This window comes from Pseudomonas sp. CF161 (genome assembly GCF_000416215.1).
Taxonomy (GTDB): Bacteria; Pseudomonadota; Gammaproteobacteria; order Pseudomonadales; family Pseudomonadaceae; genus Aquipseudomonas.
The window spans coordinates 55,992-112,455 of the sequence record NZ_ATLP01000038.1; the positions used below are offsets into that span (position 1 = coordinate 55,992).

A 56,464-nucleotide genomic window follows, 5' to 3' on the forward strand; every position below is an offset into this window, starting at 1 on the left:
ATGAGGTGGAGCCCATGATAGAAGCGAATCGAATATCTATATAACGGGTAATTTCTCTATCTGTTATCTGTTTTACAGATATAAATCAGACACTGCCTTCGCTTTCGATCACCAGGATGCGCGCGGCGCCTTGTGGATGAGCCACATGCTCGGTGCCGACATCCGCATAGAAGATATCGCCCACCTCCAACTGCACCGCCTTTTCAACGCCCGCCTCCCGGTAACGCATCTGCACGCAGCCATCGAGCACCACAAACACTTCCTGGCCATCGTTGATGTGCCATTTATAGGGCTGGTCGGTCCAGTGCAGGCGGGTGGTGATGCCGTTCATGGTGGCGATATCCAGCGCCGCCCAGGCGCGCTCACCGGTGAAGGATTTGCTGCGAATAATCGTGGTCACGGCGTGCTGCTCCATAACGGGGTCCATGCGCCCTGGCGCTTCAGGAGCGCAAGCCTAACCCAAGGCGAGAGGCAATCGGCGGTTGTTTTATCACCGGCCATTAGCCGCGCAGGCTTTGGCCGAACCCTGGCGCACCAGGGCCAACAAGGCGCCGAGGGCCAGCGCGATCAAGACCACGCCATAGCCGTCGGTGGTGGCGATCAGGCCGAAGGTCCGGGTCAGGTTACCGGCCAACAGCGACGGCAGGCAGAACGCCAGGTAACTCAGCACATAAAACGCCGACATCAACCCCGCCCGCTCATGGGGCAAGGCCAGGGGCACCACACTGCGCAGCGCCCCGAGAAAGCCGGCGCCAAAGCCGCTACCGGCCACCAGAGTGCCGAAGAAAAACAGCGCCAGGCTGGCGCTGTGCACCGCACACAGAATCAACATGACCCCGGCGGCCAGCAGCCCGGCGCCCAGGCGCAGCACGTTGTCGGCCGGGCGATTGCGCAAGCTGAAAATCATCAGCGCACCGCTCAGGGTCAAGACGGCAACCAGGCCACCGCCGATCAGGTTCGAAGTGGACCCGGTGGCCGCCCGCACCAGGGAAGGCGCCAACGACAGGTAAAAACCGCCCATGGCCCAGACCGCTATATCCACCGGCAGCGCCAGCCACAAGGCACGTCGCGCCTGGGGCGGCACATGCAGCGTCGGACGCAGCGAAGCCCAGGCGCCTGGCTGGGGGCTGACACTTTCCGGCAAGCGCCAGACGTACAACGCCTGCGCCACGAACAACAGCAACAGAATCCAGTAGGCCAACTGCAGCGGCAGCGGCGCGAACTCCACCAGCAACCCCGTGCCCATGGCGCCGCAGGCCATACCCAGCAACGGCGCCACGCTATTGACCAACGGCCCCTGCTGGCGATCCGTATCGAGCAGGGCCGCGCCCAGCACGCTGGTGGCCATCCCGGTGGCAAAGCCCTGCATCACCCGCGCAGCCACCAGCCACGCCACGCTGTGGCCATTGATAAACAGCAACATCGCCAGAATATCCAGGAGCAAGGCGATAAAGATCACCGGCTTGCGCCCCAGGTAGTCCGACAACGAACCCACCGTCAGCAGGGCGGCCAGCAGGCTCAGGGCATAGACGCCGAAAATCAGGGTCAGGGTGGCCGGGGAAAACCCCATGGCCTCCTGGTACAGGTGATACAGCGGGGTTGGCGCGCTGGAGGCGGCGAGGAAGCTGAGCAAGGTGATCGCCAAAAACACCAGGCTGGGACGGTTTGACACCGGGGTGTCGGCAAGGCTGGACATGGGCACGCTCCGCTAAAGCTAATATTTTGCTTTTGCGCAGTGTGCTACCGGCTCGAGCTTAAAGCAAATTCTTTGTGTTAAGGTGCCGCCCATGGCTATTAAAGAAGGTTTACGCCCAGGCGGCCGTAGCGCCCGGGTTCAGGAATCCATCCACTCGGCAGTCCGCGACCTCCTGGAACAACAGGAGCGCGCGACCCTGACCGTGCCGCAGATCGCCGCACGCGCCGGGGTCACGCCGTCGACCATCTACCGGCGCTGGGGCGATTTGTCGGCGCTGCTGGCAGATGTCGCCCTGGCCCGCATGCAGCCCGACAGCGAGCCGGCCAACACCGGCAGCCTGCGCGGCGACCTGCGCGCCTGGGCCGAACAGTACCTGGATGAAATGAGCTCGGAGCCCGGGCGCAACATGATGCGTGACGTGCAGTGCAGCGCCACTCCCGGCTACTGCGTGACCATCCTCGGCGGCCAGTTGCAGACCATCCTCGCTCGCTACCCGTCTGCCGACACGCCGCCCAGCGTCGACCGCCTGCTCAACCTGGTGGTGGCGCCGAGCGTGTTCCGCATCCTGTTTTCAGCCACGCCGCTGACGGTTCCAGAGCTGCATGAACTGATCGAACTGGCGCTTGGGCAATAAGCCCGACGCCCGTTCGAAACGCCCCAGAACGCCACTTCCCCAGCCTGCCAACCCATGCCGAAAACGGCCCGCAAGCCCTGCGACACCAGGCCACGCCAATACCATGGTCGACACTGACTAACCCCGGACATCGTGCGAGACTGTCGGGCCGGGCTGGAGTGCCCGGATGCCTTTTTGTCCGGAGTTCCCATGTCGCTGTCCAGCGGGCTGATCGCCGCCGTCGCCCTGGCCTATATGGCCATCATGTTCGCCATCGCCTTCTACGGCGACCGCCGCAGCGCGCCGTTGCCGCCGCGGGTGCGTGCCTGGGTGTACAGCCTGTCCCTGGCGGTGTACTGCACCAGCTGGACCTTCTTCGGCGCCGTGGGCCAGGCGGCGGAACAACTCTGGTCATTCCTGCCGATCTACCTGGGACCGATCCTGCTCCTGGTGCTCGCGCCCTGGGTCCTGCAAAAGATGGTGCTGATCAGCAAGCAGGAAAACATCACCTCAATCGCCGACTTCATTGCCGCTCGTTATGGCAAATCCCAGTCCCTGGCGGTGGTGGTGGCGCTGATCTGCCTGGTCGGCGTCCTGCCTTACATCGCCTTGCAGCTCAAGGGCATCGTGCTCGGGGTCAACCTGCTGATCGGCGCCGGGGCCGATGCCATGGGCACTCGCGCGCAAGACACGGCGCTGATCGTGTCGCTGATCCTGGCCTTGTTCACCATCGTTTTCGGCACCCGCAACCTCGACGCCACCGAGCACCACCGGGGCATGGTGCTGGCGATTGCCTTCGAATCCCTGGTCAAGCTGTTTGCCTTCCTCGCCGTCGGTGCCTTCGTCACTTTCGGCCTCTATGACGGTTTCGACGACCTGTTCAACCAGGCCATGCTCGCCCCGCGCCTGGAGCAATACTGGAAAGAAACCATCAATTGGCCGTCGATGGTGGTCCAGACCGGTGTCGCGATGATGGCGATCATCTGCCTGCCCCGGCAGTTCCACGTCACCGTGGTGGAGAACATCGAACCCCAGGACCTGCGCCTGGCCAAGTGGGTGTTCCCGGCCTACCTGGCCCTGGCCGCGTTGTTTGTGGTGCCGATTGCCCTCGCCGGGCAGATGCTCCTGCCCAGCTCGGTACTGCCCGACTCCTTCGTGATCAGCCTGCCCCTGGCCCAGGCCCACCCTGCCCTGGCCCTGCTGGCGTTTATCGGTGGCGCCTCGGCGGCCACCGGCATGGTGATCGTGGCCAGCGTCGCGCTGTCGACCATGGTCTCCAACGACATGCTGCTGCCCTGGCTGCTGCGGCGCAAAAACGCCGAGCGGCCGTTCGAAGTGTTTCGCCATTGGATGCTTTCGGTGCGCCGGGTCAGCATCGTCGTGATTCTGCTGCTGGCCTACGTCAGCTATCGCCTGCTGGGCTCCACCGCGAGCCTGGCGACCATCGGCCAGATCGCCTTTGCCGCTGTGACCCAACTGGCGCCGGCCATGCTCGGCGCGCTGTACTGGAAACAGGCCAACCGCCGTGGCGTATTCGCTGGCCTGGCCGCTGGTACTTTCCTGTGGTTCTACACCCTGATCCTGCCGATTGCTGCCCACAGCCTGGGCTGGTCCCTGAGCAGCTTTCCGGGCCTGGCCTGGCTGCACAGCAACCCGCTGGGGCTGCCGATCACCCCGCTGACCCAAGGCGTGGTGCTGTCGCTGGCGGGCAACTTCACCCTGTTTGCCTGGGTCTCGGTGCTGTCGCGCACCCGGGTTTCCGAGCACTGGCAGGCCGGACGCTTTATCGGCCAGGAAATCAGCGGCCGTCCCAACTCGCGTTCCATGCTCTCGGTACAGATCGATGACCTGCTGAAACTCGCTGCACGTTTTGTCGGTGAAGAACGCGCACGCCAGAGCTTTATCCGCTTCGCCTATCGCCAGGGCAAAGGGTTCAACCCCAACCAGAATGCCGATGGCGAATGGATCGCCCACACCGAGCGCCTGCTGGCGGGCGTGCTCGGCGCCTCCTCGACCCGCGCGGTGGTCAAGGCCGCCATCGAGGGCCGGGAGATGCAGCTTGAAGACGTGGTGCGCATCGCCGACGAAGCCTCTGAAGTCTTGCAGTTCAACCGCGCGCTGCTACAGGGCGCCATCGAGAACATCACCCAGGGCATCAGCGTGGTCGACCAGTCGCTGAAACTGGTGGCCTGGAACCGACGCTATCTGGAGTTGTTCAACTACCCGGAGGGGTTGATCAGCGTCGGCCGGCCGATCGCCGACATCATTCGCTACAACGCCGAGCGCGGCTTGTGCGGTGCGGGCGAGGCCGAGGTCCACGTGGCGCGGCGCCTGCACTGGATGCGCCAGGGCCGCGCCCACACGTCCGAACGGCTGTTCCCCAATGGCAGGGTCATCGAGCTGATCGGCAACCCGATGCCCGGTGGCGGTTTCGTCATGAGCTTCACCGACATCACCCCGTTCCGCGAAGCCGAACAGGCGCTGACCGAGGCCAACGAAGGCCTGGAGCAGCGGGTGGCCGAACGCACCCACGAACTGTCGCAACTCAACGCCGCGCTGACGGAAGCCAAGGGCACCGCCGAGTCGGCCAACCAATCCAAGACCCGCTTCCTGGCAGCCGTCAGTCATGACCTGATGCAGCCGCTGAACGCCGCTCGCCTGTTCTCCGCGGCCCTGTCTCACCAGGACGACGGCCTGTCCACCGAAGCCCAGCAACTGGTGCAGCACCTGGACAGCTCTCTGCGCTCCGCCGAAGACCTGATCAGTGACCTGCTGGACATCTCGCGCCTGGAAAACGGCAAGATCAATCCCGACCGCAAGCCGTTCGTACTCAATGAACTGTTCGACACCCTCGGCGCCGAATTCAAGGCTCTGGCTCAGGAACAGGGCCTGAAATTCCGCCTGCGCGGCAGCCGCCTGCGGGTCGACAGCGATATCAAGCTCTTGCGGCGCATCCTGCAGAATTTCCTGACCAACGCCTTCCGCTATGCCAAGGGCCCGGTGCTGCTGGGCGTGCGCCGTCGCGGCGATCAGCTGTGCCTGGAAGTCTGGGACCGCGGCCCGGGGATTCCACAGGACAAGCAACAAGTGATTTTCGAGGAGTTCAAACGCCTGGACAGCCACCAGACCCGCGCCGAAAAAGGCCTGGGGCTGGGCCTGGCGATCGCCGATGGCCTGTGCCGGGTGCTCAACCATGGCCTGCAAGTCAGATCCTGGCCGGGCCAGGGCAGCGTGTTCAGTGTCAGCGTGCCCCTGGCCCGTACGCCTGCCGCCGCACCCGGCAAGATTGCCGAGTTCAACGGCACGCTGCCCAGCGGCGCCCAGGTGCTGTGCATCGACAACGAAGACAGCATCCTGATTGGCATGAACAGCCTGCTCAGCCGCTGGGGCTGCCAGGTGTGGACCGCGCGCAACCGCGAAGAATGCGCCGCGCTGCTCAGCGATGGCATTCGCCCGCAACTGGCCCTGGTCGACTATCACCTGGACGACGGCGAAACCGGAACCGAACTCATGGCGTGGCTGCGCACCCAGCTTGGCGAGCCGGTACCCGGGGTGGTGATCAGCGCGGACGGCCGCCCGGAAATGGTGGCCGAGGTGCATGCCGCGGGCCTCGACTACCTGGCCAAACCGGTGAAGCCGGCCGCCTTGAGGGCGCTGCTCAGCCGCCACCTGCCGCTCTGAGCCAGACTGTCTTGGGGCCAGACCCGGCCCGGGACGAGGCGTGTGCGGTTACTCGGGCAGTTCGAGCAACTCGCCATTGGCGTCGGTCATCGCCCGCTCCAGCAGGTCTGCCGGCAGGCTCTTGCTGGCACGGGCGCCGAGCAGCTTGAGTTGTTCGCTGCGGCTGACGAGGTTGCCGCGCCCTTCTGTAAGTTTGTTTCGCGCCGCACTGTAGGCCTTGTCCAGTTGCTGCAGTCGATTGCCGACTTCATCCAGGTCCTGAATAAACAGCACGAATTTGTCGTACAGCCACCCGGCCCGCTCGGCAATTTCCCGGGCGTTCTGGCTTTGCCGCTCCTGTTTCCACAGGCTGTCGATTACCCGTAGGGTGGCCAGCAGAGTGGTCGGGCTGACAATCACGATATTGCGGTCAAAGGCTTCCTGGAACAGGTTCGGCTCGGCCTGCAAGGCTGCGGAAAAAGCCGCTTCGATCGGCACGAACAGCAGCACGAAATCCAGGCTGTGCAGCCCTTCAAGGCGCTTGTAATCCTTGCCGGCCAAGCCTTTGACGTGATTGCGCAAGGACAGTACGTGCTGCTTGAGCGCCGCCTGGCCAATCACCTCATCATCGGCGGCGACGTACTGCTGATAGGCGGTCAGGCTGACCTTGGAATCCACCACCACCTGCTTGTCGCCCGGCAACATGATCAGCACATCGGGCTGGAAGCGCTCGCCGTCCGGGCCCTTGAGGCTGACCTGGGTCTGATACTCGCGACCCTTTTCCAGCCCGGCGTGCTCCAGCACTCGCTCCAGAATCAGCTCGCCCCAGTTGCCCTGGGTTTTCTGGCCCTTGAGGGCGCGGGTCAGGTTGGTCGCCTCGTCGCTCAGGCGCAGGTTCAACTGCTGCAGGCGCTCCAGCTCCTTGGCCAGGGAGAAACGCTCGCGGGCCTCGGCCTGGTAACTTTCCTCGACCCGCTTCTCGAACGACTGGATGCGTTCCTTCAATGGGTCGAGCAATTGCCCGAGGCGCTGCTGGCTGTTCTCGGCAAAGCGCTGCTCGCGCTCATCGAAGATTTTCCCGGCCAGCTCGGCAAATTGCGCCCGCAATTCATCTCGCGAGCCCTGCAAATCGCTCAGGCGCTGTTGATGGCTTTCCTGTTGTTCCCGCAGTTCGGCCTGCAGCGAGGCAGCCTGGGCATCGAGCCGGCGCAGCTCGGTCTCTTTGCCGGCACGTTCGAGGTTCCAGGCGTGGGCCGCGTCGCGGGCGTTGTCGCGCTCGATCTGCAGCAGCTCGACCTCACGGCGCACCGCCGCCAGATCGGCCTGCTTGGCGCCGTTGGCCTGGCTCAAGTCACTGATTTCGTCGCGACAGGCATCCAGTTGCGCCGCCAGGCCCTCCTGGGCCAGTTGCGCAGTGGCCAGGCGCTCTTCGAGCAATGACAGTTCAGTCTGGCGGCTGCTGGCACGTCGTTGCAGTTGCCAGGCCAGCGCCAGCAGCGGTACCGCCGCCGCTGCCAGGCCGAGCAAGAGGCTGGTCAAGTCCATCGCCATAGCGGCTCCCGCCCTTGAAATAAAGCCTGAAGGTTAACCAAGGCGCAGGTCCTTGGACAGCTCAGTCGTCGATCTGACCCAGCTCGCGCTGTGCACGGCGATCACCCGCGCGCGCCGCCTGGCGCAGCAGGTCCTGGCCGATCCGACGATCTCGGGCATTGCCGCACTCGCGGCACATCAATTGGCCCAGCCGGCTTTGCGCGGCCACGACGCCTTCCCGGGCCGGCTGCTTGAGCAGGCGTCCGGCGAAATGTTTGACGTTGGGGTTGTCGCCCAGGCGTGGGCTGTCGAGCAGCCACAAGGCCACGCGCATGGAAAAGCGCTTGGGGGCGGTAACACTCGCAGGTGCGGCGGTAACAGCAGGTGATACTGAGCGAAACTTCATAAAACACTGTGGGGCAGATCGGAAGGCGCGCCACTCTACTCCTTTTTTCGCAGGGGTAAAGCTTAAAAAAGCCTGCATGCCCGTGCTAGAGCAAGCGCTTGGGACAATCCACAGAAGCTGTGGATAAGTCAGTGGACAACCCCTCCACAACTCGCCGAAAGCCCCATGGGACGGGGCTCACGCTCAAACTGACGATTTTTTCACCAGTAAAAAAAACCGATGTTTTTCATTGACTTAAATTTTCATCACAGGCAATGGCCGGCCCAACGGCCCAGGTGACAGCGCGGTGACAGGCTGCGCAACTAATGTGCACAAGTACCTTGTTCGGGGTTATATCGCCGCACCAGACCCGGGCACACCTGTGGAGAAAAGTGGCTACAACGCACCGGCACCTGTGTGACGGCCCTGCATCCCCCGGCCTGAGCCCTATTGCTGGCCATGGAAGATATTTTTCCTAACACACTTGCATCCACGCATTCAACACGATACTATCCGCGGCGTTAGTACCAAGCTGAAAGTCAATTCTGGTCGAACAAGTCCCCCGGTATCGCTGCCCTCAAGTGCAGTTGCCACCGACAACATGGGATCGACCACCTCGATGGTTTCCAGGTAAAACTTACGACGACACGGCCTTTGAACCGAAAGCAAAGGGTGTCGCGAAGCACATTTACTCTGACCGAACCAACCTGCAAATTGATCAGGATCTTCACCCCGGGCCCAGAACCTTTGCCCTTGTTGTGTTGCCTGCCCTCCTAAGTACCTACCTGCCAGCCTTAGCGCATTCATATCAAAAGCGCTTGCAACTGGCTGCTTTGTTCCAGTCGGGTTCGTCGTTCGACCAATGGTGGTCGACGTTACTGGAACGTTTTAACGTTGCACGGTTCTTAACCGTGTCATTTGTAGGAACACCTAATAACTATGTCTACTCAAATCCAGACTCAGGATGCCATTCGCACCCTAACCAACGCCTTCGCACCAATGAACTGCCTGATCATGGCCGCTCGCAAAGGCTGCTTCAGCTTCACCCTGGTCAACGAACACGGCATCGCTCGTCACAGCGAACGCCTGTACCCCGATCAATACTCCAGCGCAGAACCGCTGCAGGCAGTGATCGAGCGTACCCGTCAGGCACTGGTTGCCTGAAACGCCAGAACGTCGCAACCCCAAAAGCCTCGCCTTAACGCGGGGCTTTTTATTGCCTGTTGTTTCTATTTACCCCCGGCCGATTAAAGTACGAATAGATATAACGGTTATAACGGGAAGCCGAAAATATTTTAAAAACAGTCCTTTACATCAAACATATGACACTACACTTCAACTCAAGCGGCATGATCCGCTTCCGGCGAACCTGACCCGATCCACTGCTGCCAAGCCCGATGTCAGGCATCGCCGACCAATAACAAACCGGAGTGTCGAGGGCGTTATGGGGATTGCGGCCAGGGAACTGCGTCTGTATGTGATTCGTCCGACCCTGCAGTATCTGGGTCGCCACAGTCCATGCGCAGAATCGCTGTTGCTGGGCATCGCTGCCAGCCAATCGGACCTGGGCTCAGCCCTGCACGACCGCCGAGGCCATGGGCTCTACTGCATCGCCGAACGCCGCCACGCGGCACTCTGGGACCTGTACCTGGCCCTCGACCCCGAACTCGCCAGCCGGGTCCGAGGCCTGGCCAGCCAGCACGCTTTCCTGAGCAGCCCTCACCTGGAACTCACGGTAAACCTGCGCTATGCCACGGCCATTGCCTGGCTGCTGATCGAACAACAACAAACCGCATTGCCGGCTGCCGACGACCTGCTCGGCATGGCCCGCCTCTGGAGACAGACTTTCCAACCTCAAGGACGCTTGCGGGATTTCACCTGCGCCTGGAAAACCCATGTCTCCCCGATGAACCTCCTCCCCTGCTGATCGCGCTTTTTGCACGATCGGCGAAGAAACGCCATTTTTGGTCGGATTGTCCTACAAAACCGCTCTAAATCAAGGCATACAGCCTATAGCGCTAGGACGAAAATGTTGGTAATTTTCGCCCCGGTGATCACCAGGAGTTCTAATAATGAAAAAAGTAATGCTCAAAACAACCATCAGCCTTGCAGTTGCCATGGCATCCAGCCAACTTTTCGCGAGTGGCTTTGCCCTCAACGAACAGAGCATCAGCGGGATGGGTACTGGTTTCGCAGGTCGCTCTTCTTCTGCCGATGATGCAAGCACTGTATTTGGTAACCCTGCCGGCATGTCGCGCCTCAAGCGCCAGCAAGTCACCGGCGGGATGGCCGCTATCGATGCCTCGACCGACATCAAGGACACCAGCGGCAGCCGCAGCGGCACCAACAAAGGCGACATGGTGCCTTTCACCGCCGTGCCAATGGGTTTCTACGTCAAGCCAATCGATGACCAGTGGGCTTTTGGCCTGGGCGTGTACGCTCCGTTCGGCCTGATCACTGACTACGAAAACTCCTTCCAGGGCCGTAACTTCGGCAGCAAAAGTGAAGTCAAGGTGGTGACCTTCCAGCCAACCGTCAGCTACGCCTTCAATGACAAGGTGTCGATCGGTTTCGGTCCAACCATCAACCGCATTTCCGGTGTACTGGAATCCACACTCAACACGCCGTTCACCGCGACCGATGGCCAAGTGCAGATCAAAGGCGACGATATCGGCTACGGCTACAACATTGGCGTTCTGGTTCAAGCCACTGACACCACCCGTGTCGGCCTGACTTACCACTCCAAGGTTGATTACAAGCTTGAAGGCCACACTACGGTCTCTCCAGGCGCAGGCACTCCGACTCCGGTCATGAAAGGCGCACGCTACGACGCGTCTCTGAAAATCCAGACGCCGGAATCCCTCGACCTGTCCGTGACCCAGGAACTCAACGACGCCTGGACCCTGTACGCAGGTACCACCTGGACTCGCTGGAGCCGTTTGAAAGACATCACCGTGAATAACGAAGGTGTAACCGTAGCTGCTGGCGGCGGCGCAGCCCCAGGCGCCTTCACCACCATCAAGGAAGACCAGAACTGGCACGACACCTGGGCCTACGCAATCGGCACTTCGTACCAGTTGAACAAGCAATGGGTCCTGCGCACCGGTCTGACCTTCGACCAGTCGCCAACCAACAACACCGATCGCTCGCCACGTATTCCTACCGGCGACCGGACGATTTTCAGCCTCGGTGCTGGCTGGTCGCCAACCGAAGACCTGACCATCGATGTGGCCTACTCCTACCTCAAGGAAGAAAAGGTCAACATCAACCGCAGCAACAGCAGCCCGACCGCTTCGCCATTGGCACGCAGCTACAACGCCGAATACGAAAACAGCGCCAACGGTTTCGGTGTAGGTGCTACCTACCGCTTCTAAGCATCACCGCTCGGGCCAATCCCCGCGCCGAGAAACGAAAAAGCCCCGCATCCAACAGGATCCGGGGCTTTTTTACTCAGTGCGTTGAACTCAGGGTTGGGAAGCCAGGGCTTTTTCCACCGCCTCGATCAACTCCGGGCTGTCAGGCTTGGTCAAGCTGGAAAAGCTGGCAATCACCCGCCCCTGGCGGTCGACCACATACTTGTAGAAATTCCATTTGGGTGCGCTGCTCTGCTCGGCCAGGACCTTGAACAGGTGCACGGCATCCGGACCCCGGACTTTCTGCGGCTCGCTCATGGTGAAAGTCACGCCGTAGTTGACGTAGCAGACCTTGGCGGTTTCCGCGCCGTCCTTGGCCTCCTGCTTGAAGTCATTGGAGGGCACGCCCAGAACCTCCAGCCCTTGCTCCTTGTAACGCTGATACAAGGCTTCCAGGCCTTTGAACTGTGGGGCAAAACCGCAGAAGCTCGCGGTGTTGACCACTATCAACGGCTTGCCGGCAAAGCGCTGGCACAGGTCGATGGACTCCTTGGCGTGGAGTTTGGGCAACGAGCCTTGCAACAGGGATGGGCAGTCTGCGGCCCAGGCCGAACTCCCCAGGGCAACGAATAGAGCTGGAACCGCAAGCCAGCGCATCAACATATTCTGCGTCCTTGATCAAATCGTCAGACTGCGACGTTACTCGCCTGCCGTCGCCCCTAGCAAGCGCCCATGCCCAACTCCATCAGCGCCAGCCCACCGCGCTGCCAGCCCCACCAGGCCAGCAGCACCAGAGCGGTTCCGAGCACCAGGCCCACCCCAAGCAAGGCTATGCGGTTCACACCGCGCCTGCCTGGGCTTGCAGGCGCGCCACCGGGCGCTCGCGCACTGGCCAATTGAGAGCGGCCGCCAACAGACTCAAGAGAATCGACACCTGCCAGATCACGTCATAACTCCCGGTTCGGTCATACACCACGCCTCCCAGCCAGCCACCCAGGAACGACCCCAACTGGTGGAAGAGAAACACAATGCCGCCGAGCATGGACAAGTTGCGCACGCCGAACAAGGTCGCCACCGTGCCATTGGTCAAGGGCACGGTCGACAGCCAGAGAAAGCCCATGGCCATGCCGAACAGGTAGGCACTGGTCTGGGTCACCGGCAGCCACAGGAACAACCCAATGACCACCGCCCGCAGCAGATAGAGCCCGGTCAGCAAGCGCGGCTTGGACATCCGCCCGCCGAGCCAGCCGGCGGTATAAGTACCGAAGATATTGAACAGCCCGATCAGCGCCAGCACCGTGGTGCCGACCGTGGCCGGCAGGTGCTGATCCACCAGGTAGGCCGGCAAGTGCACGCCGATAAACACCACCTGGAAGCCACAGACGAAAAAGCCGAAGGCCAGCAGCCAGAACCCGGAATGTCCGCACGCCTCGCGCAGCGCCTGGCCCAGGCTCTGCTCATGGCCGAGCACCGGCAATGGCTTGTCCTTGAGCATGCTCACCAGCGGCACGATCAGCGCCACCAGCAGGCCCAGGACCAGCAGCGCCGAGGACCAGCCCAGCCAGCCGATCAGCCCCAGGGTGCCCGGCAACATGGCGAACTGGCCAAACGAACCGGCGGCACTGGCGACCCCCATACCCATGCTGCGTTTTTCCGCCGGCAAGGCACGGCCGACAACGCCGAGGATCACTGAAAACGAGGTCCCCGACAGGCCGATGCCGATCAGCAGACCGGCGCTCAGGGACAGCGACAGCGGCGAATCCGAGAGCCCCATGCACACCAGGCCGATGGCATAGAGCACGCCGCCGATCAGCACCACCTTGGCCGCGCCAAAGCGGTCAGCCAAGGCGCCGGTGAAGGGCTGCGCCAGGCCCCAGATCAGGTTCTGCAAGGCGATGGCAAAGGCGAACACCTCACGCCCCCAGCCAAACTGCGCGCTCATGGGCGGCAAAAACAGGCCAAAGCCGTGACGCACCCCGAGGGACAGCGCCAGAATCAACGCACTGCCCAGAAGCACCCAACCGCTGGTACGCCACATCGATGACATTTTTATTCTCCAAATTACGGGTATCTACCCGCTTATAAGCGAACGAATGGCGTTCAAGCCAATTCGTTGAGCAAGGCCAACAAGGTTTCGCGCTTCTCTGCACCCAGGCGATCGATCAAACGCTGCTGCGCCGCTTCCCAGGCCGGCAGCGCCGCCAGCAGGCGCTCACAGCCGGCTTCGGTCAGCAACACCAGGCGATTGCGCTGGTCTTCGCCCTCCACCAGCGTCACCAGGCCCTCGCCTTCCAGGACCCGCAAATTGCGCCCCAGGGTGCTGCGATCCAGGCCCATGGCTTCGGCCAGGCTGGAAATACTCGGCTGATCCAGGCGCTGCAGATTGCACAGCAAAGAATACTGGGCAACGTTGATCCCGAAGCCGTCGAGGGCGCCGTCGTAGTACCTGCTGACGCCACGGGCGGCACGACGCAGGTTGGTGCACAAACATTGAGAAGGAAGCATGGTGCGTGTATATACCCGCGATTCACGTAAAGCAAGAATTTTGCATTCAAGGCCCGGCTCAGAACAACGCCAGGCCCACCAGCACCGCCACTTCCAATAATTCCAGCATGGCCCCCGCGGTGTCACCCGTGGTGCCACCCAGGCGGCGCAGCATCAGCTGGCGCAGCCAGAAAAACAACACCGCCGACAGCAGCAGTGCAAACACCCCGAGGTAACCGGCAAGCAGCACGCAACCCAGTGCCACCACCGCCAGCACCTGGCGCCCGGCACGCCGTGGCAGATGATCGGCCAGCGCCTGCCCCAGCCCCCCGGGACGCACATAAGGCGTGCACAGGAACAGACCCAGCAGCGAGGCACGACCGATCAGCGGCGCCAGCAACAGAGCCACGCCGTGCTGCTGCTCGATCAACGCCACCAGCGCGACGAACTTGAGCAACAACACCAACACCAGGGTCACCACCGCGATCGGCCCGCTGCGCGGGTCCTTCATGATGGTCAGCGTCCGCTCACGATCGCCAAAGCCGCCGAGCCAGGCATCGGCGCTATCCGCTAATCCATCCAAGTGCAGGCCGCCGCTGAGCAGCACCCAGGCACTGAGCAGCAAGGCCCCATGCAGCAGCAACGGCGTACCGTCGAGCAGCCCGTTGAGCCCCCACAACACAACGCCAAACAGCAACCCCACCAAGGGGTAGAACAGCAGCGAACGCCCCAGCTCCTGGGGTTGCGGCATGCCGGGCAGGCGAATCGGCAAGCTGCTGAGAAACTGCAAGGCGATCCAGAACGGCAGCATGTTCAGCGACCCTCGCTCAGGCGCCGATCCGCCTCGACCCGCAGCGAAAACAAGGCGCCGTGAGCCACCTCGACATTCAACAACTGCTCGCGGGGCAACCCCCGGGCCTGGGCCAGCAGCAGTCGCATCACCCCGCCATGGCTGATCAGCAACACACGCTGCCCGGCGTACGCCCCGTGCAGACGCTCGACAGCCGCCAATACACGCTCGGAAAACGCCCGCACCGGCTCGCCCGCAGGCGGCGTGAAGCGGTAAGGGTCAGCCCAGAACTGCCCCAGGGCCTCGGCGTCGGTCTCCATCAACGCGGCGGCGCTCTGGCCCTCCCAGGCGCCGAAATGCAGCTCCTGCAAGTCTTTCTCCAGGGTCACCGGCAACCCCAGGCGAGCCCCCAGCTCTTCGGCAAACCGCGCACAGCGCTGCAACGGCGAACTGACCAGCCGATCCCAGGGCCCCTGGGCCTCGACCGCCAGGCGCATCTGCTGCCAGCCCTTGGCAGTCAGGGCGTCATCCAGGCTGCCGCGCAAGCCGCCACCGAGTTCGGTTTCGCCATGGCGCAGCAGGTCAAGGTGCAAGGTCATGCCGGACGATCCGCCACGGCGGCTTCGGCAAAGGTCGCCATCTGCCCGTGCAGGTCACAGGCCAGGCGCAACAGCGGCACCGCCAGCGCGGCACCACTGCCTTCACCCAAACGCAGGCCCAGTTCGAGCAGCGGCTCGGCGCCAAGGATGTCGAGGATATGCCGATGCCCCGGCTCGGCACCGCGATGACCGAACAACAGCCACGGCCGGCACCCCGGGTTGAGGCGTACCGCCACCAGGGCGGCCACGCTGCAGATAAAACCATCCACCAGGACCGCGATCCCTTCCTGGGCACATGCCAGGTAGGCCCCGACCAGGGCCGCCACTTCAAAACCACCGAGGTTGAACAGGGTCTGCAAGACGTCCTCACGTTGGGTGCCATGCAGCTGCAAGGCGCGCTCGATCACCTGCGCCTTGTGGCTGACACCCGCCGCATCGAGCCCGGTGCCGGGGCCGGCGAGATCCGCCACCGGGATCTCCAGCAGCGCGCAGGCAATGGCACTGGCCGAGGTGGTGTTGCCGATGCCCATTTCGCCACCGATAAACAACTGGCTGCCTGCGGCCAGGGCCCGTCGCGCGCTATCGCGACCGGCCTGCAAGGCTTGCTCACCATGGGCTCGGGTCATGGCGGGGCCCTGCACGAAGTTATGGGTGCCGGGGCCGAGGTTGAGGTGGCGCACGCCCGGCAGATCCAGGCCCGGGTTGATGGTGCCCAGATCGACCACTTCCAGCTGCGCACCCAGTTGCCGCGCCAGCACGCTGATCGCCGCACCGCCGCTGACAAAATTGAGCAGCATCTGCCCGGTGACGGCCTGCGGATAAGCCGAAACCCCTTCGGCCACCACCCCGTGATCACCGGCAAAAATGGCGATCCACAGCTGGCTCAACTCGGGCTTGACCCGCCCTTGCAGCCCGGCCAGCTGCACCGCTGCCTGCTCCAGGCGGCCCAGAGAACCGGCCGGCTTGGTCAGCTGCTGCTGGCGGGCTTGTGCCTGTTCCAGGGCCTGGGCGTCCAGCGCTTTGCACGGTTGCAGCCACCAGGAGTCATTCATAACGCAGTTCCTTTCAAAGTCAGGGGCAGACCGGCGACCGTCAGGATCACTCGCTGACAACGCTCGGCCAGGGCTTGATGCAACCAACCGGCTTCATCGACATAGCGGCGAGTCAATTCGCCCAGCGGCACGACACCCATACCGGTCTCGTTGCTGACAAAAATAATCTGCCCGGGCAATGCCTCCAGGCACTGCAACAGCGCTTCGCGCTCGGCCGCCAGGCGTTCGGCGTCATCGAGCAGCAGCAGGTTGGTCAGCCACAGGGTCAGGCAATCCACCAACAGGCAACGCTCGGGCGCGGCGTTTTCCCGCAGCACCCGGGCCAGGGCCAGGGGTTCTTCGATCAATGCCCAGTGCGCCGGACGCCGCTCGCGGTGATGCAGGATGCGCTGGTTCATTTCGCCATCCAGCGGCTGGCTGGTGGCGATATAGGTCACAGCCAGGGCGCTGTCGGCGGCGAGCTTTTCAGCCAGGCGGCTTTTACCGGAACGGGCACCGCCGAGTATCAGTTGCAGCATGCTTGGACACCTTAGAGGTTGAAGGGCGAACCGGGTCGCCGGTTAAAGCCCGCAGAGTTCACGCAGGTAGGCGGTGTCCAGGTGTTGCTCCACCAGGTCGGCCAGGCGCTCGATATCGCGCTCGCGCAGGGCGTGGTAATCGACTTCCTGCACGTCCGCCAGGCCCGCCCAGCGCAGCAGCGCCGTGCAAGCCGCCGGGGCCTCGAACAGGCCGTGCAGGTAGCTGCCGAGAATCTGCCCGTCAGCGCTGCAGGCGCCATCGCTGCGGCCGTCATCCAGCAGCACCGCCGCCCGCTCCAGGGCCGGCCCGGTGGTGACTCCGGCATGGATTTCATAGCCGCTGACGGCGGCGTTCTCCAGGGTCAGGTGGCCACGCACATTGCGCAGTTGCTTGTGCGCCTCAAGCTCGGTGGCGAATGCCAGCAAACCCAGGCCCGGGCTCGAACCCGGCGGCCCTTCGAGGCCCAGCGGGTCATGGACCTGCTCGCCGAGCATCTGCAAACCACCGCAAATGCCCAGCAGCTTGCCGCCGTAACGCAGGTGCCGGGCGATGGCCTCCTCCCAACCATTGGCCCGCAGGTACGCCAGGTCGCTGCGCACGCTTTTCGAGCCGGGGAGGATGATCAGGTCGGCCGGCGGAATCGCCTGGCCCGGCCCGACGAACTGCAGATCGACCTGAGGATGCAGGCGCAAGGGGTCGAAATCGGTGTGGTTGCTGATCCGTGGCAACACCGGCACCACAACCTTCAATACGTGCTCGACCTTGACCGCCTGACGCTGGTCGATGCCGTCCTCGGCCTCCAGGTGCAGGTCCATCACATACGGCAGGACCCCGACCACCGGTTTGCCGGTGCGCGCCTCGAGCCAGTCCAGGCCCGGTTGCAGCAAGGCGATATCGCCGCGAAAACGATTGATGATGAAGCCCTTGACCCGCGCCTGCTCAGTGGCCGACAGCAGCTCCAGAGTGCCCACCAGATGGGCAAAGACCCCGCCGCGGTTGATGTCGGCAATCAACAGCACCGGACAGTCCACCGCTTCGGCAAACCCCATATTGGCGATATCGCCGGCCCGCAGGTTGATCTCCGCCGGCGACCCGGCGCCCTCCACCATCACCACCGGATAAGCCGCGCTCAGCCGTTGGTGGGACGCCAGCACCGCCTGCATGGCGATAGCCTTGTAGTCGTGATAGGCCACCGCATTCATGCTGGTGACGGCGCGCCCATGAATGATGACCTGGGCGCCTGTATCGCTGTTGGGCTTGAGCAGCACCGGGTTCATGTCAGTGTGCGGTTCGAGGTTGGCCGCCTGGGCCTGGACCGCCTGGGCCCGACCGATTTCGCCGCCATCGGCGGTGACCGCGCTGTTGAGCGCCATGTTCTGCGGTTTGAACGGCACCACGCCGACACCCTGGCGGATCAGCCAGCGGCACAGGGCAGTGACCAGGGTACTTTTACCGGCATCCGATGTGGTGCCTTGCACCATCAAGGTGGTCATGGGGTGTCCTTGGAATAGGCCTGCAGCGCTTGCTCCAGGCGCGACCAGTCGGCTTCATCGGCCGGCAGGCCAAAACGCAGGCTGCTGTTGTGCACGAACAGCCGCAGGAGGATGCCGCGCCGCGCCATGAACTCGTAGAGGTTCTCGGCGTCGGCCACGATCAACCATTGAAACAGCGCGCAGCCGCCCTGCGGCTTGAGGCCGTGGCGCTCAAGAATGGCCGCCAGGCGCAGGCTGGCCGCGTCGCACCGCAAACGCTGGCGGGCATGCCCCGGGGCATCCTGCAGGCAGGCCTGGCCCACCACTCGGGTCGGGCCGCTCACGGCCCACGGGCCCACCTGTTCGGCCAGCAGTTTGAGCAGCTTGCGTTCGGCCAGGACAAAACCCAGGCGCACACCGGCCAGGCCGAAGAACTTGCCAAACGAACGCAACACAATCAGCCCCACCTGGTGCGCGTGGGCCGCCAGGCTCAGTTGCGGGGTGGTGTCCATAAAGGCTTCATCCACCACCAGCCAGCCACCGCGCTGGGCCAGGCGCCCATGCCAGTCGAGCAGGCGCTCCGGAGTCAGGCTCAGGCCGGTGGGGTTGTTCGGGTTGACCACCACCAGCACATCGAGGCTGTCGAGGAAGAAGTCGACTTCCTGCTCCAGCACCTCGCGCACGATATAGCCGCTGCGGCGCCAGGCCTCGGCGTGCTCGGCGTAGCACGGCGACAACACCCCGACCTTGCCGGCGCGGCGCAAACGCGGCAGCAACTGGATCGCCGCTTGCGACCCGGCGACCGGCAATACTTCGCTGGCGCCGTAGTAGTCACACGCCGCGCGCTCCAGGCCGTCATCGGTTTCCGGCAGGCGTGCCCAGGCGCGCAAGGGGATCTCCGGGATCGGAAATGGCCAGGGAGCCAGGCCGCTGGACAGATCCAACCAGGCGTTCTCCGCGATGCCGTATTGCGCCGCGGCCTTGCGCAGCCGTCCGCCGTGCTCAAGCATAAAACTCAGCCCCCACACACAGAATCAATAGCCATAACCACACCCCGCGCTGCACCAACTGCCAGCCGCGATCGATGGAGTCGGCGTCCGCCGGCACGCCCTCACCCAGCGGCGGACGCTGGTGCAATTCACCGTGATAGATCGCCGCGCCGCCCAGTTCCACCCCCAGGGCTCCGGCGCCCGCCGCCATCACCGGGCCGGCATTCGGGCTGTCCCAGGTCGGGCCCTGGCGCCGCCAGCACTTGAGCGCCAGGCGGGTCTTGCCCAGCAGCGCGTAGGTCAGGGCCACCAGCCGCGCCGGAATGTAATTGAGCACATCGTCGATTTTTGCCGCCGCCCAGCCGAAGCGTTCGAAGCGTTCATTACGATAGCCCCACATCGCGTCCAGGGTGTTGCTCAGGCGATAGAGCACCACCCCCGGCGCGCCTGCCACGGCAAACCAGAACAACGCCGCGAACACCGCATCGCTGCCATTTTCCAGCACCGATTCGGTGGCGGCGCGAGCCACGGCGGTGGCGTCCAGCTCGCTGGTCTCACGACTGACCAGGTAACCGACCCGCTGCCGCGCCTGCTCCAGGTCATCGCTGCGCAACGCCTGGGCCACCGGCTCGACATGCTCACCCAGGCTGCGCAAGCCCAGGGCGCAATACAACGCCAGAATCTCCACCAGCCAGCCGATATACGGCAGCCATGACAGCGCCGTGGCCAGCAGGGTCAGCGGCAGCACCGCCAGTACCCAGGCCGTCACCCCATGGCTGCGCCAGCCGCGTCCGGCGGAATTGAAACGTTGCTCGATGCGATCGGCAAAACGGCCGAACGCCACCAGCGGATGCCAGCGCTTGGGCTCGCCCAGCAGCGCATCCAGCGCAACCCCGGCGACACTCAGCAACGCCACACTCATTGACTCACTCCCCAGAAATTTTCATACAGCAATTCACTCAGCGGACGCGGTTGCGCCCAGCCTTCCAGTGCCAGCATCGGCGCCGGGTAAAACTCGGTGACCGGCCCCAGGCACAGCACTGCCAGGGGCTTGGCGCCGGGCGGCAACCCCAGCAGGTCAGCCAGGGCCTGGGGTTCGAACAGCGATACCCAGCCCATGCCCAGGCCCTCGGCCCGCGCCGCCAGCCACAGGTTCTGGATCGCGCAGGACAGCGAGGCCATGTCCATTTCCGGCAGCGTACGGCGGCCGAAGATGTGCCGCTCACGCCCGTCCATCAAGGCCGCCACCAGCACCTCGGCACAATCGTTGATGCCCTCGACCTTGAGTTTCATGAACTCATCGGAGCGCTCGCCCAGGGCCTCGGCGGTGCGCACCCGCTCTTCTTCCACCAACTGCTGGATATTGCCGCGCAGCTCAGGGTTGCTGATGCGGATAAAACGCCACGGCTGCATCAGGCCGACACTGGGCGCCTGGTGCGCGGCCTCGAGCAGGCGCTGCAACAGCACCGGCTCGACGCTGCCACCGGCGAAGTGGCGCATATCACGCCGCTCGGCAATGGCCCGATAGACCGCGGCCCGTTCGACAGCCGAAAAAGCATTGTCGGTCATGAAAGTTCAGCTACCGCTGGCGCCGGCTTGCCGACAGTCGCCAGCAACGGCTGCGGGGCGAACAGCGCCGCCACCGCCGCCGGGTTGGACGGGAAATAGAAGTGCACATACGAGGCGGTCATCCGCCCATCGCGATACACCGCCTCGGCGCCACGCCCGCCATTGGGGCTCACGCCACGGGCAATCGGCGTCAGTTCGGTATTGGTCAGCGAATGGTGGTAGGTGTGGCCGCGCAAGGTGCCTTCCGGCAACTGCACGTCCTGCAGGGCCAGGGCCGCCAGGCGCTTTTGCATCACCGCGTCACCGGGCAGCAGCCCCAGCAGACGGGCACTGTGGCCCTCGACATCAGTCAGGGAATCGAGCAGGTAGAGCATGCCGCCACATTCGGCGAGCAAGGGTTTGCCGGCGCCGTGGTGGGCGCGGATCGCCGCGAGCATCGCGCTGTTTTCGGCCAGGGCCTGGTGATGCAGTTCCGGGTAGCCACCGGGCAGGTACAGGCTGTCGGCAGGCGGCAGCTCGCGGTCGTGGATCGGCGAAAAGAATGACAACTCGGCGCCCATCGCCCGCAGCAGGTCCAGGCTCGCGCCATAGGTGAAGGCAAAGGCCTCGTCCCGGGCCACGGCGATGCGCACTCCAGCCAGCAACGGCTCGGCGTTCACTCGCTCGGGGGCGGCGAAGGTGACCGCTGGCGGCAGCGCCACTTCGCAGCTGCCGGCCAGGGCCTGCGCCGCCGCGTCCAGGCGCAGGTCGAGGTCGTTGAGTTCTCGGGCCTGCACCAGCCCCAGGTGACGACTCGGCAGTTCGATACCGGTCTCCCGGGACAAAGCGCCATACCAGCGCAAGCCTTCGGTCAGGCTGCCTTCGAGCAACTGGGCATGGCGCAGGGTGCCGACCCGATTGGCCAGCACGCCGGCGAATGGCAAGTCCGGCTGGTAGCGCGCCAGCCCCAGAGCCAGGGCGCCGAAGGTCTGGGCCATGGCCGTGCCGTCGATCACCGCCAGCACCGGCACGCCAAAATGCCGCGCCAGGTCGGCGCTGGACGGCGTGCCGTCGAACAGGCCCATGACCCCTTCGATCAGAATCAGGTCCGCCTCGGCGGCGGCCTCCCACAACAGGCGACGGCTCTCTTGCTCGCCGACCATCCACATATCCAGTTGGTACACCGGCGCGCCGCTGGCACGCTCGAGGATCATCGGGTCGAGAAAGTCCGGGCCGCACTTGAACACCCGGACCTTGCGCCCCTGGTTGCGGTGCAGGCGCGCCAGGGCGGCGGTCACGGTGGTTTTGCCCTGGCCGGACGCCGGGGCGGCGATCAATACCGCCGGGCAATGACGAGCATCACTCATGCTCGGGCACTCACAGTTCCACCCCTTTCTGCGCCTTGATCCCGGCCTGGAACGCATGTTTGACCACGCCCATTTCGGTGACGGTGTCCGCCAGTTCGATCATTTCCGGCTTGGCGCCGCGACCGGTGACCACCACGTGCTGCATCGGTGGACGGGCCTGCAGGTCGCTGAGCACCTGGTCCAGGTCGAGGTAACCGTGCTTGAGGGCGATGTTCAGCTCATCGAGCACCACCAGGCCGATGGCCGGGTCGCGCAGTAACTGACGGGACACTTCCCAGGCAGCCTCGGCAGCGGCGATATCGCGCTGGCGGTCCTGGGTCTCCCAGGTGAAGCCCTCGCCCATCACATGAAAACGCACCTGTTCCGGGAAGCGCCGGAAAAACAACTCTTCCCCGGTGCTGTTGCGGCCCTTGATGAATTGCACCACGCCGCATTGCATGCCGTGGCCCATGGAGCGGGCGAGCATGCCAAAGGCCGAGCTGCTCTTGCCTTTGCCATTGCCGGTCAGCACCAGCAGCAGCCCGCACTCGTTCGGCGAGTTGGCGATGCGTTCATCGATCACGGCTTTTTTGCGCAACATGCGCGCCAGATGGCGCTCGTCACGATCGGGGGATTGGGTCATGGGGCAGCTCTCCGTTGGGGCTGGATAACGGGGGGCAGGAATAGAAATAGAAGGCGCAAGCCTGGCATCGCCCACCGTGATGCCGTTGGATGGATCAGGCCGGTCTCCGGGCTTGTGAGCAGCACTAATGCCGAACCGCGCGCCTTCCCATGTCAGTTCGACACAGTGGCACCAAGCGCGGTCTTGACTCACTTACCGTTGCGGGGGCAGCGCCGGAATCGTCGCCCGTTCCTGTTCGGAACACGCACTCACCGGCTTCCCTGTTTCACCCTGTCGACCCATGGCCACAGAGCACCTGAAACAAGTCGCGAAGGTTAGAGGGTTGGGGGTGGAGCGTCAATTAAAGCCGGCCGTCGGCGAGCGCGAAGCACTGCACCAGATCAATAAAATGACGCCAATCTTGTGCCACACTGCAAGCAGTGATATCAAATAGCCACAATCTGGCTACCCAAATCTATCTGACAAAAACAAGGGTGAGTTCAATGCAAGGCATGATCATCAGCAATCCGAAACTGGAGTTTCTGCGCCCGATGCTGGAGCGCTGGTTTGATTGCATTGACCGCTACAACGAGGTGCGCGGCGACAACGAATGCCCGTACTGGTTTGATGAACAGGCCAACCTCGGCCTGCTGTCGGCCGCCGCCTGGATGGCAGAAATGGTCACCTTGCAGCACAGCCCGAGCAAAAAGCAGCTCGAAGAAGGCAATCGCAATGGCCGCGCCGACCTGTACCTGGCCACCCGCGAGGAACGCGCTTTCCTCAAGGTCAGCCAGCGCTGGCCACGGGTCAACAACCTGCAACTGACCCAGGCCCTGCTGGATGTCAGCAGTGATGCCAGAACCATCGCCTACCCCAATGAGCTGCGGCTGGGCTGCCTGTTTATCGCCCCACTCAAGGCCCAGCACAGCGCCACACCGGAAGAACTCCAGGACATGCTCGACGACCTGCAAAAGGAACACACCTGCGCCGTTGCCTGGTACTTCCCCTACGCCTACCGCAAGCTGCACAACGACAGCGGCAACTACCACCCCGGGGTCGCCGTGCTGTTCAAAGAGGCCCGCTGATCAGGTTGAACCATCGACTGGCTATGCTCCTCTATGAATACAACGACTCCAGTGCATTCATAGGGACATCGGCATGCTCATCAAGCCCCAAATCGCTCTTCTGATCGCCGTCGCCGCGGGCCTTGCCGGCTGCGGCGAAACCTCCACCCTGCAAGTGTCGGACGGCACCGGCCCGTCACCGCAATTGCCGGAGCCGAATAAAACCCTGATCCCCACGGTGAATATCGCGCCAGCCATCGGCTGGCCCGAGGGCGCCACGCCCATCGCCGCGCCAGGCACCCGGGTCGCGGCATTCGCCGAAAAACTCGATCACCCACGCTGGCTCTATGTGCTGCCCAATGGCGACGTGCTGGTGGCCGAGACCAACGCCCCGCCCAAGCCCGATGACAGCAAAGGCATCCGTGGCTGGGTCATGGAGAAGGTCATGGGTCGGGCCGGCGCCGGCGTGCCGAGCGCCAACCGCATCACCTTGCTGCGCGACCAGGACCACGACGGAGTGGCGGAAACCCGCACCGTATTCCTCGAGAACCTGAACTCACCGTTCGGCATGGCCCTGGTCGGCAACGACCTGTACGTGGCCGATACCGATCAGTTGCTGCGCTTCCCCTATAAAGACGGTGAAACCTCCATCAGCGCACCGCCGACCAAAGTCGTCGACCTGCCGGGCGGCCCCCTCAACCACCACTGGACCAAGAACGTGATTGCCAGCAAGGACGGCAGCAAGCTTTACGTTACGGTCGGCTCCAACAGCAACGTCGGTGAAAACGGCCTGGACCAGGAGCAGGGACGGGCAGCGATCTGGGAAGTGGATCGCGCCACGGGCAATCATCGGATCTTCGCCTCGGGCCTGCGCAACCCCAACGGCCTGGCCTGGGAGCCCCACAGCGGGCAACTCTGGACCGCGGTCAACGAGCGCGATGAAATCGGCAGCGACCTGGTGCCGGACTACATTACTTCGGTCAAGGACGGCGCCTTCTATGGCTGGCCATTCAGCTACTACGGGCAGCACGTGGATGTGCGGGTCTCGCCACAGAATCTCGACCTGGTGGCCAAGGCCATCGCTCCGGATTATGCCGTCGGGCCGCACACCGCCTCACTCGGCCTGACCTTTGCCGAAGGCAGCAAGTTGCCAGCCTTCACCCAGGGCGCGTTTATCGGCCAGCACGGCTCATGGAACCGCAAGCCCCACAGTGGCTACAAAGTGATTTTCGTCCCGTTCAGCGACGGCAGGCCTCAGGGACAACCGGTGGATGTGCTCACGGGCTTTCTCAGCGACGACGAAAAAGCCATGGGCCGCCCGGTCGGGGTAGTGATCGATCAGCAGGGCAGCCTGTTAGTGGCTGACGATGTCGGCAACAAGATCTGGCGCGTGTCGCCAGCCAAGGCGCAATGACCTCAGCGCTTGCGGCACAAGGTCAGACCATCCCCCAGGGGTAACAGCGACAGATCGACACGCGGGTCATCCTTCAAGGCGCGATTGAGTGCCTGGATGGCCTGGGTGTCGGCGCTGTCCGGCTCGACCTGCAGCACCCTGCCGCTCCACAAGGTGTTATCAAACACCGCCAGCCCGCCCACTCGCAGGAGGCTCAGCGCACTTTCCAGGTAAGCCGGATAATTGGCCTTGTCGGCATCGATAAAGATCAGGTCAAAGCTGCCCTGTTGCCCCGCCCCCTGCAGTTGAACGAGGGTTTCCAGGGCCGGCGCCAGCCGCAGTTCGATGCGCCCCGCCAAACCGGCTTCCTGCCAGTAGCGGATCGCGGTGGCGTTGTAGTCACCGGGGATATCGCAACAGATCAGCGAGCCATCGTCCGGCAGTGCCGCCGCCATGCATAACGCGCTATAGCCGGTGAAGGTGCCCACCTCCAGCAGACGCCGTGCGCCCATCAGGCGTACCAATAACGCAAGGAACTGACCCTGCTCCGGCGCCACCTGCCAGCGCGCCGTGGGCAGGGCCTGGGTTTCTTCGCGCAGACGGCGCAGCAGGGGCGTCTCGCGCAAGGAGACGTCCAGCAGATAGTGATAGAGGGCGTCGTCGAGATTGAGGCTACGGGCAGTCATCAACACCTCGACGCAGGCAGGAAACTAAGGATTGTGGGCCAGTTGCCCGGGTTGCAGGACGCGCTTGGCGCTGAGGTAGGCCTTTTGCCAATAGGCCTTGGACAGGCTGTCCAGCTTGACCGTACCGCCGGTGGCCGGGGCATGGACAAAACGCCCCTCGCCGACATAGATCCCGGCATGACTGACCTGGGAGCCGCCATTGGTGGCGAAAAAGATCAGGTCACCGGTTTGCAGCGAATCCTTGCTGATATCCGGGGCGCGCATGCCGATCATCTCGCGCGTCGAACGCGGCAGGGAAATACCCGCGGCGTCACGATAGACGTAGCCGATCAGGCCACTGCAATCGAAACCGGCATCAGGGGTATTACCACCCCAGCGATACGGCGTACCCACCAGGCCCAAAGCACGAAACAGCACATCTTCGGCAGCAGGGGAAAAGGTCTGGGTGGTATTGAAGACCGGGGCGCGTACTACCGGCGCAGGCGGTGGAGTACGGCTGGCGCAGGCGCTGAGCAGCGCTGCGAGAACAATGAGGGTGAGGCGGGCCGACGTCGACATAAGCAGAACAACCCTGATCCGGATGCGGCTTTCTCTGCCGTGAGGCTGAAAACAAAACCGCGTAAGCAGGGCTTACGCGGTTAGTCATCAACAATAGATCAGGATTCTAGCGGCTACGCGCCAAACTTCAAGTAAGACTTTAAGTTCGCCTTACAAAAAGTACGTTTACTTGCGAGCAGTGACCGTGGTCGGCGCCATGGCGAGTGCACGCTTGGCTTCGATAAAGGTTTTGCTCCAGTAGCGATCACCCAGGCTATCGACTCGAACACCACCGCTGCGGCGGCTGCTGGAGTGGATGAACTGGTCATCGCCCAGGTAGATCCCGGCATGGCTGACACGGCCACGACCATTGGTGCTGAAGAACAGCAGATCACCAGGCTTGAGGTTGTTGCGAGCGACCAGAGGGGCATTCACGTTGATCATTTCGCGAGTGGAGCGCGGCAGGTTCATGCCGGCCTCTTCACGAAACAGATAACCGATAAAACCGCTGCAATCGAAACCGGCTTCAGAGGTGCCGCCGAAACGGTAACGGGTACCGATCAGGGACATGCCGCGTTCAAGGATGCTGTCGGCCAGAACAGGCAGCTGATAAGGCTTGCTATCAGCGAACTCGGCCAGTTCTTTTTCGGTGGCCAGCTCTTCCTGGTAAACAACGGAAGACTGAGCCTTAACAGAGTGTTGAACCTGCTGCACTTGTTGCTGCTGGGTCACTGGAGAGTGAGCGGCGCAACCAAACAACAGGGTGACGAGTGCGAGAGGCACGAGGGGTGCGAAGCGATTTAGCATGGGCACGACCGTGGCTGAAGTTGTAAAGAAGCCGAGACTATGCCCTCTATCGTCCTCATTTGCAAATTCAATCGATCCAAATGTGACTTATGGGTTTCTCCTTTACATCTAAGGCCTTAAGCCCAATTTAAAAGCTGCGCGCGTCCTGAAGCGTTTCAGGAAGCGATTTTTTTGGCGCCTGGAATATGCCAAAACCCGCTACAGGCCGCAGTTTTACCAGCCCAGGGTTTCTTTGAGGAAGGGGATTGTGAGCTTGCGCTGGGCCTGCAAAGAGGCCTGATCGAGACGTTCAAGCAGCTCGAACAAGGCGCTCATGCTGCGGGTACCGCGGGTCAGAATAAAATGCCCGACTTCGTCGGTCAGGTGCAGTCCGCGACGAGAAGCGCGCAACTGCAAAGCGCGCAATTTGTCCTCATCGGACAAAGGCCGCATCTGGAAAATCAGCGCCAGGGTCAGGCGCGACTTCAAGTCCGCCAGCTTGACCGGCAATTCACGAGGCGAGGTCGAGGCCGCGATCAGCAATCGCCGACCACTGTCACGCAAGCGATTGAACAGGTGGAACAGCGCCTCTTCCCAATCCGCCTTGCCCGCGACCGCCTGCAGGTCATCCAGGCACACCAGCTCGTATTGCTCAAGGTTGTCGAGGATCTCGATACCGCGATAGAGCAGCTCCGCCAATGGCAGGTAGACCGCCGGCTCACCCATTTGCTCGAAACGCAGGCAGGCCGCCTGCAACAGATGCGTACGCCCTACCCCATCCTTGCCCCACAGGTAGATCAGACTTTCGGTCCAGCCGGCGTCGGCTTCGCAAAGCCGCTCGACATAGCCGAGTGCAGCGGCATTGGCGCCTGGGTAGTAATTGATGAAGGTGGCGTCATCACGCAGACGCACACCTAGGGGCAGCTGAATCGGTTTCATGCTGACTGAACAGTTCGAAATGAACCGTTAGTGGCCTCTGTGTAAAGTTTGCAAAGTTTATACCCGTGACGCCGGCCGCACAATGCAACAGACCACAAGCAAAATCAAAGGTTTGCGTTAATCGGAGGGAATCAGGGGCGTGGCTTTGACGGCAAATGTGACAGCCAGAACAATCGCCAGGGCGGGCCCGATCCTGCCGGGCCCGCCCTGGCGCTGTCCCATGAGTGGCTACAGATCCGGGTCTTCGACACCACTGTAGATGTCAGAGTCCTTGTACAAGTCGTGCATATGGCGCACCAGCACCATGATCACCGCCGCCACCGGCAAGGCCAGCAGCACCCCGGTAAAGCCGAACAGCTCGCCACCCGCCAGGATCGCGAAGATCACCGCCACCGGATGCAGGCCTATGCGATCACCCACCAGCAGCGGCGTCAGGACCATACCCTCAAGCGCCTGGCCGACCATAAACACCGCGACGATGCCGATCATGGGATACAGGTCGCCGCCAAACTGGAACAAGCCGGCAATCAACGCCGCGCCAATACCGATGACGAACCCCATATAAGGCACGATGGCCGCCAGGCCGGCAATCAGGCCGATCAACAGCCCCAGCTCCAGCCCGACCAGCATCAGGCCGGCAGCGTAGATCACCCCCAGCGCCAGCATCACCAGCAGTTGCCCGCGGACAAACGCCCCCAGCACCTCATGGCACTCGCCGGCCAGGGCCACCACGCGCTCTTCGCGATCGCGGGGCAGCAGGCTGCGGATCTTGGCCATCATCAGGTCCCAGTCACGCAACAGATAGAAGCTGACAACCGGGATCAGCACCAGGTTGGCCAGCCAGCCAATCAACGCCAGGCCCGACGCGGTCGCCTGGCTCAGTACCAAGCTGACGATGTCGGTGGTCTGGCCCATATGCTCGCTGATCGCGGCCTTGACCTTGTCGAACTTCCAGAAGCCGTCGGCCAGCCCGAGTTTGGACTGCACCCACGGCATAGCCGTGTGCTGCAACCAATCGAGCATCTGCGGCGCCAGCTCGTACAGGCGCAACAGTTGCTTGGCCAGCATCGGCACCAGGATCAGCAACAGCGCCATGACGATCAGCGTAAATAGCGCGAACACCGCCACCACGCCCCAGGTGCGCGAGAGGCCATGTTTTTCCAGGCGATCCACCAGCGGGTCGAACAGATACGCCAGCAACAGGGCCACCAGGAACGGCGTCAGGATCGGATGCAACAGGTACACAAACGCACACAGCAGGGCCAACCCGCCCAACCAGACCCAACGACGCGAATCGGCCATGAACCACTCCATCTTCTATATAAGGAAAGAACTGCTTACCAACGAAAGCGCAACTGCGGAATCGGTGCCGCCACAGCGCCTTCAACCGCCGGCTGAGCCGGGGCCTGGGCCTCGCCAGGCGACACCTCCGCCAGCTTGGCCAGGGACAACTGCGCCCGCACCTGCTCCGGGCTGCCATTGACCCGGTACACCACACGATCACCCTCGACGCTCTGCAACTGCGCGCCAAAAGGCTCCAACAAATGTTCCAGCGCCGCGTAGCGCTCCAGGTTCATGCCCTGTACCTCAAGCAACTGCTCGCTGGCCGTTCCCGGCTTGCTGACAAAACGCGGCGCCAGGCGCTGGCTGACCGCCAGCAACACGGCATCGGCCAGAGCCGCGGTATCGGCCCCCTGGACGCTGCCCTGCTCTTTTTGATCTCCCAGCCACAAGCGCCATTTGGCCTGCCACTGACCGCCCTCCTCCCGGGCATGCACGGCCAGCAAGGCATCGGCCCCATAACGTTCGGATGCCGCGCGCAACGGCGCCGGATCCGCCCCTTCCAGGTTCGGCGCAGTGGCCACCAGTTGCTCTTCCAGATCGCCCAGGGGCAGGCGCAGTGGCAAACCGCGATGCTGCGCCGCACGCCGCAGCGGCAAGGCGCTGGCCTGGCCATCACCCACCAGGCTCGAACCCTCGACCGAGTCGCTCAACCACCAGCCAAGAATGGAGGGGCGATTGGTGCCCCACAACGACAAACCGGCCTGGCGCAGCGCGCGATCAGTGCTCACCGGGTCGAAATCGACCTGCAGACTCTCTGGTGGCCCGGCGTCATAACCGTACTGGCTGATGATCTGCTGCGGATCCTTGCGCACCGCCGCCAGCCCGGGGCCCTGGGCCGCCTTGGCGTCGCCGGTCAAACGCAGCACCAGGGTCTCCAGCGCACGCTGGGTGGCCTGCTCACGCTCTTCCGGAGTCTGGCTGCTGACCGGTTCGCGAACTTGATAAAGGCCATTGAGGGTTTCGGCATGACTCGCCAGGCTGACCAACGACAAACAGCCCACAAAAAGAAATTTACACAAACGCATGGAAGATTCCCGACGACAAAAAACGGTTGAAACAGAACCTGTGAAGCAGATCGCGCAAGGCTGTGACCACTGACTCCGGCAAAACATTCACAGGTCCCGGGTAAGTTTTCGTACTGCCATAACGATAGCCGCTTAGAGGCTATACCTTATACAGCCATGTACACGGCCACCAACATGCGCCGTAATGGTTTTTTTAACGCGATATACCCCTGCCCGTCGGCCCGAGGATGGCCGCTGCCTCTCAAGCCTGATAAAATCGCGCGCCTTCGCAGACCGGCTATAGCTGGGCACCCTGAAATACTCCGACGGCAAACCCGCTCGCAGTGTCTTGGCGGTCTCACTGGACTCGGTCGACACCCCTGAATCCCCTAAAGGCCTGGATCATGAGCAAGCAACCCTCCCTGAGCTACAAGGACGCCGGTGTAGACATCGACGCCGGTGAAGCATTGGTCGAACGCATCAAGAGCGTCGCCAAGCGCACTGCGCGCCCGGAAGTCATGGGCGGCCTGGGCGGTTTCGGCGCCCTCTGCGAAATCCCGGCCGGCTACAAACAGCCCGTGCTGGTCTCCGGCACCGACGGCGTGGGCACCAAATTGCGCCTGGCGCTGAACCTGAACAAGCACGACAGCATCGGCATCGACCTGGTAGCCATGTGCGTCAACGACCTGGTGGTGTGTGGCGCCGAGCCGCTGTTCTTCCTCGACTACTACGCCACCGGCAAGCTCAACGTTGAAACCGCGACCCAAGTGGTCACCGGTATCGGCGCTGGCTGCGAACTGTCCGGCTGCTCCCTGGTCGGCGGCGAAACCGCTGAAATGCCTGGCATGTACGAAGGCGAAGACTACGACCTGGCCGGCTTCTGCGTCGGCGTCGTGGAAAAATCCGAAATCATCGACGGCTCCAAAGTCGCTGCCGGCGACGCCCTGCTCGCCCTGCCATCGTCCGGCCCGCACTCCAACGGCTACTCGCTGATCCGCAAGATCATCGAAGTGTCGGGTGCCGACATCGAAAACATCCAGCTCGACGGCAAACCGCTGACCGACCTGCTGATGGCTCCGACCCGCATCTACGTCAAACCGCTGCTCAAGCTGATCAAGGACACTGGCGCAGTCAAGGCCATGGCCCACATCACCGGTGGCGGCCTGCTGGACAACATTCCGCGCGTCCTGCCAAAAGGCGCCCAGGCGATTGTCGACGTGGCCAGCTGGCAGCGTCCTGCGGTATTCGACTGGCTGCAAGAGAAAGGCAACGTCAATGAAACCGAAATGCACCGCGTGCTGAACTGCGGCGTGGGCATGGTCATCTGCGTGGCTCAAGAGCACGTTGAAACTGCGCTGAACGTACTGCGTGAAGCCGGCGAGCAGCCTTGGGTCATCGGCCAGATCGCCACCGCCCCTGAAGGCGCGGCTCAGGTTGAACTGAAGAACCTTAAGGCGCACTGATGCCTGCAACCTGTGATGTCGTGGTGCTGCTCTCCGGCACCGGCAGTAACTTGCAGGCCCTGATCGACAGCACGCGCACCGGCGACAGCCCGGTGCGCATCGCTGCGGTGATCTCCAACCGCGCCGACGCCTACGGCCTGCAACGCGCCAAGGATGCGGGTATCGCGACCCGCGCCCTGGATCACAAGGCCTTCGAAGGCCGCGAAGCCTTCGATGCCGCGCTGATCGAACTGATCGACGCCTTCCACCCCAAACTGGTGGTACTGGCCGGCTTCATGCGCATTCTCAGCGCGGACTTCGTGCGTCACTACCAGGGCCGCCTGCTCAATATCCACCCCTCGCTGCTCCCCAAATACAAAGGGTTACATACTCACCAGCGCGCGCTGGAGGCCGCAGACACTGAGCACGGCTGCAGCGTGCACTTTGTCACCGAGGAACTCGATGGCGGACCTCTGGTCGTACAGGCAGTGATCCCGGTAGAGTTGGACGACTCGCCGCACAGCCTGGCGCAGCGAGTACATGCCCAGGAACACCAGATCTACCCGCTGGCCGTGCGCTGGTTTGCCGAAGGTCGGCTGACGCTCGGCGAACAGGGTGCTTTACTGGATGGTCAGCTACTTGCCGCCAGCGGCTATTTGATTCGAACCTAGGAGATTTTATGCGTCGTGCCCTGCTCTTCGCTTGCGCTCTGCTCGCCCTGCCCGTTGTGCAGGCGGCGGACCTTCAACCTTTCTCCGCCAGCTATACCGCCGACTGGAAACAGCTTCCAATGAGCGGTACCGCTGAACGCAGCCTTGAAAAAACCAGCAATGGCGCCTGGAAGCTGAGCTTCAAGGCCTCCATGATGATTGCCAGCCTGACCGAAGAAAGCACCCTGACCCTGGACAAGGACACCTTGCTGCCCCAGTCCTACCACTTCGAACGTGGCGGCTTGGGCAAAGCCAAAAAGGCTGACCTGGACTTCGACTGGACTGCCAAGATGGTCACCGGCACCGACCGTGGCGATCCGGTCAAGCTGTCGCTCAACCGCGGCATGGTCGACAAGTCCACCTATCAGTTGGCCCTGCAGCACGATGTAGCCGCCGGCAAGAAGAGCATGAGCTACCAGGTCGTCGATGGTGGCGAAGTCGACACCTATGACTTCCGTGTCCTGGGCGCCGAGAAGGTCGATACCAAGGCCGGCCAGATCGAAGCGATCAAGGTCGAGCGCGTGCGTGATCCGACGCAAAGCAAGCGCACCACGGTGATGTGGTTCGCCAAGGACTGGGACTACCTGCTGGTCCGTCTGCAGCAGGTTGAAACCGACGGCAAGGAGTACAACATCATGCTCCTCAACGGCACCGTCAACGGCAAGGCTGTCAAAGGCAGCTGATCCGTCTCCAGCCGATAAAAAGCCTCGCTCATGCGAGGCTTTTTTTCGCCTGCCGTTCCGGAGATCAGCCTTCGACAGGCCCAATCCGCAAGCCGGCGAAGATGAAACTTTTGTCATAAAACTCAGCGGCCTGCGGCGAAATGTCACGGTTTCCGCGGCCTGCAGGACTTTTGCCGATTCTGCAAATATCTGTTGCAGCTCAAGAGCGTTTACTTAGCAAGCTAACAAAATATATAACAAAGGCCTGCACACGCCTTGCTGCAGATCAACAGAGATTGGAGCTAGCAGATGACTGTAAAAGTAACTGAACGCGACGATTCACATATGTCCCATGAAGGCGTAGCCGCAGGTATACGGATCTGGGACGTGCATCAACAAGACATGCTGGTGGGGATGTTTCATTCCGAAACCGACGCCCACAGCTATAAAGCCGAACTTGAAAAGCAAGAGCAGGGCCGAACGACTCAGGCCTCCTGACCGACTTGAAAAACGACAAACCCCGCCATGAGCGGGGTTTGTCATTTACTGCGGCCTTACCACATCAGATCGTCAGGGATCTGGTAGGCGGCGTACGGATCGTCCTCATCCGGCGCCTCGGTCGGCGTATTGAGCTGGACGATGCGCTGCGGATCGCGCTCCTGGATCTTCAGCGCCGCCTCACGAGGGATCACCTCGTAGCCGCCGCCGTGGTGCACGATGGCCAACGAACCACTGCTCAACTTGTTGCGCATCAGCGCGTTCACCGACAAGCGCTTGACCTTCTTGTCGTCGACGAAGTTGTAGTAATCCTCGGTGGTCAGCTTGGGCAGGCGTGACACCTCGATCAATTGCTTGACCTGGGCCGCACGGGCCTTCTGCTCGGCCTTCTCCTGCTGCTGACGGTTCAGCTCCTGGTCACGCTTGACCTTTTCGGCCATCGCTTCCTGGGCCGCACGTTGCTGCGAATCGTCCAGTTCAATCTGGCCTTTATGGGCCAGGCGTTGCTGCTTCTGCTTGTCTTTGCCGACCTGTTTGGCCTGCTTTTGGTTGACCAGCCCTGCTTTGAGCAACTGGTCGCGAAGGGAAAGGCTCATGGTGCTTACTCACTTAGGCAACAGCCTCAGCCACAGCTGGGCAAATTCTTTTCCTGACGTTTGGCTTCGCCCCACAAGGCGTCCAACTCTTCGAGGGTGCAATCTTCCATGGGACGGTGGGTCTCGCGCAATGCCTGCTCGATAAATCGGAAGCGTCGCTCGAACTTGGCATTGGCACCGCGCAAGGCGGTTTCAGGGTCGACCTTCAGATGCCGGGCCAGGTTGACCGCGGCAAACAGCAGGTCGCCGATTTCATCGGTGATCGCCGCCGGGTCGTTGTCGACCATGGCTTCGAGCACCTCATCGAGCTCTTCACGGACCTTGTCCACCACCGGCAGCGCGTCCGGCCAATCGAAGCCGACCTGGGCCGCGCGCTTTTGCAACTTGGCGGAGCGCGACAACGCCGGCAAAACTGCCGGCACATCATCGAGCAGGGACAGCTGCAACGGGGCCGCCGATTGCTCGGCGCGCTCCTGGGCCTTGATCTCTTCCCAGCGGCGCTTGACCTGCTCTTCATCGAGCCGTGGCGTGTCAAGCGGCGCGTACAGGTCGCCGGTGGGGAATACGTGGGGATGACGCCGGATCAACTTGCGGGTGATGCTATCGACCACGCCGTCGAATTCAAAACGCCCCTCCTCCCGCGCCAGCTGGCTGTAATACACCACCTGGAACAGCAGGTCGCCCAATTCACCCTGCAGGTGATCGAAGTCGCCACGCTCGATGGCGTCGGCCACTTCATAGGCTTCTTCGAGGGTATGCGGGACGATGCTGGCGTAGGTCTGCTTGGTATCCCAGGGGCAACCGTATTGCGGGTCGCGCAGCCGGGCCATCAGGTGCAACAAATCTTCAAGGCTGTACATCAATTTATCCATTTCACACAGGCCATGGCCGCCGCCGGTCGCAACCGGCGACGGCGACAGGTCATGGGGTCCGGTTGCGGCGGGTTTCGATGATGTTCGGCAGCTGGGAAATCCGCCCCAGCAACCGCCCCAGCGCGTCCAAGCCCGGGATCTCGATGGTCAGGGACATCAACGCCGTGTTGTCCTCTTTGTTCGAGCGGGTGTTGACCGCCAGCACGTTGATCCGCTCGTTGAGCAGCACCTGGGAAACATCACGCAGCAAACCGGAGCGGTCGTAGGCACGGATGATGATGTCGACCGGGTAGGTCAACACCGGCACCGGGCCCCAGCTGACCTGGATGATCCGCTCCGGCTCGCGCCCGGACAGTTGCAGCACCGAGGCGCAATCCTGGCGGTGAATGCTCACTCCACGGCCCTGGGTGATGTAACCGACGATCGCATCCCCGGGCAGCGGCTGGCAGCAGCCGGCCATCTGGGTCATCAGGTTGCCCACGCCCTGGATCTGGATATCGCCGCGCTTGCCCGGTTTGTAGCCCGTGGCTTTGCGCGGGATCAGCTCCAGTTGCTCGTTGCCGCGCTCCGGCTCCACCAGTTGCTGGGCCAGGTTGACCAGTTGCGCCAGGCGCAGGTCGCCAGCCCCGAGCGCGGCAAACATGTCCTCGGCGATTTTCATGTTGGCCTTTTCGGCCAGCTTGTCGAAATCCACCTGGGGCAGGCCGAGGCGATTGAGTTCGCGCTCGAGCAAGGTCTTGCCGGCGGCGACGTTCTGATCGCGAGCCTGCAACTTGAACCAGTGCACGATCTTCGCCCGCGCCCGGGACGTGGTCACGTAGCCCAGGTTCGGGTTCAGCCAGTCACGGCTTGGCGTACCGTGCTTGCTGGTGATGATCTCCACCTGCTCGCCGGTCTGCAGGCTGTAGTTGAGCGGAACGATGCGCCCGTTGATCTTCGCGCCACGGCAGTTGTGGCCGATTTCGGTGTGCACCCGGTAGGCGAAGTCCAGCGGCGTCGCGCCCTTGGGCAGATCGATGGCGTGACCGTCCGGGGTGAAGATATACACTCGGTCCGGTTCGATATCGACCCGCAACTGCTCGGCCAGGCCGCCGATATCCCCCAGCTCCTCATGCCATTCGAGGACCTGGCGCAACCAGGAAATCTTCTCTTCGTAATGGTTCGAGCCGGATTTGACGTCAGTGCCCTTGTAGCGCCAGTGGGCACAGACCCCCAGCTCCGCCTCCTCATGCATCGAGTGGGTACGGATCTGCACTTCCAGCACCTTGCCCTCGGGCCCGATCACTGCGGTGTGCAGGGAGCGGTAGCCGTTTTCCTTGGGGTTGGCGATGTAGTCGTCGAACTCTTTGGGAATGTGCCGCCACAGGGTGTGGACGATCCCCAGCGCGGTGTAGCAGTCGCGCATTTCCGGGACCAGTACCCGCACCGCGCGCACGTCGTAGATCTGGCTGAATTCCAGACCCTTGCGCTGCATTTTGCGCCAGATCGAATAGATGTGCTTGGCCCGGCCGCTGATGTCGGCATCGACGCCGGTGGCCTGCAATTCAATCTGCAACTGGTTCATCACGTCGGAGATGAACCGCTCGCGATCCAGACGCCGCTCATGGAGCAGGGTCGCGATCTGCTTGTATTGCTCGGGCTCCAGGTAACGGAACGACAGGTCTTCGAGTTCCCACTTGATATGGCCGATACCGAGTCGGTGAGCCAGGGGCGCATAGATATCGAAGACTTCGCGGGCAACCCGGTTGCGTTTTTCATCGTCAGCGGTTTTAACCGCACGAATCGCGCAGGTGCGTTCGGCCAACTTGATCAGGGCCACGCGCACGTCGTCGACCATGGCCACCAGCATCTTGCGCAGGTTCTCGACCTGCGCCTGGGTGCCCAGCACCAGGGACTGGCGCGGGCTCAGGCTGGCGCTGATCGCCGCCATGCGCAGCACGCCGTCAATCAGCTTGGCCACGACCGGGCCGAAGCGCTGGCTGACCGCAGGCAACTGGATCTGGCCTTCGCGCACGCCACGATAAAGTATCGCCGCCACCAGCGAATCCTGGTCCAGCTTGAGGTCGGCGAGGATCTCGGCGATCTCAAGGCCGGTGCGAAAACTCGAGGTGCCTTCGGCCCACAGGTTCTTCGCCGCATTGTGTTGTTGCTCGGCCTCGCGAGCGTACTCGCAGGCTTCTTTCAAGGCTTCACGGTCAAGTGCCAGATCGACGCTGACCGCATGATCGAGCCATGCCTCGAGATTGATACTGCCGTCGGTGTTGATCGGCTGGTGCGCTCTCACCTGTACCATCTTGCTTTACCTTCCCTACGACGCACATTCAATGCGTCAAATCGCTGACCTTAGGTGCCAGGGCCTGCTCGCAGGGCCAGCGAGCGGTGCCTGGCGGCCAGTCGGATTAGACGAGCCATCCTAGCTCGCTTCAAATAACGCCATGGCTTCGACATGCGCCGTCTGAGGAAACATATCGAGGATCCCGGCACGTTTTAACCGATAGCCCTGTTTGACCAATTCGACCGTGTCACGCGCCAAAGTTGCAGGGTTGCATGACACATAGACCAACCGTTGGGCGCCGAGGCTCGCAAGCTTGCGGACCACCTCGAAAGCACCGTCACGGGGTGGGTCCAAGAGTACCGCAGAAAAGCCCTCTTCCGCCCACTCGACAGCACCCAGAGGCTGCGATAAATCGGCCTGAAAAAACTGCGTGTTATGCAAATTGTTGCTGGCTGCGTTTTCCGCCGCGCGAGCCACCATGCTCGCCACGCCTTCAACCGCCACCACCTGGCGAACCTGCTGCGCCAGGGGCAAGGCAAAATTGCCCAGGCCGCAGAACAGGTCCAGGACCCGCTCATCCGCCTTCGGTGCCAGCCACTCAAGGGCCTGGGCCACCATCGCCTCGTTGACGCCGGCATTGACCTGGACAAAATCCCCTGGTCGATACGCCAGGTGCAAATCCCAGGACTCCAGGCGAAAGCCCAGGGCCTGGTTCGGCTCCAGGGGCTGTGGATCGCCTTCGCCATGCAACCACAACTGGGCGTCATGGAAGGTGCAGAATTCCTTGAGAATGCTCAGGTCAGCCTCGGACAACGGGGCCATGTGCCGCAGCAGCACGGCAATCGCCGAACCGCTGAACAGCTCCACATGCCCCAGGGCCTGAGGCTTGCTCAAGCGCTGCAACATGGCCGGCAAGCGGCTCATGATCGGTTGCAAGGGCTGTACCAGCACCGGGCACTCGCTGATGGCGACGATGTCCTGGCTGCCGGCGGCGCGGAAACCCACTTCAAGTTTTTTCGCCTTGGCATCCCAGCGCACGGCAATCCGCGCGCGACGCCGATAGCCAAACTCGGGACCGCTCAGTGGCGCCGCCCATTCATCGGGCTGCACGCCGGCAACCCGCGACAATTGTTCGGCGAGCATGCGCTGTTTCAGAGCCAACTGTTCGTCGTGGGGCAGGTGCTGGACACTGCAACCGCCACAGCGGCCGGCATGGGCGCACGGCATCGGCCGACGCAGCTCGCTGGCCTGGAACACACGCTCGGTGCGCGCTTCCACGACCTTGCCGTGAGCACCCAGCACTCGCGCCTCGACCTCCTCCCCCGCCAACGCCCCGGTGACAAACCAGGTGCGTCCGTCGAGAAAGGCAATCCCCCGGCCGTCATTGGCCAGGCGCTCGATGCTCAGGCGCTGCTTTTTACCGGTCGGTATCTGTGGGGCCCGGCTACCGCCAGTGGGCTGGAAGCGCAGGCCTCTCTCGTGCTTGGCCATCAGTTGGGCGCATCGAAGATGCCGGTCGACAGGTAACGATCGCCACGGTCACAAATGATCGCGACCATCACCGCGTTTTCCACTTCCCGGGACAGGCGCAACATCGCCGCCACCGCACCGCCTGAAGAGACGCCGCAGAAGATGCCCTCTTCACGGGCCAGGCGCCGGGTCACGTCTTCGGCTTCGCTCTGGGCCATGTCGACGATGCGGTCGACGCGGCTGGCCTGGTAGATCTTCGGCAGGTATTCCTGGGGCCAGCGGCGAATGCCGGGGATGGCCGAGCCTTCCATCGGCTGCAGGCCGATGATCTGCACATTGGGGTTCTGTTCTTTCAGGTAGCGCGAGGTGCCCATGATGGTACCGGTGGTGCCCATGGAGCTGATGAAGTGGGTGATCCCGCCCTCGGTCTGACGCCAGATTTCCGGACCGGTGCCGGTGTAGTGCGCCTCGGGGTTGTCGCCGTTGGCGAACTGGTCGAGCACCTTGCCACGGCCTTCGGCCTGCATCCGCTCAGCGAGATCGCGCGCGCCTTCCATGCCCTCTTCCTGGCTGACCAGGATCAGCTCGGCACCGTAGGCCGTCATCGCGGCCTTGCGCTCGGCACTGGAGTTGTCGGGCATGATCAGGATCATTTTGTAACCCTTGATCGCCGCCGCCATGGCCAGGGCAATCCCGGTGTTGCCGGAGGTCGCTTCGATCAGGGTGTCGCCCGAGTGGATCTGCCCGCGCAACTCGGCGCGAGTGATCATCGACAGCGCCGGACGATCCTTGACCGAGCCGGCCGGGTTATTACCCTCAAGCTTGAGCAGCAGGGTGTTGCTGGTGGCTCCGGGCAGGCGCTGCAGGCGCACCAGCGGGGTGTTGCCGACGCAATCGGCGATGGTTGGGTACTGCAAGGTCATGACGTATTCGCAATCCAGACTGCGGGGGCGCCTATCATACCGGCAAACGTGCGCAGGCCATATCACGCAAAGTGCGGGGCTTATGGCTTAAAGGCATAAGCCCCACTCAGGCCCATCGCGACCTTGCCGCCTATACGCTGGCAGCCAGCAGGCGCATGTGCAGGCGCAAGCCGCGCGCGGTGTTTTCCGCCCAGATCTGGCCGCCCTGGCGCTGCACCGCATTGCGCGCGATGCTCAGGCCCAGGCCGAATCCACCGTTGCCAGGCCGCGAACCGTCGAGTCGGGTAAAGGGCGCGAAAATCCGCTCCAGGTCCGCTTCGTCCACCCCACCGCCCTGGTCTTCCAGCCACAGGTGCCAGTATTCCCCCTCGCGGCAGCCATCAAGGCTGACCACCGCACCAAACGGCGAATGGCGGATGGCATTGCGCAGGACATTTTCCAGGGCCTGGGCCAGGGTATTGAGGTTACCGCGCACCCAGCACGCTGCCGTCAGCTCGCATTGCAACTGCTGCGCCGACCAGCCACTTTCAAAGCAAGCATTTTCCGTGAGCATTTCCCACAACGCCTGCACCTGGATTTCTTCCGCCGCCAGGGGCGCCCGTTCGGTGTCGAGCCAGGCCAGTTGCAGGCTGTCTTCCACCAAGCGCTGCATGCCGTCGACTTCCCGAGACAAACGTTCGCGCAGGGCCGCCAGGCTGTGTTCGCTGTCGCACGCCACGCGCAGGCGACTCAGCGGCGTGCGCAGTTCATGGGAAAGGTCGCGCAGCAGCTGTTGCTGGAGGGACACCGTGCCTTGCAGGCGTTCGGACATTTGATCGAAGGCCCGGCCCAGTTCGCCCAATTCATCCTGGCGGCTGGTGGTCTGGCTGGAGACACGTGCATTCAATTGATCGGCGTTCCAGGCGTTGGCCTGTTCCCGCAACTGGTTCAGGGGCACCACCAACAACCGGTACAGACCGACGCACAGCAACAGGGTGAACAAACCGGGGATCACGCCATTGGTCAGCACCCGCCACAGCAACCGGTACTGCCCGGGCATGAAACGCTGCGGCAACTCGATCACCAGGCTGCCGGCATCCGGATCGCCGGGAAAGGCAATCCTCAACCAGGGCAAGCCACGGGTGTGCAGGCTCACCGGCCAATCAAGGCCGCGCAGAAAGGTCAGGCGCTGGTTTTCCCGGGAGCTCAGGGGCTTGCTGCTCAGTGACTGCAAGTCCTCGCCTATGACCCCGATCCAGGTCGACTCACGCGTGCCCATGTCCTGCAGCCAGGCATCGACCCCTTCGCTCTGCCCCTGGGCCCAGGCCTGCTCGGCCTGGGCGGCATACTCCAGCAAAGTGCTGCGCGCCTCATGGGAGAGGAACAGGTTCTTCTGTTCCATATAGCGGCCCCAGGACCAACTGAGCCAGATCATCAGCAGGCAGAAGGCCACCAACAACAACGTCAACTTCCAGAACAGTGAGTGCCGACCCGGTACGTCAGACCACTTCATCGACGGCACTCAGTACATAGCCCTTGCCCCAGACCGTGCGCACTTCGCGCTCGGCGTAGCCGATGGCCTTGAGCTTGCGGCGGATCTGGCTGACGTGCATGTCCAGGCTGCGGTCATGGGGGGCATAGCCGCGCTGCAGGACATGCTGATAAAGGAAGGCTTTGCTGAGGACTTCATCGGCGCTGCGGTGCAGGGTCTCCAGCAGCCGGTACTCGCTGCGGGTGAACCCGGCCCATTGCTGGCCAAAATACACATCGCACAGTTCATCGTCGAACCGCAGGCTGTGGCTGTCGCGGTTCAAAAGAATAGCCACCGGGCGCCGGTCGAGGGCCACGCGCCGCAGGATGGCTTCGATGCGCACCCGCAACTCGGCCATGCTGAACGGCTTGGGCAGGTAGTCGTCAGCCCCCAGGCGAAAGCCGCTGATGCGATCGGCCTCGGCGCCCAGGGCCGACATCAGCACCACGGGGGTCGAGTGGCTCTGGCGCAGGTGGGTCAGCACCGACAAGCCGTCCATGCCGGGCAGCAGAATATCCATCAACACCACGTCAAATGAACGCTCGCGCGCCATCTCCAGGCCTTCCCAGCCATTCTGGCACCAGGTCACCTCGAAACCGGAACGGCCCAGTTGCTCGTGCACGTAAGCGCCGAGCACAAGATCATCTTCAATCGCCAGGATGCGCGGTTGGCCAACAGATACGGGAGTCATTAGCTTCTGCAAGTAATTCTCAATCATGCAATTATTCAAGATTGCCCGGCCACGAGCAACCAATGCCTGGATCCAGGTCCGATAAACGCCCAACGGTTGTTTCGGAGCCCGCGCAATTTGCCAAGATCGCTGACTCGCAAATCGCTACACTGCGCGAGTGGCGCCTCACGGAAGTGCGCGTCGTTCATTCAAAACAACAGGTTGGCAGGAGAGTCAGGTGCTTAAGAAACTGGGAATCAAAGGTCGCGTACTGCTGCTGACCTTGTTACCGACGAGCCTGATGGCCCTGGTGCTGGGTGGGTATTTCACCTGGATGCAGCAAGCGGACCTGCAAACCCAACTCCTGCAACGTGGCGAAATGATCGCCGAGCAGTTGGCGCCCCTGGTGGCCCCGGCCATGGGACACAAGGACAACGACCTGCTGGAGCGCATCGCCACCCAGTCCCTGGAACAGTCGGATGTACGCGCGGTGTCGTTTCTCGCCCCGGATCGCACGCTCCTGGCCCACGCCGGCCCGAGCATGCTCAACCAGCCGCCGATCGGTAACAGCAACCACATGCTGCAACGCACCGGCAACGATGCGACCCGCTACCTGCTGCCCGTCTTCGGGCGCCACCGCAACCTCGCCGGCGACCTGATACCCGATGAAGCCGACCGCCTGCTGGGCTGGGTCGAACTGGAGCTGTCCCACAGCGGCATGCTGCTGCGCGGTTACCGCAGCCTGTTCGCCAGCCTGCTGTTGATTGCCGCGGGCCTGGCCGGCACCACGCTGCTGGCCCTGCGCATGAGCCGCACCATCAACACCCCGCTGAGCCAGATCAAGCAGGCCGTGGCCCAGCTCAAGGACGGCAACCTGGAAACCCGCCTGCCACCCCTGGGCAGCCAGGAACTGGACGAACTGGCTTCGGGCATCAATCGCATGGCCAGCACCCTGCAGAACGCTCAGGAAGAATTGCAGCACAGCATCGACCAGGCCACCGAAGACGTGCGCCAGAACCTGGAAACCATCGAGATCCAGAACATCGAGCTGGACCTGGCCCGCAAGGAGGCCCTGGAGGCCAGCCGGATCAAATCCGAGTTCCTGGCCAACATGAGCCACGAGATCCGCACCCCGCTCAACGGCATCCTGGGTTTCACCCATTTGCTGCAGAAAAGCGAACTGACCCCACGTCAGCTGGATTACCTGGGGACCATCGAAAAATCCGCCGACAGCCTGTTGGGCATCATCAACGAAATTCTCGACTTCTCGAAAATCGAGGCCGGCAAGCTGGTGCTCGACAGCATTCCGTTCAACCTGCGGGACTTGCTGCAAGACACCCTGACCATCCTCGCCCCGGCGGCCCACGCCAAACAGCTGGAGCTGGTCAGCCTGGTCTACCGCGATACGCCCCTGGCGCTGCTCGGCGATCCGCTGCGGCTCAAGCAGATCCTCACCAACCTGGTGAGCAACGCGATCAAGTTCACCCGCGAAGGCACCATCGTCGCCCGCGCCATGCTTGAAGAGGAACACGAAGACAGCGTGCAGTTGCGGATCAGCATCCAGGACACCGGCATCGGCTTGTCGAACCAGGATGTGCGGGCGTTGTTCCAGGCCTTCAGCCAGGCCGACAACTCGCTGTCGCGGCAACCCGGCGGCACTGGCCTGGGGCTGGTGATTTCCAAGCGCCTGATCGAGCAGATGGGCGGCGAGATCGGGGTCGACAGCACGCCGGGAGAAGGCTCGGAGTTCTGGATCAGCCTGAGCCTGCCCAAGACCCGCGACGACGCCGAAGACCTGCCGGGCCCGCCCTTGCTCGGGCGCCGGGTGGCGATCGTGGAAAATCACGAACTGGCGCGCCAGGCCCTGCAGCACCAACTGGAAGACTGCGGCCTGGAGGTGACCCCGTTCAACACCCTGGAAGCCCTGACCAACGGCATTACCGGGGTGCACCAGACCGATCAGGCGATCGACCTCGCGGTGCTGGGCATCACCAGCAACGACATGCCGCCCGAGCGGCTCAACCAATATATCTGGGATCTGGAGCACCTTGGCTGCAAGGTCCTGGTGCTGTGCCCGACCACCGAGCAGACGCTGTTCCAGCTGTCGGTGCCCAACCCCCACAGCCAGTTGCAGGCCAAGCCGGCCTGTACCCGCAAACTGCGCCGCGCCCTGTCCGACCTGGTCAACCCGCGCCAGGTGCGCAACGAGCCCGGCGAACCCTTGTCGAGTCGCGCACCGCGGGTGCTGTGCGTCGATGACAACCCGGCCAACCTGCTGCTGGTGCAGACCCTGCTCGAAGACATGGGCGCCAAGGTGCTGGCGGTCGAAAGTGGTTATGCCGCGCTCAAGGCGATCCAGAACGAATCCTTCGACCTGGTGATGATGGACGTGCAAATGCCCGGCATGGACGGGCGACAAAGCACCGAGGCGATCCGCCTGTGGGAAAGCGAGCGCCATGGTTCGCCGCTGCCCATCGTCGCCCTCACCGCCCACGCCATGGCCAACGAAAAACGCGCGCTGCTGCAAAGCGGCATGGACGATTACCTGACCAAACCCATCAGCGAACGCCAGTTGGCCCAGGTGGTGTTGAAGTGGACCGGCCTGGCCCTGCGCAACCAGGGGCCCGAACGCTCCAGCGAGTTTCATGGCAAGAGCATCGAACTGCAGGTGCTGGACCACGATGAAGGCCTGCGCCTGGCCGCCGGCAAGGCTGATCTGGCTGCCGACATGCTGGCCATGCTGCTCGCGTCCCTGGAGGCCGACCGCGAAGCGATCCGTGCCGCGCGCGAAGCCAATGACCGCAACGCGCTGATCGAACGGGTCCACCGCCTGCATGGCGCCACCCGGTACTGCGGCGTGCCGCAATTGCGCGCCACCTGTCAACGCAGCGAAACCTTGCTCAAGCAGGAAGATGTCAAGGCCTTCGCCGCACTCGACGAGCTGGATCGGGCGATAACTCGCCTGGCCAGCGAGGCGCGTTTCAACACCTGACCCAAGGCAATGTCCGGCTCGCCCCGAGCCGCCATGCTGTGCCACCCCTTTAATCAGGATCACTCCATGCGCACGATTCTCTTCAGCAGCCAGACCTACGATCGCGACAGCTTCCTGGGCGCTGACCTGCCCCCGGGCATCGAGCTGCAATTCCAGCCCGCCAGGCTCAGCCTGGATACCGTGGCCCTGGCCGAACAGCATGAAGTGGTGTGCCCCTTTATCAACGACGACCTGAGCGCGCCGGTGCTGGAGCAACTGGCGGCCGGCGGCACACGCCTGATCGCCCTGCGCTCGGCCGGTTACAACCACGTCGACCTGGTGGCCGCCAAGCGCCTGGGGCTGGCCGTGGTGCGGGTGCCGGCCTACTCGCCCCATGCGGTGGCCGAACACGCGGTGGCGCTGATCCTGGCCCTGAACCGGCGCCTGCACCGGGCCTACAACCGCACCCGCGAGGGCGATTTCAGCCTGCACGGCCTGACCGGGTTCGACCTGGTGGGCAAGACCGTCGGCGTGGTCGGCACCGGGCAGATCGGCGCGACGTTCGCCAGGATCATGGCCGGGTTCGGCTGCCAGCTGCTGGCCTATGATCCCTACCCCAACCCGCAGGTCGAAGCCCTCGGCGCCCGCTATATGGAACTGCCGCAGTTGCTGGCCGAATCGCAGATCATCAGCCTGCACTGCCCGCTCACGGCCGACAGCAAGTACCTGATCAACAGCCGCAGCCTGGCGCACATGCAACCCGGCGCCATGCTGATCAACACCGGCCGTGGCGGCCTGGTGGATACCCCGGCGCTGATCGACGCCCTGAAAAACGGCCAGTTGGGCTACCTGGGGCTGGATGTCTATGAAGAGGAGGCCCAGCTGTTTTTCGAGGACCGCTCCGACCTGCCGCTGCAAGACGATGTACTGGCACGGCTGCTGACCTTTCCCAACGTGATCATCACCGCCCACCAGGCGTTTCTGACCCGCGAGGCATTGGCCGCGATTGCCGCCACCACCCTGCACAACATCGCCGCCTGGGGCGCCGGCACCCCGCAGAACCTGGTACAGAACTGAATCGACGGACCGACGGTGGCGTGAAGGTCGGCTCGCTGCAAAGTCGCGTGCTAGCATAGCCGCCTACTTGGAGGACCCATGGTCGAACACGATTTCCGCTACACCCTGATGAACCCGCAACACACCCTGATCGAGTGCCGCGCCCTGGTGCCGGGGCGGTATCAGGTCACTGGCAACGGTGGCTCGATTCGCAACGATGACGTGTTGATCGTCACGCTCAAGGGCAGCAAGGACTTGTCCATGCGCCTGACCGTGGAAACCGTGCGCCACCTGATCAACCCCCTCGGTCAATGGGTCGCCGTCGCCCGAGGCCCGGTGTTCGGCGAGTTGGCCATTCATCAGTGGCAAGTCAACTGCGACAGCTGCGCCAGCCAATTGAGCTTTGAGTTCGCGGTCGACGCCAAGCTCGGCAACAAGGCCGAGAAACCGGCCGCCAGTGCGCGCATCGTCGAACTGGGCTGGGTCAGCGAAGGTGAAAAGCATCGCTGCCCGAAATGCCAGCAGGTCGCGCAATGAAACGCCTGGCGCTAAGTGCAGCCGTGGCCGCAGGGTTGCTGGGCTGCGCCGCCGAGCCGCTGAAACTGCAGCACGACCGCAGCTACATCCTGGAATGGATTGGCGAGCGACCGTTGATCGACAACAGCCACCTGACCATCACCCTGGGTGAAGACGGTCGCGCCTACGGCAACGGCGGCTGCAACCACTGGTTCGCGCCTTATACCCTGGACGGCGACAAGCTCAGCTTCGGCAAGGTCGGCAACACCCGCAAACTCTGCGCGCCGGCGTTGATGGAGCAGGAACGGCGCTTCCTGCAAGCGCTGGAAACCGTAGAGCGCTGGGATGTGTCGCCGATCGAGCAAGTGCGCTTCTGGCCGGCTGAAGGCAAACCACTGCGCTTGTGGCTGGAAGAAGGCTGACCTGTAGCCGCTGCCGCCCGGCTGCTGGCCTGCAAGAACGCTGCGTAATTCCCCTGGCGCTTCGCGGTGCCCATCCGGGCTTGCGCAGCCCCTGTAGCCGCAGCCTGGCGGCAGCGGCTACAGATGCCCGGTAGACGTGGTTATTGACCGCGCAGGGCTTGCAGCTTGGCGATAACGCCCGCTGCGGTCTGCTCGCCCATCAGTTGTTCGCGCACCTTGCCCTTGTCGTCGATCAGGTAGGTCACCGGCAGCGCTTCGCTGCGCGGCAGGTCGAAGATCGGCGCCGGGTCCTGGGCCAGCACGGTGAACTTGATCCCCAGCTTGTCGCTGGCGGCTTTCAGTTCATCGCCCTGCACATTATCGAAATTGACCCCCAGCACACTCACCGGCTGCCCCTTGAGCTGCTCGGCCAGCGCATTCAGTTCGGGAATCTCGGTGCGGCACGGCCCACACCACTCGGCCCAGTAATTGAGCACCAGCCATTGTTTATCAATGCGTTCACCCGCCACTTTCTGGCCATATTGGTCGACGCCGTAGTCGTTGCCGCAGCCGCCGAGCAACACCGTGGTGAAGATTGCCAATGCCGCTGCCAGTCGCCTTGCCATGCCTTGATCCTTGTCTGAAAAATCATCTGAAACCGCTGTTGCCTGCGACCCATCGCCTCTCAAGGTTCAGGACAGCCCGCGGCGCAGGTAGAATAGCCGCCACCTAAGGCAAGATGCGACCCGCACATGACCGATCTGACGCTTTATCACAACCCGCGCTGCTCGAAATCCCGCGGTGCGCTGGAACTGCTGGAGGCCCGTGGCCTGGCGCCAACCGTGGTGCGCTACCTGGAAACCCCACTCGACGCCCCGCACTTGCAACGGCTGCTGGGCAAGCTCGGCATCGGCGCACGCCAACTGCTGCGCACCGGTGAAGACGAGTACAAGAGCCTCAACCTGGCGGACAGCAGCCTCACCGAGGCGCAGTTGATCGATGCCATCGCCGCCCACCCGAAACTGATGGAACGGCCGATTCTCGAAGCCGGCGACAAAGCCATCATCGGCCGACCGCCGGAAAAAGTGCTGGAGATCCTGCCGTGAGCGACTCCTACGTCCTGGTGCTGTATTACAGCCGCAACGGCTCGACCACCGAGATGGCCCGGCAGATTGCCCGGGGCATCGAACAGGGTGGCCTGGAAGCCCGCCTGCGTACCGTGCCGGCGATCTCCAGCGAATGCGAAGCCGTGGCGCCGAGCATTCCCGAAGATGGCGCGCTGTACGCCAGCCTCGACGACCTGAAAAACTGCGCCGGCCTGGCGCTGGGCAGCCCGACCCGTTTCGGCAACATGGCGGCGCCGCTCAAGTACTTTCTCGACGGCACCAGCAACCTGTGGCTGACCGGCGCCCTGGTGGGCAAACCTGCCGGGGTCTTCACCTCCACCGCCAGCCTGCACGGCGGCCAGGAAACCACCCTGCTGTCGATGATGCTGCCGCTGTTGCACCACGGCATGCTGATCACCGGCCTGCCCTACAGCGAATCGGCCCTGCTGGACACCCGTGGCGGCGGCACGCCTTATGGCGCCAGCCACCACGCCGGGGCCGACGGCAAGAGCCCGCTGAACGAGCACGAAGTCACCCTGTGCCGGGCCCTGGGCCTGCGCCTGGCGAAAACCGCCCGGCAACTGGAGAGCAACCGTGGCTAAAAAGCCGAAAATCCTGCCCGCCGTCGAATGGCTGGAACCACGGGTGCGCCTGGCGCGCGTCCTCAGCCTGCTGAGCTTTCTCGGCCTGGTCGGCCTGCTGTGCGGCTATTACCTGCTGGTGGCCGACCTGCACGGCGCGCGCCCCTGGGTGATCCTGCTGATCGAACTGGTGCCGCTGCTCTTGATGGCCCCAGGCATGCTCAGTGGCAGTGCCCGTGGCCACTCGTGGATGTGCTTTGTGGTGAACCTGTACTTCATCAAGGGCGCCCTGGCGGCCTACGACCCCAACCGCCAGCTGTTCGGCGTGCTGGAAATGCTCGCCAGCCTGGCGCTGTTCTGCACGGCCCTGCTGTATGTGCGCTGGCGCTTTCAGCTCAACCGCAAACTGGCGGGCGAAGGCACTGCCAGCCCCGCCTGATGCAGACTCGCGGCACGGCCTCCGGCAAAGGATTGAACCTTGGAGGCCATCGAGCTGCCTCAAGTCCCATCGCCCGCGTCCAACGCCCCAGCCCCCTCGAACCGATATGGAGAAGGCATGCACGATTACAAATGGCTGAACGAATATTGTCTTAACCGCTTCGGTTCGGCCAAAGCCCTGGAAGAGCACCTGCCCACCCCGGCCTCCGACGCCTACCTGCGTTCGCTGAGCGCCGATCGCTACCTGTCGACACTGGCCTTGCGGGTATTTCGCGCCGGGCTCAAACACAGCCTGGTGGATGCCAAGTGGCCGGCCTTCGAGCAGGTGTTTTTCGGCTTCGACCCGGAAAAGGTGGTGCTGATGGGTGCCGAGCACCTGGAGCGCCTGATGCAGGATGCGCGGATCATCCGCCACCTGGGCAAGCTCAAGAGCGTGCCGCGCAATGCGCAGATGATTCTTGATGTGGCCCATGAACACGGCAGTTTCGGCAACTTCATTGCCGACTGGCCGAGCAGCGACATCGTCGGCTTGTGGCAGTACCTGGCCAAGCACGGCAACCAGATGGGCGGCCTTTCGGCACCGCGGTTCCTGCGGATGGTGGGCAAGGACACCTTTATCCCGACCTGGGATGTGGTGGCCGCGTTGAACGCGCAGAAGATCGTCGACAAAGTGCCCAGCAGCAAACGCGACCAGGCCCTGGTGCAGGACGTGTTCAACCAGTGGCAGGAGCAAAGCGGGCGCCCGCTGTGCCAGCTTTCGGCCATGCTGGCCTTCACCGTCAACCACTGACCGGGGGCAATCCCCACCCGTTGACGACCGCACCAGGCGCGGCCCTTTGTCGAGGGCCGCGCCGATCTGCCCCCCCCTGCGTCCCCCACCCGCTGCATGCCTAGCTGACAGCCAGCTGAACTGATCGCATTAAAACGCCATGGCGACTTTTTAATACGTTACTTTTGCCGGGCTTTCGCAATGGACTGGAGGCCGGCACTCCATGACCCGCCACTGCACACAATAAAAAACCAGCCAGCCGATGCCCTTGGCGGCCATCGCCAATGCGCCAACTCCACGGGGGGTTTACCACCGGCAATCGGCATTCGATTTTTTCACATTGCTTTCACCATTCCCCCACCTGCAGCGCCATAAATTGTTTTACAGACAGCGCGCCTGGGTGAAACCGCCAACTAAGCCACAACTACTGCTCGGCGCAACTGTGAACTTTCGACAACTTCAATACCAGGCGAACAGCGTGACCTACTCGAGCCACCGCCCCCATTCCAGAGAAGCCCAAGATGAACGCCCGGGTTAAGCAGTCACTGCTGGGCAGCCTCTGCGTATTACTGGTGATAGTGGTCACCGGATTTGCCATGTGGCCCCGGACTCCGGTCAACCTCGGCGACCCCAGGCAGATGAGCAACAGCCATCTGTACCTGCATTGGCAGGCCGGAAACGTCATTGTCCTGATCAGGCATGCCGAGCGCTGCGACCGCTCCAGCCACCCCTGCCTGGGCCCGGAGGACGGCATCACCCTGATCGGCCAATCGACCGCCATTGCGCTGGGCCACGCTTACCGGGAGCTGGGCATGGCCAATGCGGAGATCCTGAGCAGCCCCCTGACCCGCACCCTGCAGACCTCGCAGTACATGTTCGGCAAACCCGCGCAGGCCCAGCCCTGGCTGTCCAGTTGCGGCCCGACATTGAAAAGCGATGTGCTGGCGCATAAGCAGGCGCGGCACAACCTGATCCTGATCACCCACAGCGGCTGTATCAGCGATCTGGAAAAACAACTGGGTTACGAACACGCACTGGCCAGCGAATACAGCAGTTCGTTGTTTCTTGCCGTGGAGCCCGATGGGCAGTTGAAAGTACTGGGAATAATGAACAGCGAACACTGGCCGCCGACACTCAATAACGTCCAGCAGTAACTTGCAGAACTTTTAAACATCCCAAGCGTTATTCAGCCCATCGACAGTTTTATTTGAAGCCGCTTGTATTTAGTTGCTTTTTTCGCGGCGTGTACTTTATTAGCCAGTGCCACCTCAGATCCATCACCTGCCCCCCAACACCGAGGACAGACATGCGCAAGACTCTACGCCCCAGGCCCAAGGAACGGGCATCACCCCACCTCCAGCAACAGGAGTGCGGGGCATGACCAGACGTTGGGCGCTACCGCTGCTGTTTTTAGCCTTCGCCGTGTTTTACCTGCTGCCATTGACCACCCATGGCCTGTGGATTCCGGACGAAACCCGTTATGCCCAGATCAGCCAGGAAATGCTGCTCAAGGGTGACTGGATCGCCCCGCATTTCATGGGCATCCGCTACTTTGAAAAACCCATTGCCGGCTATTGGTTCATCGCCATTGGCCAGGCCGTGTTCGGTGACAACCTGTTCGGGGTGCGCATCGCTTCGGCGCTGAGTACCGGGCTGAGCATCCTGCTTGCCTATCTGCTGGCCCGGCGCTTGTGGAATGACCCGCGCAAGAGTTTCGCCGCGGCGCTGCTGTACATGAGCTTCGGCCTGATCGCCGGCCAGGCCGGCTACTCCAACCTCGACCCGCAGTTCACCCTGTGGGTCAACCTGAGCCTGGTGGCGCTGTGGTTTGCCCTCCAGGGCCGGACCCTGCGCGAGCGCCTGTCGGCCTGGGCGGCGCTGGGGTTTGCCTGCGGCATGGGGTTTCTGACCAAGGGCTTTCTGGCCTGGCTGCTGCCGGTGCTGATCGCCCTGCCGTACATGGTCTGGCAGCGGCGCTTCAGCGAGTTGCTGCGCTTCGGTCCGCTGGCGGTGCTGGTGGCGGCCCTGGTCTGCCTGCCGTGGGTGCTGAGCATCCACGCCCACGAGCCGGACTTCTGGCGGTTCTTCTTCTGGCATGAACATATTCGCCGCTTCGCCGCCGAGGACGCACAGCACACCCGCCCCTGGTGGTTCTACCTGCCGCTGCTGGTGGTTTCCAGCCTGCCCTGGGCAGCGTTGCTGCCGAGCACCCTGCTCCAGGCCTGGAAAGACAAGCGCCAGGCCGGCACTGGCTTTCTCCTGCTGTGGCTGCTGTTGCCCCTGGCCTTTTTCAGCCTGAGCCGCGGCAAGCTGCCGACCTACATCATGCCTTGCCTGCTGCCCCTGGCCCTGCTGATGGGGTCCACCCTGATCGAGCGGCTCGATCAGGCCCGAGGCCGGGCGCTGCGGATCAATGCCCTGCTCAACCTGGTGATCGGTGTCGGCGCCCTGGTGGGGCTGATCTACATCCAGGTCAGCAAACCGCTGTACGGCCATGACGAAATGCTCGCCCTGTCGCTGGTGTTCATCATGCTGATGGGCTGGATCATCGCCAACCTGCTGGCCGCCTCGCGCCCCCGGGCGCTGTGGGCCGCGCCGGCCCTGGGGACCTTGCTGCTGGTGGCCCTGCTGCCGCCCGGCATGCCCGCCAGCGTGGTGCACAACAAGATGCCGGACCAGTTCATCAACCAGCACCTGGAGCAACTGCGCCAGACCAGCACCCTGCTGAGTAATGACCTGGGGGCGGCCTCGGCCCTGGCCTGGCGCCTGCAACGTCCGGACGTGGCGCTGTACAACACCGCTGGTGAGCTCAAGTACGGCCTCGACTACCCGGATTCGAGCCCGCGCAAGGTCGATCTGGATCAGATCCAGCCCTGGATGAGCCAAGCCCTGAAGCGGGGCTCGGTGGGCGTGGTCATGCGGGTTAACGGCGTGCAGGAGATCCAGGAAGTCGAGCGCCTGCCCCTGGGCGGCAAACGCTACGAACAAGGCAACCTGGTGATCCTGATCTTCCCCCAGAGCCCGCCATAAGCCCGGTCGCCCCACGGTCAGCGCCTGTCCAGCGGCGCTGACCGCCTGATCACCCGCCCCACCCGAACCCAATCCCCTGCTTGCCTTAACGGGCCGGACGGCATTCCCCTGCGAGCCACTGAAACCGGCGCGGGTCCAACCACGGAGCAATCCCCATGCAACACCGCCTTAATCAGCACAAGGCCCTGGCGCTGCTGCTGGCTGTGAGCGCGTTGATCCTGCTGCTCGGCCTGGGCAGCCGCGAGCTGTGGGGGCCGGAAACCCGCTGGGCGAACATTGCCCTGCAAATGCTGCAAAGCGGCGATTACTTCGACCCGTACCTCAAGGGCATGCCCTATTACGACAAGCCGCTGCCTTCCTACTGGTTGATTACCGCCAGCAGCGGGCTGTTCGGCGGGCTGGACAATTGGTCGCTGCGCCTGCCGTCGGTGATCGCGGCGTGGCTGAGCGTGTGGCTGATCCATTCGCTTGGCGAGCGCCTGTTTCGCCAGGGCACCGGGCTGATTGCCGGCTGGATGCTGGCGACCACCTTCTACTTCGCCTTCTGGGCCCGGGTGGCGACGGCCGACATTCTGACCCTGTTCGGAGTGCTGGCGGCGGTCTGGTGGTACTGGCGCGGGCCGGACGACACTCGCCTGGGCCGCTACTGCGGGTTTTTCCTGATACTGGCGGCCACCTCCCTGTGCAAGGGCCTGATCGGCTTCATTCTGCCCGGGCTGGTGCTGCTGCCACACCTGATAAGCGCCGGACGCTGGAAGCGCCACCTCAATCTGCGGCTGTGCCTGGCCCTGCTGCTCGCCGGGCTGGTCTATCTGTTGCCGTTCCTGCTCTCGCACCTGTACGGCCAGCCGACCGTGGGCGACAGCGGCCTGAGCCTGGTGCTGCGGGAAAACCTGGTGCGCTTTTTCGACCCGTTCGACCATGTCGGCCCGCTCTACACCTACCTGATCTACCTACCGGTCTACACCCTGCCCTGGGTACCGTGCTGGATCCTCGGTCTATGGGTCGCCCTGCGCCACTGGCGGCAGATCGAGCCCAATGCGCGCTGGCTGGTGTGGGGCCTGGGCCTGCTGATGCTGTTTTTCACCGCCAGCGGCAGCCGCCGCAGCTACTACGTATTGCCGCTGGTGCCCTTTGCGCAGTTGCTCGCGGCCTGGTGGCTGAGCCGGCGCCTTGCCCAGCGCCGAGCCGCCGGAAAAGTCGACCGGCGTGGCTGGAGCAAAGGCTTCGCGGTGGCTGCCGGGGTCATGCTGCTGGTGTTGGGGGTGCTCTACCCCTGGACCAATGGCGGTGGCGGGGTCATGCAGTTCGCCCAGGCGGTGCAGGCCGAAGCCAGCAAACAGGCACCTTGGGCGCAATGGCGAGTGGTGATGCTGGAGGTCGATAACAAACTGCCGCTGTACCTGCAGAATCACGGCGCGCCGTTCTACTACCTACAGGACACCCAGGACTTCCCCCGCGACGGCGACAGCGCGGGGTTCATGGCCTGGCTGGAGAAAACCAGCGGCCAGCACTGGGACCCGCAACGCACCCTGATCCTGGCCCAGTACCACAATGGCGAGCCCCTGCCCCTGGGCTACCTACAGGCCGATCATCAGGTGCTGCGCACGCTCCCGGACAACGGTGAACGCCTGTTCAATCCCCGGGACTTCGGCAGCCTGGCCTACATTCCCGACGCCACGCCCCGAACCCGGCCTTGACGGCTGGGGCTCAGAGGTTCAGCACGTTGACGAAACGCGAGGCGGCGGTTTCATCGATGCGCAGGTTGCTGAAGTCGAACAGGTTGCGGTCGGCCAACTGCGACAACTGCACGTTCTGCAAGCTGCGGAAGATGCTTTCGCTGCGGCCCGGGGTCTTGCGCTCCCACTCCTGAAGCATGTCCTTGACCACCTGGCGCTGCAGGTTCTCCTGGGAGCCGCAGAGGTTGCAGGGGATGATCGGGAATTGCTTGAGGTCGGAGTAGGCCTGGATGTCCCTCTCGTTGCAGTAGGCCAGGGGCCGGATCACCACATTGCGCCCGTCATCGGCCCGCAACTTGGGCGGCATGGCCTTGAGCGAGCCGTTGAAAAACATGTTGAGGAAGAAGGTCTCGATGATGTCGTCGCGGTGGTGACCAAGGGCCATCTTGGTCGCGCCGATTTCATCGGCAAAGGTGTACAGCGTGCCGCGACGCAGGCGCGAGCACAGCGAGCAGGTGGTCTTGCCTTCCGGAATCAGCTCCTTGACCACCGAATAGGTGTCTTTCTCGACGATGTGGTATTCCACGCCCAGGGTCTTGAGGTAGGCCGGCAGCACGTCCTCGGGGAAGCCTGGCTGCTTCTGGTCCATGTTCACCGCAACGATGTCGAACTTGATCGGCGCCACCTTCTGCAAGTGCAGCAGCACATCGAGCATGGTGTAGCTGTCCTTGCCGCCGGACAGGCAGACCATGACCTTGTCACCGTCTTCGATCATGTTGAAGTCGGCGACCGCTTCGCCAGCCTGGCGACGCAGGCGTTTCTGCAGTTTGTTCTGGTTGACCGTAAGAGTGCCCATGGCGCTGGAATCCGCGAGGTGTGTGACGAAAAGCCGGGTATTTTACGCAAAAAATCCGTGCTGGGCGAAGGGCGGCAACGGCCAAGACCCTTCGGCGATTAAGTATTCCCTTTACAGCGCGATTTGCTCTAACCCCCCACAGCCACGCCAGCGAGTCCTTCCTATACTGCGACATAAGGTCGCACACACATACAGACCTTTACTTACTTGGCCTATTGGCCCGTAGGCGCTCCGCTGGGGGGCGATGGCAATAACAAAGGAGTGACTGAATATGATCCATCACGTCGTGGGCCTCTTCACCCACCCTGATCAAGAATGGCGAGAAATCCGTGGCGACCAGGAAGAAAGCATCAGCCACATGTACCTCACCCACACCCTGATTCTCGCGGCGATACCGGCCGTTTCCGCGTTTATCGGCACCACTCAGGTCGGTTGGGTCATCGGCAGTCGAGCCCCGGTGATGCTCACCGTGGAAAGCGCACTGTGGATGACCATCATGTCCTACCTGGCCATGCTCGGCGGCGTGGCCGTCATGGGCGCCTTCGTGCACTGGATGGCCCGCACCTACGACGCCAACCCAAGCCTGGCCCGCTGCATCGCCTTTGCCACCTACACCGCGACGCCCCTGTTCGTCGGTGGCCTGGCGGCGCTGTACCCGCATATGTGGCTGGGCATGATCATCGGCACAGCGGCCATCTGCTACACGGTGTACCTGCTGTATGTGGGGTTGCCGACCTTCATGAACATTCCATCGGACGAGGGTTTTCTGTTTTCCAGCTCGGTACTGGCCGTTGGGCTGGTCGTGCTGGTGGCGATCATGGCGTTTACCGTGATCGTCTGGGGCCTGGGTGTCGGCCCGGTCTACACCAACTGAGGCAGCAACTGACGCCATTCACCTCCTAAAACCAGATCTGCCAACACAGGCCGCCGCAAGGCGGCCTTCTAATTGATGGGCTGGCATGACCATTCGGCGCCTGGGCGATTCGGAAACACCGGGCTTTGCGGCATACTCGACACCTCTG

56 protein-coding genes and 1 riboswitch are annotated in these 56,464 nt (G+C 63.0%); of the genes, 23 read left to right on the forward strand and 33 right to left on the reverse strand.

Annotation, left to right across the window (positions count from 1 at the left end; translation table 11 throughout):
* Positions 1-85 precede the first annotated feature (85 nt).
* Together CF161_RS05555 and CF161_RS05560 are read right to left on the reverse strand one after the other, a co-directional pair.
* Positions 86-415, reverse strand: coding sequence for a hypothetical protein (locus CF161_RS05555; RefSeq protein WP_020295583.1), 330 nt, complete (start codon positions 413-415; stop codon positions 86-88).
* Between the two features lie 75 nt (positions 416-490).
* Entirely contained in the window at positions 491-1,696 is a 1,206-nt protein-coding gene (locus tag CF161_RS05560; RefSeq protein WP_020295584.1) for an MFS transporter, read from the reverse strand.
* A gap of 91 nt (positions 1,697-1,787) precedes the next feature.
* Here CF161_RS05560 and CF161_RS05565 point away from each other — a divergent pair, with 91 nt between their 5' ends.
* Both CF161_RS05565 and CF161_RS05570 read left to right on the forward strand, forming a co-directional pair.
* Complete coding sequence (locus CF161_RS05565) at positions 1,788-2,330, forward strand: TetR/AcrR family transcriptional regulator (RefSeq protein ID WP_020295585.1); 543 nt, start codon at positions 1,788-1,790, stop codon at positions 2,328-2,330.
* A gap of 189 nt (positions 2,331-2,519) precedes the next feature.
* Positions 2,520-5,990: a PAS domain-containing hybrid sensor histidine kinase/response regulator gene (locus CF161_RS05570; RefSeq protein WP_020295586.1), complete on the forward strand. Its 3,471-nt coding sequence runs from the start codon at positions 2,520-2,522 to the stop codon at positions 5,988-5,990.
* Positions 5,991-6,038: 48 nt separating this feature from the next.
* Here the strand turns inward: CF161_RS05570 and rmuC are convergent, their stop codons facing one another.
* Both rmuC and CF161_RS05580 read right to left on the reverse strand, forming a co-directional pair.
* Positions 6,039-7,406 carry a DNA recombination protein RmuC gene (gene rmuC / locus CF161_RS05575; RefSeq protein WP_177326755.1) on the reverse strand — a complete coding sequence of 456 codons (1,368 nt, stop codon included), beginning with the start codon at positions 7,404-7,406 and terminating at the stop codon, positions 6,039-6,041.
* A gap of 175 nt (positions 7,407-7,581) precedes the next feature.
* Positions 7,582-7,905 carry a hypothetical protein gene (locus CF161_RS05580; protein ID WP_043228694.1) on the reverse strand — a complete coding sequence of 108 codons (324 nt, stop codon included), beginning with the start codon at positions 7,903-7,905 and terminating at the stop codon, positions 7,582-7,584.
* A 918-nt stretch (positions 7,906-8,823) separates the two neighbouring features.
* Between CF161_RS05580 and CF161_RS05585 the strand changes: the two genes are divergently transcribed.
* From CF161_RS05585 to CF161_RS05595, 3 genes are all read left to right on the forward strand, one after another.
* Positions 8,824-9,048, forward strand: a complete 225-nt coding sequence (locus CF161_RS05585) for a hypothetical protein (RefSeq protein WP_008051046.1) — start codon at positions 8,824-8,826, stop codon at positions 9,046-9,048.
* 280 nt (positions 9,049-9,328) lie between these two features.
* Positions 9,329-9,811 (forward strand): hypothetical protein, encoded by a 483-nt coding sequence (locus CF161_RS05590; RefSeq protein WP_020295589.1) that lies wholly within the window; start codon positions 9,329-9,331, stop codon positions 9,809-9,811.
* Between the two features lie 145 nt (positions 9,812-9,956).
* Positions 9,957-11,258 (forward strand): OmpP1/FadL family transporter, encoded by a 1,302-nt coding sequence (locus tag CF161_RS05595; RefSeq protein ID WP_020295590.1) that lies wholly within the window; start codon positions 9,957-9,959, stop codon positions 11,256-11,258.
* A gap of 90 nt (positions 11,259-11,348) precedes the next feature.
* Here CF161_RS05595 and CF161_RS05600 read toward each other — a convergent pair whose 3' ends face one another.
* The 14 genes from CF161_RS05600 to cobO are packed head-to-tail and all read right to left on the reverse strand — an operon-like array spanning position 11,349 to position 22,679.
* Positions 11,349-11,900: a glutathione peroxidase gene (locus CF161_RS05600; RefSeq protein WP_020295591.1), complete on the reverse strand. Its 552-nt coding sequence runs from the start codon at positions 11,898-11,900 to the stop codon at positions 11,349-11,351.
* A 56-nt stretch (positions 11,901-11,956) separates the two neighbouring features.
* Positions 11,957-12,079 carry a hypothetical protein gene (locus CF161_RS33365; RefSeq protein ID WP_020295592.1) on the reverse strand — a complete coding sequence of 41 codons (123 nt, stop codon included), beginning with the start codon at positions 12,077-12,079 and terminating at the stop codon, positions 11,957-11,959.
* Positions 12,076-13,284, reverse strand: coding sequence for an MFS transporter (locus CF161_RS05605; protein ID WP_043228697.1), 1,209 nt, complete (start codon positions 13,282-13,284; stop codon positions 12,076-12,078). The genes CF161_RS33365 and CF161_RS05605 overlap by 4 nt, the downstream gene beginning before the upstream one ends.
* 53 nt (positions 13,285-13,337) lie before the next feature.
* Positions 13,338-13,742: a MarR family winged helix-turn-helix transcriptional regulator gene (locus tag CF161_RS05610; protein WP_020295594.1), complete on the reverse strand. Its 405-nt coding sequence runs from the start codon at positions 13,740-13,742 to the stop codon at positions 13,338-13,340.
* A 58-nt stretch (positions 13,743-13,800) separates the two neighbouring features.
* Positions 13,801-14,532, reverse strand: a complete 732-nt coding sequence (locus CF161_RS05615; RefSeq protein ID WP_020295595.1) for an adenosylcobinamide-GDP ribazoletransferase — start codon at positions 14,530-14,532, stop codon at positions 13,801-13,803.
* A gap of 2 nt (positions 14,533-14,534) precedes the next feature.
* The gene (gene cobC / locus CF161_RS05620) at positions 14,535-15,110 is read right to left on the reverse strand and encodes an alpha-ribazole phosphatase family protein (RefSeq protein ID WP_020295596.1); all 576 of its coding nucleotides are present in this window, start codon (positions 15,108-15,110) and stop codon (positions 14,535-14,537) included.
* Positions 15,107-16,162, reverse strand: coding sequence for a nicotinate-nucleotide--dimethylbenzimidazole phosphoribosyltransferase (gene cobT, locus CF161_RS05625; RefSeq protein ID WP_020295597.1), 1,056 nt, complete (start codon positions 16,160-16,162; stop codon positions 15,107-15,109). The genes cobC and cobT overlap by 4 nt, the downstream gene beginning before the upstream one ends.
* A complete protein-coding gene (gene cobU / locus CF161_RS05630) occupies positions 16,159-16,680 on the reverse strand; it encodes a bifunctional adenosylcobinamide kinase/adenosylcobinamide-phosphate guanylyltransferase (RefSeq protein WP_020295598.1) in 522 nt (173 codons plus the stop codon). The genes cobT and cobU overlap by 4 nt, the downstream gene beginning before the upstream one ends.
* 42 nt (positions 16,681-16,722) lie before the next feature.
* Positions 16,723-18,174, reverse strand: coding sequence for a cobyric acid synthase (locus CF161_RS05635; RefSeq protein WP_020295599.1), 1,452 nt, complete (start codon positions 18,172-18,174; stop codon positions 16,723-16,725).
* A complete protein-coding gene (gene cobD, locus CF161_RS05640) occupies positions 18,171-19,163 on the reverse strand; it encodes a threonine-phosphate decarboxylase CobD (protein ID WP_020295600.1) in 993 nt (330 codons plus the stop codon). Before cobD ends, CF161_RS05635 begins: the two co-directional genes overlap by 4 nt.
* Positions 19,156-20,064: an adenosylcobinamide-phosphate synthase CbiB gene (gene cbiB / locus CF161_RS05645; protein ID WP_020295601.1), complete on the reverse strand. Its 909-nt coding sequence runs from the start codon at positions 20,062-20,064 to the stop codon at positions 19,156-19,158. Before cbiB ends, cobD begins: the two co-directional genes overlap by 8 nt.
* Positions 20,061-20,711 (reverse strand): 5,6-dimethylbenzimidazole synthase, encoded by a 651-nt coding sequence (gene bluB, locus CF161_RS05650; protein WP_020295602.1) that lies wholly within the window; start codon positions 20,709-20,711, stop codon positions 20,061-20,063. The genes cbiB and bluB overlap by 4 nt, the downstream gene beginning before the upstream one ends.
* Positions 20,708-22,057, reverse strand: a complete 1,350-nt coding sequence (locus CF161_RS05655) for a cobyrinate a,c-diamide synthase (protein WP_020295603.1) — start codon at positions 22,055-22,057, stop codon at positions 20,708-20,710. The genes bluB and CF161_RS05655 overlap by 4 nt, the downstream gene beginning before the upstream one ends.
* A 10-nt stretch (positions 22,058-22,067) precedes the next feature.
* On the reverse strand, positions 22,068-22,679 hold the full coding sequence (gene cobO / locus CF161_RS05660; protein WP_020295604.1) for a cob(I)yrinic acid a,c-diamide adenosyltransferase: 612 nt from the start codon (positions 22,677-22,679) through the stop codon (positions 22,068-22,070).
* 79 nt (positions 22,680-22,758) lie between these two features.
* A riboswitch (cobalamin riboswitch) is annotated at positions 22,759-22,993 on the reverse strand.
* Positions 22,994-23,161: 168 nt separating this feature from the next.
* Between cobO and CF161_RS05665 the strand changes: the two genes are divergently transcribed.
* Entirely contained in the window at positions 23,162-23,743 is a 582-nt protein-coding gene (locus CF161_RS05665) for a hypothetical protein (RefSeq protein ID WP_020295605.1), read from the forward strand.
* Between the two features lie 73 nt (positions 23,744-23,816).
* Positions 23,817-25,136 (forward strand): sorbosone dehydrogenase family protein, encoded by a 1,320-nt coding sequence (locus tag CF161_RS05670; RefSeq protein WP_020295606.1) that lies wholly within the window; start codon positions 23,817-23,819, stop codon positions 25,134-25,136.
* Between the two features lie 2 nt (positions 25,137-25,138).
* On the opposite strand, the gene CF161_RS05675 is transcribed toward CF161_RS05670, so the two are convergent.
* From CF161_RS05675 to CF161_RS05700, 6 genes are all read right to left on the reverse strand, one after another.
* Positions 25,139-25,801 (reverse strand): class I SAM-dependent methyltransferase, encoded by a 663-nt coding sequence (locus tag CF161_RS05675; RefSeq protein ID WP_020295607.1) that lies wholly within the window; start codon positions 25,799-25,801, stop codon positions 25,139-25,141.
* Positions 25,802-25,825: 24 nt separating this feature from the next.
* Positions 25,826-26,359, reverse strand: a complete 534-nt coding sequence (locus CF161_RS05680) for a C40 family peptidase (protein ID WP_020295608.1) — start codon at positions 26,357-26,359, stop codon at positions 25,826-25,828.
* Positions 26,360-26,524: 165 nt separating this feature from the next.
* The gene (locus CF161_RS05685) at positions 26,525-27,145 is read right to left on the reverse strand and encodes a C40 family peptidase (RefSeq protein ID WP_043228701.1); all 621 of its coding nucleotides are present in this window, start codon (positions 27,143-27,145) and stop codon (positions 26,525-26,527) included.
* Between the two features lie 213 nt (positions 27,146-27,358).
* Positions 27,359-28,063, reverse strand: coding sequence for a DnaA regulatory inactivator Hda (gene hda / locus CF161_RS05690; RefSeq protein ID WP_020295610.1), 705 nt, complete (start codon positions 28,061-28,063; stop codon positions 27,359-27,361).
* Between the two features lie 228 nt (positions 28,064-28,291).
* Positions 28,292-29,365, reverse strand: a complete 1,074-nt coding sequence (locus CF161_RS05695) for an AI-2E family transporter (protein WP_020295611.1) — start codon at positions 29,363-29,365, stop codon at positions 28,292-28,294.
* A 35-nt stretch (positions 29,366-29,400) separates the two neighbouring features.
* Positions 29,401-30,432, reverse strand: a complete 1,032-nt coding sequence (locus tag CF161_RS05700) for a DUF2066 domain-containing protein (protein WP_020295612.1) — start codon at positions 30,430-30,432, stop codon at positions 29,401-29,403.
* Between the two features lie 383 nt (positions 30,433-30,815).
* On the opposite strand from CF161_RS05700, the gene purM reads away from it, so the two are divergent.
* From purM to CF161_RS05720, 4 genes are all read left to right on the forward strand, one after another.
* Positions 30,816-31,874: a phosphoribosylformylglycinamidine cyclo-ligase gene (purM, locus tag CF161_RS05705; RefSeq protein WP_020295613.1), complete on the forward strand. Its 1,059-nt coding sequence runs from the start codon at positions 30,816-30,818 to the stop codon at positions 31,872-31,874.
* Complete coding sequence (purN, locus tag CF161_RS05710) at positions 31,874-32,524, forward strand: phosphoribosylglycinamide formyltransferase (protein WP_020295614.1); 651 nt, start codon at positions 31,874-31,876, stop codon at positions 32,522-32,524. The genes purM and purN overlap by 1 nt, the downstream gene beginning before the upstream one ends.
* A gap of 8 nt (positions 32,525-32,532) precedes the next feature.
* On the forward strand, positions 32,533-33,246 hold the full coding sequence (locus tag CF161_RS05715) for a DUF3108 domain-containing protein (RefSeq protein ID WP_020295615.1): 714 nt from the start codon (positions 32,533-32,535) through the stop codon (positions 33,244-33,246).
* 288 nt (positions 33,247-33,534) lie between these two features.
* A complete protein-coding gene (locus CF161_RS05720) occupies positions 33,535-33,723 on the forward strand; it encodes a hypothetical protein (protein ID WP_020295616.1) in 189 nt (62 codons plus the stop codon).
* A 56-nt stretch (positions 33,724-33,779) separates the two neighbouring features.
* Here CF161_RS05720 and CF161_RS05725 read toward each other — a convergent pair whose 3' ends face one another.
* The 7 genes from CF161_RS05725 to CF161_RS05755 form a co-directional block, all read right to left on the reverse strand.
* Positions 33,780-34,319: a DUF2058 domain-containing protein gene (locus tag CF161_RS05725; protein WP_020295617.1), complete on the reverse strand. Its 540-nt coding sequence runs from the start codon at positions 34,317-34,319 to the stop codon at positions 33,780-33,782.
* A gap of 26 nt (positions 34,320-34,345) precedes the next feature.
* On the reverse strand, positions 34,346-35,179 hold the full coding sequence (mazG, locus tag CF161_RS05730) for a nucleoside triphosphate pyrophosphohydrolase (RefSeq protein ID WP_020295618.1): 834 nt from the start codon (positions 35,177-35,179) through the stop codon (positions 34,346-34,348).
* A gap of 61 nt (positions 35,180-35,240) precedes the next feature.
* Positions 35,241-37,484 carry a GTP diphosphokinase gene (gene relA / locus CF161_RS05735; RefSeq protein ID WP_020295619.1) on the reverse strand — a complete coding sequence of 748 codons (2,244 nt, stop codon included), beginning with the start codon at positions 37,482-37,484 and terminating at the stop codon, positions 35,241-35,243.
* A gap of 120 nt (positions 37,485-37,604) precedes the next feature.
* Positions 37,605-38,957, reverse strand: coding sequence for a 23S rRNA (uracil(1939)-C(5))-methyltransferase RlmD (gene rlmD / locus CF161_RS05740; protein ID WP_020295620.1), 1,353 nt, complete (start codon positions 38,955-38,957; stop codon positions 37,605-37,607).
* Entirely contained in the window at positions 38,957-39,859 is a 903-nt protein-coding gene (gene cysM, locus CF161_RS05745) for a cysteine synthase CysM (protein ID WP_020295621.1), read from the reverse strand. Before cysM ends, rlmD begins: the two co-directional genes overlap by 1 nt.
* A gap of 130 nt (positions 39,860-39,989) precedes the next feature.
* Positions 39,990-41,351: a sensor histidine kinase gene (locus tag CF161_RS05750; RefSeq protein WP_043228707.1), complete on the reverse strand. Its 1,362-nt coding sequence runs from the start codon at positions 41,349-41,351 to the stop codon at positions 39,990-39,992.
* Positions 41,338-42,060 (reverse strand): response regulator transcription factor, encoded by a 723-nt coding sequence (locus CF161_RS05755; RefSeq protein WP_043228761.1) that lies wholly within the window; start codon positions 42,058-42,060, stop codon positions 41,338-41,340. Before CF161_RS05755 ends, CF161_RS05750 begins: the two co-directional genes overlap by 14 nt.
* Before the next feature lie 217 nt (positions 42,061-42,277).
* On the opposite strand from CF161_RS05755, the gene CF161_RS05760 reads away from it, so the two are divergent.
* From CF161_RS05760 to CF161_RS05775, 4 genes are all read left to right on the forward strand, one after another.
* The gene (locus CF161_RS05760) at positions 42,278-45,031 is read left to right on the forward strand and encodes a response regulator (RefSeq protein ID WP_020295624.1); all 2,754 of its coding nucleotides are present in this window, start codon (positions 42,278-42,280) and stop codon (positions 45,029-45,031) included.
* Between the two features lie 66 nt (positions 45,032-45,097).
* On the forward strand, positions 45,098-46,087 hold the full coding sequence (locus CF161_RS05765) for a 2-hydroxyacid dehydrogenase (RefSeq protein WP_020295625.1): 990 nt from the start codon (positions 45,098-45,100) through the stop codon (positions 46,085-46,087).
* Positions 46,088-46,165: 78 nt separating this feature from the next.
* Complete coding sequence (locus CF161_RS05770) at positions 46,166-46,603, forward strand: hypothetical protein (RefSeq protein ID WP_020295626.1); 438 nt, start codon at positions 46,166-46,168, stop codon at positions 46,601-46,603.
* Positions 46,600-47,004, forward strand: coding sequence for an META domain-containing protein (locus CF161_RS05775; protein ID WP_020295627.1), 405 nt, complete (start codon positions 46,600-46,602; stop codon positions 47,002-47,004). Before CF161_RS05770 ends, CF161_RS05775 begins: the two co-directional genes overlap by 4 nt.
* Positions 47,005-47,144: 140 nt before the next feature.
* On the opposite strand, the gene CF161_RS05780 is transcribed toward CF161_RS05775, so the two are convergent.
* Positions 47,145-47,609 carry a TlpA disulfide reductase family protein gene (locus tag CF161_RS05780; RefSeq protein ID WP_020295628.1) on the reverse strand — a complete coding sequence of 155 codons (465 nt, stop codon included), beginning with the start codon at positions 47,607-47,609 and terminating at the stop codon, positions 47,145-47,147.
* Positions 47,610-47,735: 126 nt separating this feature from the next.
* Here CF161_RS05780 and arsC point away from each other — a divergent pair, with 126 nt between their 5' ends.
* From arsC to CF161_RS05815, 7 genes are all read left to right on the forward strand, one after another.
* Positions 47,736-48,089 (forward strand): arsenate reductase (glutaredoxin), encoded by a 354-nt coding sequence (gene arsC, locus CF161_RS05785; RefSeq protein ID WP_020295629.1) that lies wholly within the window; start codon positions 47,736-47,738, stop codon positions 48,087-48,089.
* Positions 48,086-48,691, forward strand: a complete 606-nt coding sequence (gene wrbA / locus CF161_RS05790; protein ID WP_020295630.1) for an NAD(P)H:quinone oxidoreductase — start codon at positions 48,086-48,088, stop codon at positions 48,689-48,691. Before arsC ends, wrbA begins: the two co-directional genes overlap by 4 nt.
* Positions 48,684-49,109 (forward strand): DUF2069 domain-containing protein, encoded by a 426-nt coding sequence (locus tag CF161_RS05795; protein WP_020295631.1) that lies wholly within the window; start codon positions 48,684-48,686, stop codon positions 49,107-49,109. The genes wrbA and CF161_RS05795 overlap by 8 nt, the downstream gene beginning before the upstream one ends.
* A gap of 117 nt (positions 49,110-49,226) precedes the next feature.
* A complete protein-coding gene (locus tag CF161_RS05800) occupies positions 49,227-49,898 on the forward strand; it encodes a DNA-3-methyladenine glycosylase I (RefSeq protein ID WP_020295632.1) in 672 nt (223 codons plus the stop codon).
* A gap of 500 nt (positions 49,899-50,398) precedes the next feature.
* Positions 50,399-51,031, forward strand: a complete 633-nt coding sequence (locus CF161_RS05805; RefSeq protein WP_020295633.1) for a histidine phosphatase family protein — start codon at positions 50,399-50,401, stop codon at positions 51,029-51,031.
* A gap of 223 nt (positions 51,032-51,254) precedes the next feature.
* Positions 51,255-52,907, forward strand: coding sequence for a lipid IV(A) 4-amino-4-deoxy-L-arabinosyltransferase (gene arnT / locus CF161_RS05810; protein WP_020295634.1), 1,653 nt, complete (start codon positions 51,255-51,257; stop codon positions 52,905-52,907).
* A gap of 155 nt (positions 52,908-53,062) precedes the next feature.
* Positions 53,063-54,607, forward strand: a complete 1,545-nt coding sequence (locus tag CF161_RS05815) for a glycosyltransferase family 39 protein (protein WP_020295635.1) — start codon at positions 53,063-53,065, stop codon at positions 54,605-54,607.
* A 10-nt stretch (positions 54,608-54,617) separates the two neighbouring features.
* Here CF161_RS05815 and ttcA read toward each other — a convergent pair whose 3' ends face one another.
* On the reverse strand, positions 54,618-55,442 hold the full coding sequence (ttcA, locus tag CF161_RS05820; RefSeq protein ID WP_020295636.1) for a tRNA 2-thiocytidine(32) synthetase TtcA: 825 nt from the start codon (positions 55,440-55,442) through the stop codon (positions 54,618-54,620).
* Between the two features lie 271 nt (positions 55,443-55,713).
* Here ttcA and CF161_RS05825 point away from each other — a divergent pair, with 271 nt between their 5' ends.
* A complete protein-coding gene (locus CF161_RS05825; RefSeq protein WP_020295637.1) occupies positions 55,714-56,316 on the forward strand; it encodes a Yip1 family protein in 603 nt (200 codons plus the stop codon).
* The last annotated feature ends 148 nt before the right edge of the window (positions 56,317-56,464 follow it).

Coding starts and splice junctions, on each gene's coding strand:
- rlmD (WP_020295620.1), bottom strand. CDS start 38,957: ATGGCCAAGCACGAGAGAGGCCTGCGCTTCCAGCCCACTGGCGGTAGC.
- CF161_RS05750 (WP_043228707.1), bottom strand. CDS start 41,351: ATGAAGTGGTCTGACGTACCGGGTCGGCACTCACTGTTCTGGAAGTTG.
- CF161_RS05565 (WP_020295585.1), top strand. CDS start 1,788: ATGGCTATTAAAGAAGGTTTACGCCCAGGCGGCCGTAGCGCCCGGGTT.
- CF161_RS05610 (WP_020295594.1), bottom strand. CDS start 13,742: ATGCTTCCTTCTCAATGTTTGTGCACCAACCTGCGTCGTGCCGCCCGT.
- CF161_RS05655 (WP_020295603.1), bottom strand. CDS start 22,057: ATGAGTGATGCTCGTCATTGCCCGGCGGTATTGATCGCCGCCCCGGCG.
- ttcA (WP_020295636.1), bottom strand. CDS start 55,442: ATGGGCACTCTTACGGTCAACCAGAACAAACTGCAGAAACGCCTGCGT.
- cbiB (WP_020295601.1), bottom strand. CDS start 20,064: ATGAGTGTGGCGTTGCTGAGTGTCGCCGGGGTTGCGCTGGATGCGCTG.
- arsC (WP_020295629.1), top strand. CDS start 47,736: ATGACCGATCTGACGCTTTATCACAACCCGCGCTGCTCGAAATCCCGC.
- CF161_RS05815 (WP_020295635.1), top strand. CDS start 53,063: ATGCAACACCGCCTTAATCAGCACAAGGCCCTGGCGCTGCTGCTGGCT.
- cobU (WP_020295598.1), bottom strand. CDS start 16,680: ATGCTGCAACTGATACTCGGCGGTGCCCGTTCCGGTAAAAGCCGCCTG.
- CF161_RS05800 (WP_020295632.1), top strand. CDS start 49,227: ATGCACGATTACAAATGGCTGAACGAATATTGTCTTAACCGCTTCGGT.
- CF161_RS05600 (WP_020295591.1), bottom strand. CDS start 11,900: ATGTTGATGCGCTGGCTTGCGGTTCCAGCTCTATTCGTTGCCCTGGGG.
- CF161_RS05805 (WP_020295633.1), top strand. CDS start 50,399: ATGAACGCCCGGGTTAAGCAGTCACTGCTGGGCAGCCTCTGCGTATTA.
- CF161_RS05595 (WP_020295590.1), top strand. CDS start 9,957: ATGAAAAAAGTAATGCTCAAAACAACCATCAGCCTTGCAGTTGCCATG.
- CF161_RS05780 (WP_020295628.1), bottom strand. CDS start 47,609: ATGGCAAGGCGACTGGCAGCGGCATTGGCAATCTTCACCACGGTGTTG.
- CF161_RS05775 (WP_020295627.1), top strand. CDS start 46,600: ATGAAACGCCTGGCGCTAAGTGCAGCCGTGGCCGCAGGGTTGCTGGGC.
- cobD (WP_020295600.1), bottom strand. CDS start 19,163: ATGCTTGAGCACGGCGGACGGCTGCGCAAGGCCGCGGCGCAATACGGC.
- mazG (WP_020295618.1), bottom strand. CDS start 35,179: ATGTACAGCCTTGAAGATTTGTTGCACCTGATGGCCCGGCTGCGCGAC.
- CF161_RS05585 (WP_008051046.1), top strand. CDS start 8,824: ATGTCTACTCAAATCCAGACTCAGGATGCCATTCGCACCCTAACCAAC.
- CF161_RS05765 (WP_020295625.1), top strand. CDS start 45,098: ATGCGCACGATTCTCTTCAGCAGCCAGACCTACGATCGCGACAGCTTC.
- CF161_RS05715 (WP_020295615.1), top strand. CDS start 32,533: ATGCGTCGTGCCCTGCTCTTCGCTTGCGCTCTGCTCGCCCTGCCCGTT.
- CF161_RS05560 (WP_020295584.1), bottom strand. CDS start 1,696: ATGTCCAGCCTTGCCGACACCCCGGTGTCAAACCGTCCCAGCCTGGTG.
- purM (WP_020295613.1), top strand. CDS start 30,816: ATGAGCAAGCAACCCTCCCTGAGCTACAAGGACGCCGGTGTAGACATC.
- CF161_RS05770 (WP_020295626.1), top strand. CDS start 46,166: ATGGTCGAACACGATTTCCGCTACACCCTGATGAACCCGCAACACACC.
- CF161_RS05570 (WP_020295586.1), top strand. CDS start 2,520: ATGTCGCTGTCCAGCGGGCTGATCGCCGCCGTCGCCCTGGCCTATATG.
- CF161_RS05670 (WP_020295606.1), top strand. CDS start 23,817: ATGCTCATCAAGCCCCAAATCGCTCTTCTGATCGCCGTCGCCGCGGGC.
- arnT (WP_020295634.1), top strand. CDS start 51,255: ATGACCAGACGTTGGGCGCTACCGCTGCTGTTTTTAGCCTTCGCCGTG.
- CF161_RS05695 (WP_020295611.1), bottom strand. CDS start 29,365: ATGGCCGATTCGCGTCGTTGGGTCTGGTTGGGCGGGTTGGCCCTGCTG.
- cobO (WP_020295604.1), bottom strand. CDS start 22,679: ATGACCCAATCCCCCGATCGTGACGAGCGCCATCTGGCGCGCATGTTG.
- CF161_RS05725 (WP_020295617.1), bottom strand. CDS start 34,319: ATGAGCCTTTCCCTTCGCGACCAGTTGCTCAAAGCAGGGCTGGTCAAC.
- CF161_RS05685 (WP_043228701.1), bottom strand. CDS start 27,145: ATGCTAAATCGCTTCGCACCCCTCGTGCCTCTCGCACTCGTCACCCTG.
- CF161_RS05555 (WP_020295583.1), bottom strand. CDS start 415: ATGGAGCAGCACGCCGTGACCACGATTATTCGCAGCAAATCCTTCACC.
- CF161_RS05755 (WP_043228761.1), bottom strand. CDS start 42,060: ATGACTCCCGTATCTGTTGGCCAACCGCGCATCCTGGCGATTGAAGAT.
- purN (WP_020295614.1), top strand. CDS start 31,874: ATGCCTGCAACCTGTGATGTCGTGGTGCTGCTCTCCGGCACCGGCAGT.
- CF161_RS05675 (WP_020295607.1), bottom strand. CDS start 25,801: ATGACTGCCCGTAGCCTCAATCTCGACGACGCCCTCTATCACTATCTG.
- CF161_RS05680 (WP_020295608.1), bottom strand. CDS start 26,359: ATGTCGACGTCGGCCCGCCTCACCCTCATTGTTCTCGCAGCGCTGCTC.
- CF161_RS05700 (WP_020295612.1), bottom strand. CDS start 30,432: ATGCGTTTGTGTAAATTTCTTTTTGTGGGCTGTTTGTCGTTGGTCAGC.
- CF161_RS05825 (WP_020295637.1), top strand. CDS start 55,714: ATGATCCATCACGTCGTGGGCCTCTTCACCCACCCTGATCAAGAATGG.
- hda (WP_020295610.1), bottom strand. CDS start 28,063: ATGAAACCGATTCAGCTGCCCCTAGGTGTGCGTCTGCGTGATGACGCC.
- CF161_RS05615 (WP_020295595.1), bottom strand. CDS start 14,532: ATGCTGCCGTTCTGGATCGCCTTGCAGTTTCTCAGCAGCTTGCCGATT.
- cysM (WP_020295621.1), bottom strand. CDS start 39,859: ATGACCTTGCAGTACCCAACCATCGCCGATTGCGTCGGCAACACCCCG.
- CF161_RS05635 (WP_020295599.1), bottom strand. CDS start 18,174: ATGACCACCTTGATGGTGCAAGGCACCACATCGGATGCCGGTAAAAGT.
- CF161_RS05665 (WP_020295605.1), top strand. CDS start 23,162: ATGCAAGGCATGATCATCAGCAATCCGAAACTGGAGTTTCTGCGCCCG.
- CF161_RS05605 (WP_043228697.1), bottom strand. CDS start 13,284: ATGTCATCGATGTGGCGTACCAGCGGTTGGGTGCTTCTGGGCAGTGCG.
- CF161_RS05590 (WP_020295589.1), top strand. CDS start 9,329: ATGGGGATTGCGGCCAGGGAACTGCGTCTGTATGTGATTCGTCCGACC.
- CF161_RS05580 (WP_043228694.1), bottom strand. CDS start 7,905: ATGAAGTTTCGCTCAGTATCACCTGCTGTTACCGCCGCACCTGCGAGT.
- relA (WP_020295619.1), bottom strand. CDS start 37,484: ATGGTACAGGTGAGAGCGCACCAGCCGATCAACACCGACGGCAGTATC.
- CF161_RS05720 (WP_020295616.1), top strand. CDS start 33,535: ATGACTGTAAAAGTAACTGAACGCGACGATTCACATATGTCCCATGAA.
- bluB (WP_020295602.1), bottom strand. CDS start 20,711: ATGACCGACAATGCTTTTTCGGCTGTCGAACGGGCCGCGGTCTATCGG.
- cobC (WP_020295596.1), bottom strand. CDS start 15,110: ATGACCTTGCACCTTGACCTGCTGCGCCATGGCGAAACCGAACTCGGT.
- cobT (WP_020295597.1), bottom strand. CDS start 16,162: ATGAATGACTCCTGGTGGCTGCAACCGTGCAAAGCGCTGGACGCCCAG.